Source organism: Leisingera sp. McT4-56 (assembly GCF_020514995.1).
Lineage (GTDB): Bacteria > Pseudomonadota > Alphaproteobacteria > Rhodobacterales > Rhodobacteraceae > Leisingera > Leisingera aquaemixtae_A.
On sequence record NZ_JAJALF010000017.1, the window covers coordinates 57672 to 107500 of the forward strand.

38 protein-coding genes and 1 pseudogene (2 of these 39 cut by a window edge) are annotated in these 49829 nt (G+C 63.2%); 30 read left to right on the plus strand and 9 right to left on the minus strand.

From position 1 onward, the window contains the following. The 4 genes in view from LHL23_RS16950 to LHL23_RS16965 are tightly spaced (at most 49 nt apart) and all read left to right on the plus strand, a layout consistent with a single transcriptional unit that may run on beyond the window. Positions 1-252, plus strand: partial view of a TRAP transporter small permease gene (locus tag LHL23_RS16950; protein ID WP_226430797.1) — the end only. Its footprint begins 354 nt before the window's first position; 252 of the gene's 606 nt are visible here — the last part of the coding sequence; the start codon falls outside the window, past its left edge; the stop codon is at positions 250-252. 4 nt (positions 253-256) lie between these two features. Next, entirely contained in the window at positions 257-1552 is a 1296-nt protein-coding gene (locus tag LHL23_RS16955; protein WP_226430798.1) for a TRAP transporter large permease, read from the plus strand. Positions 1553-1601: 49 nt separating this feature from the next. Then, positions 1602-2759, plus strand: coding sequence for a M24 family metallopeptidase (locus LHL23_RS16960; protein ID WP_226430799.1), 1158 nt, complete (start codon positions 1602-1604; stop codon positions 2757-2759). A 3-nt stretch (positions 2760-2762) separates the two neighbouring features. After that, entirely contained in the window at positions 2763-3548 is a 786-nt protein-coding gene (locus LHL23_RS16965; RefSeq protein WP_226430800.1) for a carbon-nitrogen hydrolase family protein, read from the plus strand. 90 nt (positions 3549-3638) lie between these two features. Here LHL23_RS16965 and LHL23_RS16970 read toward each other — a convergent pair whose 3' ends face one another. Then, positions 3639-4589: a LysR family transcriptional regulator gene (locus LHL23_RS16970; RefSeq protein WP_226430801.1), complete on the minus strand. Its 951-nt coding sequence runs from the start codon at positions 4587-4589 to the stop codon at positions 3639-3641. A gap of 152 nt (positions 4590-4741) precedes the next feature. On the opposite strand from LHL23_RS16970, the gene LHL23_RS16975 reads away from it, so the two are divergent. From LHL23_RS16975 to aguB, 3 genes are all read left to right on the plus strand, one after another. Continuing rightward, a complete protein-coding gene (locus LHL23_RS16975) occupies positions 4742-5869 on the plus strand; it encodes an extracellular solute-binding protein (RefSeq protein ID WP_226430802.1) in 1128 nt (375 codons plus the stop codon). A gap of 98 nt (positions 5870-5967) precedes the next feature. Then, positions 5968-7011: an agmatine deiminase family protein gene (locus LHL23_RS16980; protein WP_226430803.1), complete on the plus strand. Its 1044-nt coding sequence runs from the start codon at positions 5968-5970 to the stop codon at positions 7009-7011. Between the two features lie 3 nt (positions 7012-7014). Further along, the gene (gene aguB / locus LHL23_RS16985) at positions 7015-7905 is read left to right on the plus strand and encodes an N-carbamoylputrescine amidase (protein WP_226430804.1); all 891 of its coding nucleotides are present in this window, start codon (positions 7015-7017) and stop codon (positions 7903-7905) included. Positions 7906-8111: 206 nt separating this feature from the next. Here the strand turns inward: aguB and LHL23_RS16990 are convergent. Together LHL23_RS16990 and LHL23_RS16995 are read right to left on the minus strand one after the other, a co-directional pair. After that, positions 8112-8657, minus strand: a pseudogene (locus LHL23_RS16990) (tyrosine-type recombinase/integrase). Between the two features lie 403 nt (positions 8658-9060). After that, the gene (locus tag LHL23_RS16995; protein WP_226430805.1) at positions 9061-9951 is read right to left on the minus strand and encodes a LysR substrate-binding domain-containing protein; all 891 of its coding nucleotides are present in this window, start codon (positions 9949-9951) and stop codon (positions 9061-9063) included. Between the two features lie 105 nt (positions 9952-10056). Between LHL23_RS16995 and LHL23_RS17000 the strand changes: the two genes are divergently transcribed. The 8 genes from LHL23_RS17000 (at position 10057) to LHL23_RS17035 (ending at position 26372) form a co-directional block, all read left to right on the plus strand. Beyond that, positions 10057-11604 (plus strand): trimethylamine methyltransferase family protein, encoded by a 1548-nt coding sequence (locus LHL23_RS17000; protein WP_226430806.1) that lies wholly within the window; start codon positions 10057-10059, stop codon positions 11602-11604. Continuing rightward, the gene (locus LHL23_RS17005; RefSeq protein ID WP_226430807.1) at positions 11601-12890 is read left to right on the plus strand and encodes an aspartate aminotransferase family protein; all 1290 of its coding nucleotides are present in this window, start codon (positions 11601-11603) and stop codon (positions 12888-12890) included. The genes LHL23_RS17000 and LHL23_RS17005 overlap by 4 nt, the downstream gene beginning before the upstream one ends. Further along, on the plus strand, positions 12887-15367 hold the full coding sequence (locus LHL23_RS17010) for a GcvT family protein (RefSeq protein WP_226430808.1): 2481 nt from the start codon (positions 12887-12889) through the stop codon (positions 15365-15367). Before LHL23_RS17005 ends, LHL23_RS17010 begins: the two co-directional genes overlap by 4 nt. Further along, the gene (locus LHL23_RS17015) at positions 15360-17771 is read left to right on the plus strand and encodes an FAD-dependent oxidoreductase (RefSeq protein ID WP_226430809.1); all 2412 of its coding nucleotides are present in this window, start codon (positions 15360-15362) and stop codon (positions 17769-17771) included. The genes LHL23_RS17010 and LHL23_RS17015 overlap by 8 nt, the downstream gene beginning before the upstream one ends. A 4-nt stretch (positions 17772-17775) precedes the next feature. Beyond that, entirely contained in the window at positions 17776-19458 is a 1683-nt protein-coding gene (locus LHL23_RS17020) for a thiamine pyrophosphate-binding protein (RefSeq protein ID WP_226430810.1), read from the plus strand. Between the two features lie 5 nt (positions 19459-19463). Further along, positions 19464-20939: an FAD-dependent tricarballylate dehydrogenase TcuA gene (tcuA, locus tag LHL23_RS17025; RefSeq protein ID WP_226430811.1), complete on the plus strand. Its 1476-nt coding sequence runs from the start codon at positions 19464-19466 to the stop codon at positions 20937-20939. An 802-nt stretch (positions 20940-21741) separates the two neighbouring features. Beyond that, positions 21742-25161, plus strand: a complete 3420-nt coding sequence (locus LHL23_RS17030; RefSeq protein WP_226430812.1) for a Calx-beta domain-containing protein — start codon at positions 21742-21744, stop codon at positions 25159-25161. Between the two features lie 431 nt (positions 25162-25592). Next, positions 25593-26372, plus strand: a complete 780-nt coding sequence (locus tag LHL23_RS17035) for a DUF2189 domain-containing protein (protein ID WP_226430813.1) — start codon at positions 25593-25595, stop codon at positions 26370-26372. A gap of 273 nt (positions 26373-26645) precedes the next feature. Here LHL23_RS17035 and LHL23_RS17040 read toward each other — a convergent pair whose 3' ends face one another. The 4 genes from LHL23_RS17040 to LHL23_RS17055 all read right to left on the minus strand — a co-directional run bounded on the left by LHL23_RS17040 (position 26646) and on the right by LHL23_RS17055 (position 29376). Continuing rightward, positions 26646-27035 (minus strand): nuclear transport factor 2 family protein, encoded by a 390-nt coding sequence (locus LHL23_RS17040; protein WP_226430814.1) that lies wholly within the window; start codon positions 27033-27035, stop codon positions 26646-26648. Positions 27036-27120: 85 nt separating this feature from the next. Next, complete coding sequence (locus LHL23_RS17045; protein ID WP_226430815.1) at positions 27121-27714, minus strand: hypothetical protein; 594 nt, start codon at positions 27712-27714, stop codon at positions 27121-27123. Positions 27715-27734: 20 nt separating this feature from the next. After that, complete coding sequence (locus tag LHL23_RS17050; RefSeq protein WP_226430816.1) at positions 27735-28343, minus strand: glutathione S-transferase family protein; 609 nt, start codon at positions 28341-28343, stop codon at positions 27735-27737. Continuing rightward, complete coding sequence (locus LHL23_RS17055) at positions 28336-29376, minus strand: PhzF family phenazine biosynthesis protein (RefSeq protein WP_226430817.1); 1041 nt, start codon at positions 29374-29376, stop codon at positions 28336-28338. Before LHL23_RS17055 ends, LHL23_RS17050 begins: the two co-directional genes overlap by 8 nt. Positions 29377-29459: 83 nt before the next feature. On the opposite strand from LHL23_RS17055, the gene LHL23_RS17060 reads away from it, so the two are divergent. The 5 genes from LHL23_RS17060 (at position 29460) to LHL23_RS17080 (ending at position 33614) form a co-directional block, all read left to right on the plus strand. After that, complete coding sequence (locus LHL23_RS17060; protein ID WP_226430818.1) at positions 29460-30398, plus strand: LysR family transcriptional regulator; 939 nt, start codon at positions 29460-29462, stop codon at positions 30396-30398. 100 nt (positions 30399-30498) lie between these two features. Continuing rightward, positions 30499-31365 carry a PhzF family phenazine biosynthesis protein gene (locus LHL23_RS17065; RefSeq protein WP_226430819.1) on the plus strand — a complete coding sequence of 289 codons (867 nt, stop codon included), beginning with the start codon at positions 30499-30501 and terminating at the stop codon, positions 31363-31365. Next, positions 31362-32357, plus strand: a complete 996-nt coding sequence (locus LHL23_RS17070) for an ornithine cyclodeaminase family protein (protein ID WP_226430820.1) — start codon at positions 31362-31364, stop codon at positions 32355-32357. Before LHL23_RS17065 ends, LHL23_RS17070 begins: the two co-directional genes overlap by 4 nt. 91 nt (positions 32358-32448) lie before the next feature. Then, positions 32449-32871: a hypothetical protein gene (locus LHL23_RS17075; protein WP_226430821.1), complete on the plus strand. Its 423-nt coding sequence runs from the start codon at positions 32449-32451 to the stop codon at positions 32869-32871. A gap of 2 nt (positions 32872-32873) precedes the next feature. Then, complete coding sequence (locus LHL23_RS17080; protein WP_226430822.1) at positions 32874-33614, plus strand: SDR family NAD(P)-dependent oxidoreductase; 741 nt, start codon at positions 32874-32876, stop codon at positions 33612-33614. Between the two features lie 89 nt (positions 33615-33703). Here the strand turns inward: LHL23_RS17080 and LHL23_RS17085 are convergent, their stop codons facing one another. Next, positions 33704-34522 carry a DeoR/GlpR family DNA-binding transcription regulator gene (locus LHL23_RS17085; protein ID WP_222482348.1) on the minus strand — a complete coding sequence of 273 codons (819 nt, stop codon included), beginning with the start codon at positions 34520-34522 and terminating at the stop codon, positions 33704-33706. 218 nt (positions 34523-34740) lie between these two features. Between LHL23_RS17085 and LHL23_RS17090 the strand changes: the two genes are divergently transcribed. From LHL23_RS17090 to LHL23_RS17120, 7 genes are all read left to right on the plus strand, one after another. Continuing rightward, complete coding sequence (locus tag LHL23_RS17090; protein ID WP_226430823.1) at positions 34741-35688, plus strand: ABC transporter substrate-binding protein; 948 nt, start codon at positions 34741-34743, stop codon at positions 35686-35688. 106 nt (positions 35689-35794) lie between these two features. Then, on the plus strand, positions 35795-36817 hold the full coding sequence (locus LHL23_RS17095; protein ID WP_226430824.1) for a quaternary amine ABC transporter ATP-binding protein: 1023 nt from the start codon (positions 35795-35797) through the stop codon (positions 36815-36817). Continuing rightward, positions 36814-38814 carry an ABC transporter permease gene (locus tag LHL23_RS17100; RefSeq protein ID WP_226430825.1) on the plus strand — a complete coding sequence of 667 codons (2001 nt, stop codon included), beginning with the start codon at positions 36814-36816 and terminating at the stop codon, positions 38812-38814. The genes LHL23_RS17095 and LHL23_RS17100 overlap by 4 nt, the downstream gene beginning before the upstream one ends. Continuing rightward, complete coding sequence (locus LHL23_RS17105; RefSeq protein WP_226430826.1) at positions 38811-39692, plus strand: phosphotransferase; 882 nt, start codon at positions 38811-38813, stop codon at positions 39690-39692. The genes LHL23_RS17100 and LHL23_RS17105 overlap by 4 nt, the downstream gene beginning before the upstream one ends. Positions 39693-39700: 8 nt before the next feature. After that, complete coding sequence (locus LHL23_RS17110; protein ID WP_226430827.1) at positions 39701-42148, plus strand: GcvT family protein; 2448 nt, start codon at positions 39701-39703, stop codon at positions 42146-42148. 475 nt (positions 42149-42623) lie between these two features. After that, on the plus strand, positions 42624-44678 hold the full coding sequence (locus LHL23_RS17115; RefSeq protein ID WP_226430828.1) for a putative bifunctional diguanylate cyclase/phosphodiesterase: 2055 nt from the start codon (positions 42624-42626) through the stop codon (positions 44676-44678). Between the two features lie 140 nt (positions 44679-44818). Beyond that, positions 44819-45460 (plus strand): alpha/beta family hydrolase, encoded by a 642-nt coding sequence (locus LHL23_RS17120; RefSeq protein WP_226430829.1) that lies wholly within the window; start codon positions 44819-44821, stop codon positions 45458-45460. A 45-nt stretch (positions 45461-45505) separates the two neighbouring features. Here the strand turns inward: LHL23_RS17120 and LHL23_RS17125 are convergent, their stop codons facing one another. Then, the gene (locus LHL23_RS17125; protein ID WP_226430830.1) at positions 45506-46984 is read right to left on the minus strand and encodes a sensor histidine kinase; all 1479 of its coding nucleotides are present in this window, start codon (positions 46982-46984) and stop codon (positions 45506-45508) included. Positions 46985-47287: 303 nt separating this feature from the next. Between LHL23_RS17125 and LHL23_RS17130 the strand changes: the two genes are divergently transcribed. The 3 genes from LHL23_RS17130 to LHL23_RS17140 all read left to right on the plus strand — a co-directional run. Beyond that, positions 47288-48697 carry a methyl-accepting chemotaxis protein gene (locus tag LHL23_RS17130; RefSeq protein WP_226430831.1) on the plus strand — a complete coding sequence of 470 codons (1410 nt, stop codon included), beginning with the start codon at positions 47288-47290 and terminating at the stop codon, positions 48695-48697. Positions 48698-48798: 101 nt separating this feature from the next. Further along, positions 48799-49551: a 5-oxoprolinase subunit B family protein gene (locus tag LHL23_RS17135; protein WP_226430832.1), complete on the plus strand. Its 753-nt coding sequence runs from the start codon at positions 48799-48801 to the stop codon at positions 49549-49551. Beyond that, positions 49548-49829 carry the start of a biotin-dependent carboxyltransferase family protein gene (locus LHL23_RS17140; protein WP_226430833.1) on the plus strand. The gene runs 750 nt beyond the window's last position, so the window shows 282 of its 1032 coding nt (coding positions 1-282); it begins with the start codon at positions 49548-49550; its stop codon lies beyond the right edge, outside the window. Before LHL23_RS17135 ends, LHL23_RS17140 begins: the two co-directional genes overlap by 4 nt.

Genomic DNA, 49829 nt, shown 5'->3' on the forward strand with positions numbered 1-49829 from the left:
CGCAAGACCCTGCTGGCGGTGCGCCTGTTCGGCACCCTGGCCTGCCTGGTGACGGTTGCGGTCTTTGCCTGGTTCGCCTGGGATTTCGCTGCCTACAACCTCTCGCTGAACCGCAAGAGCACCTACATGCGGCTGCCCAAGTACATCTGGGATTTCAGCATGGTTTCCGGCTTTGCGCTGATGATCCTCTACCTGGTGCTGCAATTCTTCCTGGAAGCGCGCGCACTGCTGACCGGACAGGGCGGAGACTGACCTCATGACCTTCTTTCTCATTGCCATTCTGGCCATCATCTTCCTGCTTCTGATCGAGGTTCCGGTTGGCTTTGCCTTCGGCGCCGGGGCGCTTGGCTACGGGCTGATGTCCGGCACCAATATCTCCTTCCATGCCGGCTACGGCTATTCCCAGGTCAGCGCGTTCTCATTGCTGGCAATCCCGTTGTTCATCCTGTCGGGCACCCTGATGGGCGCCTCCGGAATCTCCGAGCGTCTCTTGAACTTCGTCAATTCTTTTGTCGGCCGCACCAAGGGGGGCTTGGGCGCGGTGACCGTGCTGACCTGCGCGCTGTTCGGCGCCATCTCCGGCAGTGCTTCGGCCGCCATCGCCGCCATTGGCAAGATCATGGTGCCGCGGATGATCAAGGAGGGCTATCCGCCCGGCCATGCTACCGCGCTTGTCGCGGTCTCCTCAGTGCTGGCGCTGATGATCCCGCCTTCGATTCCGATGATCGTTTTCGCCATTGCGATCCGCGAGTCCGTCGCCAAGTGCTTCCTCGCCACCATGGGCCCAGGCGTGCTGCTGGCGCTGGTCTATTGCGGGCTGAACTTCTTCTTCCTGCGCAACAATCAGACCATCACCACCGCGCCCAAGCTGCCCCTGCGCGAAACCCTGGCCGAGGCCGCAGGCACCGGCAAGAAGGCCAGCTTGGCAATCATCATGCCGGTGATTGTGCTCGGCGGGATCTACAGCGGCATCGCCACCCCGACCGAGGCGGGTGCTGTTGCGCTGGTCTACACGCTGATTGTGGGTATTGCGATCTACCGTTCGCTGCCGATGCAGTCGCTGTTCAATTCCACGGTCGAAGCCGCCCGGCTGACCGGGGCGATCCTGATGGTGCTGTTCTTCCTGTTCGTGATGAGCCGCGGCATGGTGCTGGCCAAGGTGCCGACCCAGTTTGCCGACCTGCTGCTGACGATTTCCGAGAACAAGATCGTCATCCTGCTGCTAATCAACCTGCTGCTGCTGATCATGGGAATGATCATCGACGATGTGTCTGGCGGCGTGCTGGCAGCCATCATCCTGCTGCCGGTTACTCAGAAAATCGGCCTGGACCCGATCCATTTCGCAGCCATCGTCGGCACCAACCTGGGGCTGGGCAATATCTCCCCGCCCTGCGCCCCGCTGCTCTACATGGCCGGCGGCGTCACCCGCCAACCGCTGTCGGTTTATGTCGGCCCGACGATGAAGTTCCTGCTGCTGGGGCATTTGCCGATGGTCCTGATCGTGACCTTCGTGCCGCCGGTAGCCCTTTTCCTGCCCGGGCTGTTGGGCTGACTTGCCCGCTGTCCGCCACTCAATCCACCTAACAGAAGGAAGTCAGCACATGCTGGAAGAAGCCAAAAAACGCACCCTCGGCCTGCAGGACCGCATGCGTCAGGCGGGTATCGGCAAAGCCGTGTTCACCGATGAAAGCTCGATCGCCTACCTGGCGGGCTTCTGGGGCTATCTCGGGATCGAATTCGGCCGTCCCTCGATGCTGGTGGTCGATGCGCAGGACGCGCCGGTTGTCATCACCCCGCTGATGGAATCCGAGATGGTGGCGGAAATGACCTGGGTCGAGGACGTGCGCACCTGGGAAGACATCGGCCAACGCAGCTGGGGCCGCGCCCTGGCCAATGCCTTGGGCGAGAGCCCCAAGGAGATCTGGATCGAACGCAGCACCATTCCGGCAATCGTGCGCAACCACCTGGATGACACCTATCCCGGCGTGCCGCTCAAGGATATCTCGCCGGTGCTGGGCGCCATGCGCACCATCAAGACACCGTTTGAAATCGGCGTCATGAAAGAAGCCGGCCAGATCGCCGGCGCAATGATGGCGGCGGCGCATGACAGCCTGCGGGAAGGGGCGCGCGAGTATGAATCTGCGCTCGCCGTGATCGAAGCAGGCTCGCGCAAGGCGGCCTCCTTCTTGACGGACAAGGGCTGGGACCGCTTCGTCTCGCCGATGATCCACAACCTGCAGATCCTGCAGAGCGGCACCGATGCCTCGATGGTGCACCGCCGCGCCAGCGTCAAACCCTACGAAAAATTCGACCCGGTTTATTTCTGTTTCTGCAACATGGCGCAGTTCAAGCAGTACAAGCTGGGCTTCGACCGCATGTTCCACATCGGCGATGTGACCGACCAGGCACGTGATGTGCAGGAAGCGGCGATTGAAGCGCAGCAAGCCGCGATTGCTGCCATGCGCCCGGGCGTTTGGGCCGAGGATGTGGCCGCTGCCGCCAACGAAGTCTACCGCACTCGCGGTTACGAGACCGGCTACCGCACCGGCCGTTCCATCGGTGTCGCCTATCTGGAGGCACCGGAGCTGAAGGAAGGCGACAAGACTGTTCTGCAGCCAGGCATGACCTTTGCGGTTGATGGTGGCATTTCGGTGGACGGCGTGACCGCGGGCCGGATCGGAGACTCGGTTGTGGTGACTGAAACCGGCATCGAATATATCACCAGCTACCCCCGCGAAATCCTTCTGAGCAAGGGCTGAGCCATGACAGGCAACCTGAATATCGCAGTTGCCCAAAGCCCTGCGGACCTCCACGGTCCGCAGGCGCGGCTGGCTTGGTTAGGCAACTGTCTGTCCCGGCTGCAAGGGCAGAACACCGATCTGCTGGTGCTGCCTGAGCTGTTTCTGACCGGATATAACATTGGCAGCCGGGTTTCGGACTGGGCGGAACCGGTGGACGGGCCGTCGGCGCAGGTGATTGCGGAACTCGCCCGGGCGCATCAGGTGGCGATCCACTACGGATTTGCGGAGCAATCCGGCGGTGACCTGTTTAACTCGGCCTCTTGCATCGGCAAGGACGGAAACCTGCTGGCAACCCACCGCAAACTGCTGCTGCCTCCTGGCTTTGAAGGTGACCATTTCAGCCCTGGCGAAGCCTACACGCTGTTCGAGCTGGAAGGGTTCAAAGCTGCCACACTGATCTGCTACGACGCCGAGTTCCCGGAAACCTTCCGGGCGGTCGCACAGGCCGGGGCAGAGCTGGTTCTGGTTCCCACAGCCTTGGGTGCTCAGTGGGGCGTTGTGGCAAACACCGTCATTCCCGCGCGGGCGTTCGAAAACGGGGTTTTCACTTGCTACGCGAATTCCTCCGGGCATGAAAACGGCATGGATTATTATGGCGGCAGCTGTGTCATCGCGCCGAACGGGCAGGAGCTGGCAAGAGCCGGGGCGGGCGAGGAATTGCTGAAGGCAAGCATTGGAAATGGCGCGGTTCTGGCCGCGCAATCCCGTCTTCCCTATCTTGCAGACCTTAAACGTCTACCTGGTTAGCGCGGCATTTGTTTGATGCTGCCTGTCAATGGAAACGCAAGCGTTTGCCTTGCCGAATAGGATTTCAGGGCATTCGGCGAAGAAGGCCGCTTATTCCTTCGCCGGATACGGTTCATTCCGACGCAGCAAGGCAGTTTCTTCTTCGTGGGACTGCAATTCTCTGGTCAGCCAATCGCGGACCGAGGCGAGACCCGGCAGGCTTTCTTCGGTGCGGAATTGGAGGAAGTACAACGAACTGTTGGACTTCCGCACCAGGCCGACGGGCTTGATCAGGCCGCCGGAGAGCAAAAGGTCCGCGGCGACGATGTCATCTCCCAAGGCGATCCCCTCGCAGGCGATCACCTTGCTGAAAATGGTCTGTGTGGAATGGAAAATGGGGCCATTGCGGATGCCCGGGTGCTGTACGCCGGCAGAGGCAAGCCACTTGGCCCAGCCAGAGGCATCATCTTCATGAAGCAGCTGGAAGCCGGCCAGGCTGGACGGATCGGCCATTTGTTGTCCCGGCGGCAGAAGATCCGGGCTGCAGACGGGAAACTCGTAGCCGGTCCGCAGGTAGGCCGACTGATACTCGGGCCAGTCACCGCGGCCAAAGTGGATGGCTACATCGGCATTGCCCCTGAGATAATCCTCGACGCTGCTGCCGAAGGCGACCTCCAGCTGAACCCCCGGAACCGCGGCCTGCAGCGCGCTCAGCCGGGGCCCAAGCCAGCATTCGACAAAACCGGCATTGGCGAACACCTTCAGCTTCTGGTGCTCAGTTTCACCGCGCATAGGCTTGCGGATCAGCCCGGTCACTGCAGCCATTTCATCAAAGGCGGAGGCAATGGTGCCGAAATATGTCCGGCCTGCGTCGGTCAGGGCGACTTTCCGGTTGAGCCGCTGAAAAAGCTGAACCCCGAGCCAATCCTCAAGCTTCTGGATCTGATGGCTCACCGACGACGGCGTGACGCAAAGCTCCTCCGCCGCACGCTTGAAGCTGGCGTGGCGGGCGGCGGCCTCGAAAGCGCGCAAGGAGGTTAGCGGAGGCAGATGTCTTTTCATGATCCTTCAGGCACCATTTCAGATGAATCTATTCGATCTGAACGGTTCGATAAACATCGTTTGTTCTATAGCAGCCATTCCGCCACGCTGAAGCCAGCCCCGAAACACAAACAGTCAAAGACGGGCGCTACATGACAGCAGGGAGAACCACCATGTCAGCAAAAACCGGAATCCGGGCTCTATACCGGCGGGCGTTGAACACCACTGCGGTGGCGTGTCTTCTGATAGGCGCAGCGGCGTCTCAGGCCAGTGCAGACAGCCAGCAGGTGAATATCACCGCCTGGGCCGAGTATTTCCCCCGCGAGGTGCTCGACAGCTTTGAAGCGGAGACCGGTATTTCCGTTGTCTATGACTATTTTGACTCGCTGGAGCAGCTTGAAACCAAGATGCTGGCCGGCGCCACCAACTATGATGTGGTGTTGCCGTCGGCTCTGGTCGCTAACCGGCTTATGCAAGTCGGTGCGCTGGCCGAGCTCGACCAGGAAAAACTGCCGAACCGGGGCAATCTCGACCCGAAGATCATGGAATTCCTGTCCCGGCATGATGAGGACAACCGTCACGGTGTGCCGTATCTGTGGGGAACCACCGGCGTCATCTACAATCCTGCCCTGATTGCCGAGCGCATGGAAAATGCCCCGGTCGAAAGCCTCCGTATGATCTTCGATCCGGACGTGGTGTCAAAATTCGCCGATTGCGGCGTCGCAATCATCGATTCCCCGGAAGAGATTATGGCGATCGCCTTGAATTATCTGGGCCTGAACCCTTTCACTTCGGACAAAGCGGATTTCGACAAGGCATACGAAATGCTGGCTGAGGTCTGGCCGCATGTGCGCCACTTCAAAACCGCCTCCATCATCAACGACTTGGCCCGGGGCGACCTGTGCCTGGCGCTGGGCTGGAGCGGCGATGCAGGCCTTGCCTATGCCCGTGCGCTTGAAGCCGGCAATGGCGTCGAGATTGCCTACTCCATCCCCCAAGAAGGCACCGAGGTCTTTTTCGACTTCATGTCGGTTCCGGATGATGCCCCGCACCCGGAGAACGCTCATGCCTTCATCAACTACATGATGAAGCCGGATGTCATCGCCAGCGTCACCAATCTTTACTACTACCCGAACGGCAACCAGGCATCGCTCGAATTCGTGGCCCCGGAAATCCGCAACGATCCCAATGTCTATCCCGGGCCGGAACTGATGAGCAAACTGTTCCCGAACCTTCCGCGCGATCAGAAAAGCCTGCGCCTGCTGAACCGCGCCTGGACCCGGTTCAAGACCGGCCGCTAAGCCGCCTCCCACTCAAATTCAGCTCACAGCAAGGAAACAAGCTGCGCCCTCGCGGCCCGGGTGCCCTGTGCCGCGTGCCATCCAAAGGAGAAAACCAGATGACACAGAAGACTGATACCCCCTTCGCCCAAGGCTTCCGTATGCCTGCCCGCTTTGACCGGCACGCCCGAACGCTGCTGACCTGGCCGCCCGCCGAAGAGGCAGTGGGCACCGATGTTGAGGGCTTCCGCAAAGAGACGGAACGCCTTGTTCATGCCATCAGCCGCTACGAACCCGTCACGCTAATCGCCGATCCCAAAGACGCAGCAGATGCACGTGAGCGCTGCGGGGAAGTTGCAGAAATCTTCGAAGCCCCGGTCGATGCTTCATGGATCCGTGATAACGGCCCTATCTTCGTACGCAACGATGCAGGCGAAGTGGCCGGCGTGCATTTCGGCTTCAACGGCTGGGGCGGCCGGGCTGTCAGCGAAAAGACCCAAGAGATGCCGTCGAAAGTGCTGGAACATCTCGGTGTGCCCTGTTTTCGCACTTCTTTCATCGGCGAAGGCGGCGGCATGTCGGTGGACGGCAAAGGCACTCTGATCACCACCGAGCAGAATATGCGCAACGTGAACCGTTACGCCGGAATGAGCCGCAAAACCATTGAACAGAACCTGCATGACTATCTCGGCATTGAAAAAGTGATCTGGCTGCCGCTGGGTCTTTACGAGGACGCCGGCACGGACGGACATGTCGACAATGTGGTTGAATATGTGGCCCCGGGCCGGGTTCTTGCACAGGTGGTTACTGACAAAGCTAACCCGAATTACGATCTGCTGCAGGAGAACCTTGAAATCCTCAAGAGCGCCCGGGATGCCCAAGGCCGCCAGCTCGAGATCATCGAAATGGATGTGCTGCCCTACAGCACCAAACTGCCGGGCCGCCGGCTCGCCACCCCATATACCAATGCCTATGTCATCAACGGTGCGGTTGTGACACCGGAGGTCGATCCCAAGCTCGACGACCGCGGCTTTATGATCTTGCAGCAAGCCTATCCAGACCGCGAGATCGTTCCCTGCCGCAGCGAATGGCAGGCGGTGGGCGGCGGCGGCATCGGCTGCGTTACCCAGCAGGTGCCGGCCGGCACGAATGTGGAGGGCTAAGCGATGCGCATGGTTACCGTCGCAGCCACCCAGATGGCCTGCAGCGCGGATGTGAAGAGCAACGTGGAAAACGGCGAGCGCCTGATCCGTGAAGCTGCCGCCAAGGGCGCCAATATCATCCTGCTTCAAGAGCTGTTCGAAGGACACTACTTCTGCCAGGACGAGGACCCGGAGCATTGGAAGCGCGCCCTGCCGGCCAAGGGGCATCCGACACTGGAGCACTTTCAGGGCGTCGCGCGCGAACTCGGCGTGGTGCTGCCTGTCTCCTTCTACGAGAAAGCCGGAAACGCGCGGTTCAACTCGATTGCGATCATTGACGCCGACGGGCGGAACCTCGGCATCTACCGCAAAAGCCATATCCCGCATGGGTTCGGCTACCAGGAGAAGTTCTACTTCTCCCCCGGCGACACTGGCTTCAAGGTCTGGGACACCGCCTACGGCCGCATCGGTGCAGGTATCTGCTGGGACCAGTGGTTTCCGGAATGCGCCCGGTCGATGGCGTTGATGGGGGCGGAAATCCTGTTCTACCCGACCGCCATCGGCTCCGAGCTTGGCAGCACGCAATGGAACTCCGCCGCCCACTGGCAGCGGGTACAGCAGGGCCATGCAGGCGCCAGCCTGGTGCCGCTGGTGGCTTCCAACCGGATTGGAACCGAAGCCGGGCTGAACGGAACTGAAATGACCTTCTACGGGTCTTCTTTCATCGCCAACCAGTTCGGCGAGAAGGTGCAGGAAGCGGACCGGGTCAGCGAAACCGTCCTGGTGCATAGCTTCGACATGGATGAAGTGGCCAGTCACCGCGATTACTGGTGCGTTTTCCGCGACCGGCGGCCGGAGCATTACGGTATCCTGTCAAGCCTGGACGGAATAAACGCCAGCACAGCATCAGGCTGACGCACTTCCTAGTGGCACAGCCAGCAGGCCGCTCCAGCCGACTGGAGCGGCCTGTATGCTTTTCGAGGCCGGGAACCTGGTTGCTACTTTCGATAACCGGGAAAGTTGCACTGAAAACTGAAGGTCCGGTGTTCTATAATGCAATGCAGAAGGCAACGCGGCCTTGGAAGGCAGCTTCGGGCCGCCATTGAAAGCGGCCCTGATCCTTAGGCTCCCATACTTTCAGTGATCGCCAGAGCATCTTCGAGCTCGAAGCCGAGATAGCGGACAGTGCCATCGATCTTGGTTCGACCAAGCAGGAGCTGAACAGCCCGCAAGTTGCCGGTCTTCCTGCAGATATGCGCAACCTTGGTCTGCCGCATGGAATGTGTGCCGTAGGACGCGGTGTTCAACCCGATGGAACTAACCCACTCCCGTACGAGGCGGGCGCATTGCCGCGCTGATATGTGCAGACGTTCGTGAAACCGGCCGGGCCAGCGATATTCTGAGCCGACCATCAGCGGTTCGTCCGTTCATCTAGAGAGTAACATGCGCGAGCTTTCCGTGATCTCGAAACGCACGGGCTTCTGTTTCTTGCTTTGGATGATCGAGGCGCGCTCCTTGGCGAGGCCGGAGGCATAGACATCAGACGCCTTGACCTTCACCAAGTCACAACCGCGCAGTTTGCTGTCAACGGCGAAGTTGAATAATGCCAAGGCTCTGCGGTTCTCGGCGATCTCGAGGCGAACGCGGATTGCCCAAGAAGCGACAATGAAACCCGCTGCCTAACAATCAGCGAGATCAGGTTGCTCTGCGACGGCATCGTGACATGGTGACCGAGGGAATGCCGCCGTTGTCCGGCATGGCACAATCGATGCAGTCATCACAGATTGGTGCCGTTCCTTTGGAGCTCTCCGGTCCTGTAATCGGGACAGTGGTCGGGACCAAGATCCCGCCAGATGTGAGGTTTGCAGACAGGGGGCTGCAGAACGAGAGCTCGCTTCGGGCGCCGATCTTGAGGTCTGCAAATTCTCATATCGCGGGACAAAGCTGCCATAGCCTAAAAGTTACTGAACGTCTGCAAGACCACAGTTTTGGCTTTTGCCTTGGAGGAACAGCTTGCTCCTGGCGTTCGTCAGCCCGTTTCAGGCAAGCCTATCTGGCCTGGATAGAGGTTCAATAGCGGCCAAAATAACCTTGGGCGCTTTGGGCTGTCAGCCAGTCGATGGCGACCCGTGTTTGCCGGCGCAATTGGTTGCCTTTGCGCACGTCCAGGAAATACCCATGGGTTGGCGTGATGTCTTCGTCAAACAAGCGCACAACTCTGCCTTCGGTTAGATCCTGGTCAATCAGCGGCAGCCATCCAACAATCACACCCTGGCCTTCCGCCGCGCCGCGCAGCAGAACATTGGCGTCCTCAAACACCGGGCCGCGCAAGGTGTCCGGAACCCGCACGCCCATCGCTGAGAACCAGTCCAGCCAGCCCCAATGGTTCCGCTGGTGCAGCAGCGGCAATTGCAGCAGGTCTGCCGGTGATTTCACCGGGCCGAACCGGGTGAGGAAGTCCCTTGACGCAATCGCCACCGGACTTAGTTCCAGCAGTTTGACGGCCCCTTCAGGCATCTCCGACATGCGTTCCCAGCGGATCACGATATCCACGTTTTCCCGGTCCTGCGCGCCCGGCTGATACGTCGGTACCACCTCCAGTCCGGTCCCCGGGTGCTGTTCCCAGAAATCACTGATCCGCGGCATCAGCCACCGGGCCGTGAAAATGGGGCCGGCGGCAATACGCACGGTTCTGCGGGAGGTGCGCCTGAGCGCGCGGACCGCATCTTCGAGCATGCCAAAGGCCTGAACCGCCGTTTCGGCCAGCCGCTGCCCGTCTTCCGTCAGTACCACATCGCGCCCGGAGCGTTTGAACAGCTTGGTGCCGAGCTGCTCCTCGAGGCCGCGGATATGGTGGCTGATCGCGGTGGGGGTCACGGAGAGGTTCTCAGCTGCGGCGCGGAAGCTGCCCGTTCTGGCGGCGGCTTCGAAGGCGCGCAGGGCGGAGAGAGACGGCAGCATGCGGAATCCAAAGGTGAGTTCAACTCATTAGTTGCTGAGCAATGACCATTTGTAAATCAGAACTTCCGGCGCCACCGTTTGGAAGAACTTAGCTGGGCTCATGAAATGGCGGCATCCGGAAAACGAAGGCGCGGGCGCAAGGAGCGGCTTAATGCGGCCAGCGAGGCTGGCAGCGTAAGGCCAGTGTGGCCCGGTGTTGAAGGCGGGCGGCTGAAACCGCTTGCGCCTGCGGAGGTTGCGCTGGTTGAGGAGACGGCGCTATCGCTTCTGGAAACGCTAGGGCTGAGTCAGGCCATTCCGTCCATGATCGACAAGGTCTGCACCGCGGGCGGGCAGCTGACCGAAGACCACAGGCTGCTGTTTCCGCGGGCGCTGGTGCGATGGGCCGTTGAAGGCGCGCAGAAGGCCTTCAAGCTGTGCGGCCAGGAGCCGGAGAACGATCTGCAGATCTCCGGCGCGCGAGTCCATATGTCGACCGGCGGCGCAGCACCGGGGGTGTTCGACCTCGACACCGGGGTGTACCGCGACTCGACGCTGGCGGACTTGTACGATGCGGCGCGGATTGTCGACCGGATGGAGAACATCCACCATTTTAGCCGTTCGGTTGTGGCCCGCGATATTGAGGACAGCGCGGTGATGGATCTGAACACCGCTTATGCCTGCCTGATGGGCACGTCCAAGCATGTCTCGATCTCGATCAGCGCACCGGAAAACGTGCGGCCAATCGCGGATCTCTGCTACCAAATCGCCGGCGGTGAAGCTGCGTTCCGGGCGCGGCCCTTCCTGACGGTGATGGTCTGCCATGTAGTGCCGCCGATGCGTTTTGCCGAGGAGGCCAGCGAAGTGCTGGAGGCCGCGATCAGGGCCGGCTTCCCGGTGCAGCTGATCAGCGCAGGACAGGCCGGGGCGACCAGCCCTGCCACAATCGCCGGGTCGCTGGTGCAGGCGGTTGCCGAAACCCTGGCCGGGCTGGTGTTTGCACGGCTGGTGGACCCGGAGGCTAAAGCGATCTTTGCCCCCAAGCCGCTGGTGGCCGATCTGCGCACCGGGTCGATGTGCGGCGGCGGCGGCGAGCAGGCAATCCTGATGGCGGGCGCGGCCCAGATGGGGCGGCATTTCGGCCTGCCGGTTTCTTCCATCGCGGGGATCACTGATTCCAAATGCCTGGACGCGCAATATGGCGCCGAGAAATCCTTGGCCGTGGCGATGGCTGCCCATGCAGGGGCTAACATCGTCACCCAGGCAGCGGGCATGCAGGCGAGCCTGCTGGGCGTCAGCCATGCGGCCTATGTCAGCGACAATGACCTGCTGGGCAACATCCTGCGCACGATCCGCGGGGTTGAGGCGACGCCGGAAAACATTGCCGCCGATGTGATCGCCCAGGTGTGCCGCGGCGAAGGCCATTATCTGGGGCAGCAGCACACATTTGAGAGGATGAAGTCAGACTACTTCTATCCGCATATCGGCGACCGCCGGTCCCCTCGCGATTGGCAGGAGGCTGGCGCCCGGCCGGTGGGCGAGGCGGCGCGGGACACAGCCCGTGAAATTCTGAGCGCGCATTTTCCGCAGCATGTCAGCGATGAGACCGACCGCGCGCTGCGCGCGGCGTTTGATATCCGGCTCACCCGTGAACAGATTGGCAGGCCCGCATGAGCAACAGCGAACTGAACAGCCGTGCCCGTACGGCGCTGCCGGGCGGCGTCAGTCACGAGCTGCGCTACCGCGCGCCGCACCCCATCTATGTTGAACGCGCCGCTGGCGCCGAGAAATGGGATACGGAGGGCCGCCGCTACATCGACTTCAAGATGGGATCCGCCAGCCAGATGCTGGGCCACGGCCACCCTGCAGTCGTCGAGGCGCTGCAGCGGCAGGCCGCCCGCGCGATATTCAGCGCCGATTGCCACGAGGCCGAGATCGAATGGGCGGAATGGGTCAACCGGCTGTTTCCCTCCGCCGAACGCACCCGTTTCACCGCTTCGGGCAGCGAGGCGACCATGCTGGCGATCCGGCTTGGCCGGGCCTGGTCCGGCAGGGACAAGGTGCTGCGGGCCGACGGCCATTATCACGGCTGGCACGACCACGCATTGAAAGGGGCCAAGGCGGGCAGTCTGCAAGCTGCGTCGCTGGGCGTACCCGATGCGGTGACGGGCTTGATCGAGGTCTGCGCCGCCGATCCGCTGGCAATGCAAGCGGCCCTGCAGGACAACAGCATCGGCACCGTGATAATCGAAGCCTCCGGGGCCAACTATGGCTCTGTACCGCTGCCCGTGGAAACTTTGCGCGCCCTGCATGACACGGCCCGGGCCGCCGGGGCGGTGCTGATCTTTGACGAGATCATTACTGGCCTGCGCTGGTCGCCTGGCGGGCGGCAGGCGCGAGACGATATCGTGCCGGATCTGACGACGCTGGCCAAGGTCGCGACCGGCGGCCTGCCGGGCGGTGCCGTCTGCGGCCGGGCGGAGATCATGGAGCTGATGAACAATTCCGCTGCGCGGGACGGGCTGTCGCCGCCGGTCAGCCACAAGGGGACCTTTAACGGCTCCCCCCTGATTGCCGCGGCCGCCTGCGCGGCGATGCCGCTTCTGGCCACCGGAGAGGCGCAGGCACAGGCCGATGCCATGGCAGAGCGCCTGCGCGACGGCCTTAATGCGCTGATGGCGCGGCACGGCATCGCGGGATGCGCCTACGGGGAGAGTTCAACCTGCCACCTGCTGTTCGGCGCAGCTGACCCGGCGGGGCTGAACCCGGTTGAAATCCGCAGCGTGCCGCCTGTCTTGGTGGCTGGCCTGCGCGGCGGCCTGCTGGCGCGCGGTGTGGATCTGATGAGCCATACCTCCTGCGTGACCTCCGCGGCGCATACCCCGGAACTGATAGACGAGGCGCTGGACGCCTTTGATGCAGTGTTTGCCGCGCTTGTTCAGGACGGAGTGCTGCAATGACTCTGCCTTCCCGCGCCCGCACCGTAATCATCGGCGGCGGCGTCATCGGCTGTTCCATCGCCTATCATCTGGCCCGCGAGGGGCGGACGGATATCGTGGTGCTGGAACGTTCCAAGCTGACCAGCGGCACCACCTGGCACGCGGCAGGGCTGGTGCGCCGACTGCGGCCCTCGGCGACGCTGACCAGGCTGATCAACTACTCGATCGACCTTTATGGCGAACTGGAAGTTGAGACCGGCCAGGCCACCGGCTGGACCCAGACAGGTTCGCTGACGCTGGCCACCAACCCGGACCGGCTGACCAATATCAAGCGGCAGGTGTCGCTGGGCCGTGCCTTTGGCCTCGAGGCCGAGGTGGTGGATGCCGCCCGCGCCAAGGAGCTGTGGCCGCTGATCGAGACCGGTGACGTGATTGGCGCTGTCTGGTCGCCAGCGGACGGGCGGGTGAACCCCTCGGACGTGGCGCTGGCGCTGTCCAAGGGCGCGCGGGCGCGGGGTGTGCAGATCTTTGAGGATACTGCCGTCACCGGGCTGCAGAAGACGGGCGGCCGGATTTCCGGTGTTGAGGCGGGCGGTCATCTGATTGAGGCCGAGGAGGTGGTGATCGCCTGCGGCCTGTGGTCCCGCGAGGTGGCCGCGATGGCGGGGGCCCATATGCCGCTCTATGCCTGCGAGCATTTCTACATTCTGACCAAGCCGTTGCAGGAGGTGCAGGCGCTCGGCAAGGGCGCGCATCTGCCGACGCTGAACGATCAGGATGCCTTCCTATACGCCCGCGACGATGTCGAGGGCCTTCTGGTCGGCTGTTTCGAGCCGCACGCAAAAGGCTTGCCCCTGGACCGGCTGCCCAAGGACTTTTCCTTTGACCTGCTGGACGAGGACTGGGACCACTTCATGCCGATGATGGAAAACGCCCTGCGCCGCATCCCCGCCTTGGAGAAAGCTGAGGTGCGGATGCTTCTCAATGGCCCCGAAAGCTTCACCCTCGACAGCCAGTTCATGCTGGGGGAAAGCCCCGAGGTGCCGGGGTTGTTCCTGATGGGCGGCATGAATTCCACCGGCATCGCGCTGGCAGGCGGGGCAGGGCGCGCGATGGCGGAATGGATCATCGCGGGCGAGCCGGCGATGGATCTGAATGAGGCTGATATCCGCCGCTTCAGCCCGGAGATGAACGTGCTGGGTGCGCTAGAGGCCCGCATCCCCGAAGTGCTAGGCCGCCACTATGACAATCCCTATCCGGGGCGGTCGATGGAGACCGCCCGCGGCCAGCGCCGCTCGCCCATCCACGCGGGTTTGGTTGCGGCCGGTGCAAGGTTTGAAAGCCGAGGCGGCTGGGAGCGGGCGGTGCATTTCGGCGGGGCGACGGCGCATCTGCCGCTGACCTTTGGCCTGCCTGCCTGGCGCGATCAGGTGGGCCGCGAGGTGGAAGCCTGCCGCAACGGCGCCGCCATCCTGGACCAGAGCGCCTTTGGCAAGATTTGGGTGCAGGGGCCGGACGCCTGTGCCTTCCTTAACCATCTCTGCGCGGTGCAGATGGATATCGCCGAGGGCCGTATCGCCTATGCCCAGATCCTGAACCGCAAGGGCGGCATCGAAAGCGATGTCACGGTGCAGCGGCACGGGACGCAGACCTATCTGCTGATCGCGGGTGCCGGGGAAGTGGTGCGCGACATGAAGCGGATGCGGGAAACCAAGGGGGATTTCCGCGTTGAGTTTACCGATGTGACCAGCGGTCATGCAATCCTTGGCCTGGCGGGCGCCCGGGCCCGCGCGGTGCTGCAGGCGACCACTAACAGCCCGGTGCCCGACCTGAAACGCTTTCACTTTGCCCCCGTTGAGATCGGCCTGGCGCGTGGCTGGGCCGGTCGCCTCAGCTTCACCGGCGAGGAGGGCTATGAACTCTACATCCCCGCCGACATGGCGATGGCGGCCTATGAGGCGCTGGTGGCAGCGGGCGCAAGCCACGCCGGGCTTTATGCCAGCGGCTCCTTGCGGATCGAAAGCGGTTTCCGGGCCTTTGGCCATGAACTGGGCCCCGGCACCACGCCGCAGGAGGCCGGGCTGGAGGCATTCTGCGCCTTTGGTACCGGCTTCGTAGGCGAAGCGGCTTTGCTGGACCACAGGCCGGAGCGCCGGATCGTCTCGATCCTGTTTGACGGCCCGGAGGCGATCCCGATCCATGATGAGCCAGTTTACTACGGCGGCCAAGTTGTGGGCCAGATCACCTCGGCCGCCTGGAGCTACAAATATGGCCGCTCGGTTGCGTTGGCGATGATTGACGTCCCGCCCGGTGGCACCGCGGGGCCGCGCCCGACCCTCCCCACGGGAGGGCGCGATGCGCCCACCCAGGGTCAGGCGCTGCCCTCTGCGCTTCTGGAAGGGGCGGTTGTCAGGGGCTTCGAGGTTGAAATCGCCTGCACTCGCTTCGCTGCCCGCGCGTCGCTGAAATCTGCCAAAGAGGCGTTTGCGCATGACTGACATCACCCGCACCACACAAGTCGCCATTATCGGCGGCGGTATCATGGGTGTGGCGGCCCAGTTCCAGCTGGCCGAGAACGGCTGGACCGACACGATCCTGTTTGAGAAGGCTGAGCTGACCTCCGGCTCCACCTGGCACGCGGCGGGGCAGATTGCCCACGCAGTCGGCAGCCGGCTGATGGGTTGGATCAACAAGACCTCGATCGAGACCTACAAGCGGGTTGAGAAGGAGACCGGCCAGAGCATCGGATGGCATGAGGTCGGCGGCTTCCGCATTGCGACAACCGATGATGAGGTCGACTGGATGAAGTCGATCATGGGGGTCGGCAAATTGCTGGACCTGCCGATGGAGCTGGTTGGCCCGCAGGAAGTCGCCCGGGTGAACCCTTTTTACAAGGTGGACGGCGTCAAGGCGGCCGTGCGCACCTTTGAGGACGGCCATATCGACCCTTCATCCGTCACCATGGCGCTGGCCGCGGCCACCCGGGCGCGCGGCGCGAAGATCAAGCGCCGCAACCAGGTGCTGGGCGCCTCGCGCAAGGGGGGTATGTGGCTGTTGCGTACGGAAAAAGGCGATGTGCTGGCCGAGCATGTAGTGATCGCCGCGGGCTCCTATGCCAATCAGGTCGGGGCGTGGTTCGGGCTGAGAATTCCATCTGTCAGCTGCCTGCATCATTACCTGGTGACAGATACCGTTCCTGAGTTCGTGGACCGCCCGGAGCTGCCGGTGATGCGCGACAACGCCTATGGCGGGTATATCCGGCAGGAGCAGAAATCGGGCCTCATCGGCATCTACGAGGGCCATGTCTGCCCCACCGTCTGGGAAATGCCGCAGGGCGCGCCCTGGGCGGCGGAGAATGAGCTGTTCGAGGCGGATTACGACTCCATCGGCGGTTTTCTGATGCTGGCGTTCGGCAAGATGCCGGTGCTGGCGGAGCTGGGCATCAAACGCGTGGTGCGCGGCGCCATCACCCATACGCCGGATGGCGGCATGCTGGTGGGGCCGTCGGGCGCGCCGAATGTCTGGCTGTGCTGCGGCTCCTCCATCGGCCTTGCTTGGGGCGGCGGTGCGGGCAAAGTGCTGGCGGACTGGATGGTGCATGGCGAGACCCAGATCAACACGCGCGGTCTCGATCCGCGCCGTTATGGCAATTTCTCGACTGACCATTTCATCGTAGAGCGCACCAAGGACGAGTTCATGCGCCGCCATGACACCCCATGCCCCGGCAAGCAGTTCGAGAGCCTTCGGCCCCTGAACCGCCACCCGCTCTACGACCGGCTGGCCGCCAAGGGGGCGGTGTTCGGTGAGGTCGCCGGCTGGGAACGGCCGCGCTACTTTGGTGAGGTCGGCGAGACAGAGCAGATCGGCTGGGGCCGCCAGCCCTGGCATGCCAACGCAATGGCGGAGGCCAAGGCAACAAGAGAGGCGGCCGGCGTCATCGACCTTTGTGCCTTTGCCCAGTTTGAAATCACCGGCAGGGACGCGGGTGCACTGCTGGACCGGTTGTCGGCTAACAAGCTTCCGCTCCGCGACGGGCGGATGAGCCTCAACCACCTGCTGACGGAGAAAGGCCGGTTCGAGACCGAAATCACCATCTGGCGCATCGCGAAGGACCGCTATTTCACCGGCTCGCCGATTGCCCGCGCCAACCCGGATTTTGACTGGCTCAAATCACATATCCGCGACGGCGAGGACGTGCGGATGATCAATCGCAGCCAGGATTGGGGCATGCTGGCGCTCTCCGGCCCGGCCTCGCGCCGGATCCTGGCGGAGCTGACGGATGCGGACCTCTCGAACCGGGCGTTCCCCTGGCTGTCGGCGCAGGAGATCACCGTGGCGGGTGTACCCTGTTACGCCCTGCGCGTTTCCTTCGTGGGGGAGCTTGGCTGGGAACTGCACGCGCCGCTGGAGCAGATCGGCGAACTCTACGACGCGCTGTTTGCAGCCGGAGAGAAACACGGGCTGGCCGATCTGGGGTCTTATGCCTTCAACGGCATGCGGATGGAGAAGGCCTACCGTGCCTCCGGCGAACTGACCACCGACGCGGGGCCGCTGGATGTGGGGCTGGAGCGGTTTGTGGCGGCGGAGGGCCGGGAGTTTCTGGGCAAGGAAGCCTTGCTGTCCCGCGATCCGGGCTGGGAGCTGTTCTACGCGGAACTTCACGCGGACGGCATCAATATCCACGGCGGCGAGCCGGTGCTGCGGGAGGGCAAGCCCGTCGGCCAGACCACCTCAGGCGGTTATGGCTACACGGTTGGCAAGTCGCTGGGCTGGCTGTTTGTCCGCAAGGGCACGCCGCGCGAAGGGCTGACCGTGCAGATCCTGAACCGGGAATTCGCCGTCACCATCCATGATGAAGCAGTTTTTGACCCGCAGAACCTGCGGCCCCGTTCCGAGGATTGAGACCATGACCACAATCACCACCATGATCACCGGAGGCGAGGCCGTCTACCGCGTTTTGAAGGCCAATGGCATCGATACCGTATTCGGCCTGCTGGGTGGGTCGATGCTGGAGCTGTACGACGCGATGTATCAGGGCGGCGAAATCGCCTATGTCGGCGCCCGGGATGAGCGCGCGGCGGGCCATATGGCCGACGCCTGGGCGCGGATGACTGGCAAGCCCGGCGTGGTGCTGGGGGCGCAGGCCGGGCCGGGGGTTGTCAACATCGTGACCGCTGTGGCTGAGGCGCAGCTGGCCTATTCGCCGCTGGTGGTGATTGCCGGAGCCATCACCCGGGCCGACCAGGCCAAGGACACCTTTCAGGAGGTGGATCAGGTGGCGCTGTTTGCGCCGATCTCCAAACGCTCGGTCATGGTCACCGATCCAGCGCGCCTGGCGCCGATGCTTGAGGATGCGATCCGGCTGGCCAATTCGGGCCGCCGCGGGCCGGTGGTGCTGCATGTGCCGCGCGACCTGTTTGCTGCCGAAGTTGCGGCCATTGATCCCAAGCCGGTTAACATCGCCCGCCCGGGGCCTGCGGCGCCCGAAGACATCAGCATCATCGCTGCCATGCTCTCCACAGCAAAACGCCCGGTGATCTTTGCGGGTGGAGGCTTCAAATGGGGCAAGGGGCGCGAGGCGCTGACAGCCCTGGCAGAAATCTTTGAAGTGCCAGTGGTAGCTTCAACCGGCCATGCCGACGTGATGCGTCACGGCCACCCGTGGTTTGCGGGCCAGGCCGGACCGCGGGGCAACCGGGTGGCCAGCCGCCTGACCAGGGAAGCCGATGTGATGGTGGTGCTGGGTGCGCGGCTGGGTTTCAACTCCACGTTTCACAGCAATGATTACGTGGGCGCGGAGACCCGCATCGCCCATGTGGACATCGACGGCGCTGCTGTGGGCCGCTACTTTCCGGCCGAGGTCGCGGTGCAGGCCGATGCCCGGCTGACGGCTGAGGTGTTGGCCGCAGCCGCGACGAAACCAGCTGCGGATGAATGGCGCGCGAGTTTCAAATCCGATATGGAAAGCCTCGCTGCTGAACGAGCGGAGGAAGCGCGGATCGCCACCCTGCCGATGCACCCGCGGCGGGCGTTGGCAGAGATCCGCGCTGCACTGCCGGAGAGCGCCATCGTTACGCTCGACACTGGCAACACCTGCCTGCAGGCCGCCGACCGGCTGGCGCATTACGAGCCCCTCAGCCTGATCACGCCGCTGGACTTCGGCCTGGTCGGCTTTGGTTTGGCGGCGGCCATCGGCGCCAAGGCTGCCGCGCCGGAGCGCCCGGTTGTGGCAGTGATGGGCGACGGCGCCGCGGGCTACACGATGATAGAGATACAGACCGCCATTCAGCACAGGCTGCCGGTCATTGTGGTGGTCCTGGATAATGAGGCCTGGGGGGCCGAGAAAGCCTATCAGCAGGAATTCTATGGCGGCCGCCTTCTGGGGGCCGAGATCACCTCGCCGCGCTATGATAAATTTGCGGAACTGTGCGGCGGCAGGGGCATCTGGGTGGATGGTCCCGGCGAAATGGGCCCGGCGCTGGAGGCGGCGATCGCCAGCAATGAGACCACCATCATTCAAGGCAAGATTGATCCGGGTGCGCTGATGACCCTGCGCAAGGATCTGTTCACAGCGCCGGTAAAGGAGTGAGTGCCATGACCACCTGGGACACGATCATTATCGGGGCCGGCAATGCGGCCTTTTGCGCTGCCCACGCCGCACGGGAAAAAGGGGCAAGCGTGCTGATGCTGGAATGCGCGCCCGAGGCGGAAAACGGCGGCAACTCCCGCTATACCGCAGGCGCCATCCGCTTTGCCTATGACGGGGTGGAGGACATCCGCGCGCTGTGCCCGGACCTGAGTGAAGAGCAGATCGCCATCACCGATTTCGGCACCTACACGCAGGAGCAGTTCTTTGACGACATGTTCCGCGTTACCCGGTTCCGCACCGACCCCAACTTATGCGAACGGCTGGTGACCACCTCGCGCGAGACGATGCATTGGATGCGCGGCAAGGGCATCCGCTTCATGCCGATTTACGGGCGGCAGGCGTTCAAGGTTGATGGGCGGTTCAAGTTCTGGGGCGGGCTGACGCTTGAGGCCTGGGGCGGCGGCCCCGGCCTGGTGGATGCACACACCGGAATTGCCAAAGAGGCTGGTGTCGAGATCCGCTATGAAACCCGTGCAGTGGAGATCTTGACCGACGGTTATGCGGTGACCGGTGTCAAGGTTCGCCACAGGGGAGAACTCCGGGACCTGCGGGCAAGATCTGTGGTGATCGCCTCGGGCGGCTTTCAGGCCAGCCCGGAAATGCGTACCCGCTACCTTGGCCCCGGCTGGGAGATGGCCCGTGTGCGCGGCTCCCGCTTCAACACCGGCGAAGGCATCAAGATGGCGATGGCGGCGGGTGCCTCCACCTATGGCAACTGGTCAGGCTGCCACGCGGTCGGCTGGGACTACAACGCGCCGGAGTTCGGCGACCTGGATGTGGGCGACGGGTTCCAGAAGCATTCCTACCCCTGGGGGGTGATGGTGAACGCTATGGGGCGCCGGTTTGTGGATGAAGGCGCGGATTTCCGCAACTACACCTATGCCAAATACGGCCGGGTGATCCTGAACCAGCCGGACCAGTTTGCCTGGCAGGTTTTCGATGCCAAAGTCACCCATCTGCTGCGCGATGAATACCGCATCAAACGGGTGACCAAGGTGACAGCCCCAACGCTGGAGGAGCTTGCGCACAAGCTGGAGGGGGTCGACCCGCAAGGCTTTCTCGATGAAATCCGCACCTACAATGCGGCGGTGGACACGGACACGCCGTTTGACCCGAATATCAAGGACGGCCGAGGCACCCGGGGGCTGAGCGTGCCGAAATCCAACTGGGCGAACACCATCGACGAAGGCCCGTTCGAAGCCTACCAGGTGGGTTGCGGCATCACCTTCACCTTCGGCGGCCTGAGGATCGACCCGGACAGCGCGCAGGTGCTGGACAATGACCTTGCGCCGATCCCGGGCCTGTTCGCGGCAGGGGAACTGGTCGGGGGGGTCTTCTATTTCAACTATCCTGGCGGGACCGGCTTGATCAGCGGATCTGTCTTCGGCCGGCTGGCGGGGGCGCACGTCTTAGGCGGATAGGGAAGGCTGGCTTTCTCAAACCGCCGGCCATGTTTGCCTTCACTCTTGCATCGAGCTCGTCGATCAGCGGTTCCTGCTTCTCGAAGTTAAAATGGCCAGCCGCCACACCTTCCCTTTTTTGAAGATCAAGGCCGTCCGTCCAAATGTAGCCGTTTGCTTCAAGAAGCGGCGTCCACTTGGGGAGCCGCTGGGCGCCTTTTCAACATCTGGATCTGGAAGGGCAGGCTGGCCCAGCGGTTTTGTGAAGGCCTTGAAACTTGACCGGGCCGTCGCCGCAACCGCGCCCTGAATGCCTTGCGTTTCCGCTTTGCCCAAGCACCCTTTGCAAAGATTCCGGCAGTTTCGTAGCTCCGATCTTGGACCGCGGCGGCACTTTCCGCCGCGACAAGAAGAACCTACTCGGCTCATGCAAGGAGGTACGCGACCACCCGGCGGCAATCGTTGACACAATCAACCGCAGGGCCTTATCATTTTCGGACTATCTCCCTTGTTTGGTGTTGCTGTTTTGTGGGGTATTTGGGGATGGTAATGGTTCCGGCCTCTGGCTGCCTCTGCGCGATGCAGGCATGCCTGGGGGTTCCAGTCGGCAAATAGTTGCGTTTCCCGTGCTGCTCCGGCAGCTGGCTCCGGCGTGTCCGCCCGCCAGGGAAAACACCTGTTCCTCCCGCAGACCTGCGCCCCGGCGAAGGGAGTGTTGTGACTGCCCGCGCATTCCGCGAGGCGGCCATTGTGCTGCCGCGGCCCGCCTGCGGCGGTCTTACACGCGCGCCGTACAGGCGCTGCAGTTCGACAGGGGGACATTATGGCGACGATCAGCATTACTTCCGCAGACGCAATCGAAAGCGTGGGAGCCGGGTTTGGCGGGTTCGTGACTTTCACGGTAACCCTGTCCGAGGTGCCGGCTGACGCCGTAACGGTCCAGTACCGCACCATGGGCGGCAGCGCGGATGAAGACATCGACTATCCGGAGGAGTCCGGGACCATCACGTTTGCACCGGGCGAGGACACCCAGACGGTCGAATTCCGCGTCCGTCACGACACGCTTGATGAGACCGACGAGGGGTTTGTCCTAGAGCTGTTCAACCCAAGCGGGGCGTCCTTCCCGGGACGCGCAGCGGTGCTGCGGCAGACAGCCTTTGTGCTGGATGACGACGGCGCGGGCCTGGACCGTGCTGTCTTTGTGTCTTCTCCGGTGATCGTAGAAGCCAACGGAGGAACCCAGAAAGCCGAATTCACAATCCGCCTGTCCGAGGCATCGGCTTCCAGCATCACGCTTGACTACCGGACCGAGGACGGCAGCGCCACGGCAGGTGAAGATTACACTGCAAAGTCGGGCAGCGTGACATTCCAGCCGGGCCAGACCGAAAAAACGGTCAGAGTCGATCTGAATGGCGACAAAGCGGTAGAGCCTTCTGAGTTCTTCCACCTGATTGTCAGCCCTGACGCCAGTCTCGGCGGAACGGCTGAAGGGCTCGCAGGGACTGCCACCATCCTGGACAATGACGGCGGCGGCGGTCAGCCGCTCCTGTCCCTGGTTTCGGCCGATGCGGTTGAGAGCATCGGCGCGGGGTTTGGCGGCATTGTCGTCTTTACGCTGATGCTTTCGCGCCCCGCCGCAGATGCAGTCACCGTGAACTACCGGTCGCTGGCGGGTTCTGCGGATGAGGACATAGATTTTCCCGCCTTTGGCGGCACGGTGACCTTCGCCCCAGGTGAAACCGTGCAGAAAGTCGAGGTCCGGGTCCGCCACGACACCGCGGATGAGACGGATGAGGATTTCGGCATTGAGCTGTTCGACCCCAGCGGCGCCAGCTTTGCCGGAAAGGCCAAGGTGCTGCGTGCCTCTGCCTTCATCCTCGATGATGACGGTGCCGGGGTTGACCGCGCGCTGACGGTTTCATCCTCCGTGATTGTCGAAGGCAGCGGCGGTGCCCGCAGCGCGCTGTTCGAGGTGCAGATTTCCGAAGCCTCGCCAACGCAGCTGGAATACGAGTATGCGACCCGGGACGGCAGCGCCAAAGCGGGTGAGGATTATGCGGCGCAAAGCGGAACCCTGCGGTTTGCCCCCGGTCAGACCAAGGCCGTGGTCGAAGTCGAACTGACCGGCGACACGGCGGTGGAGCTCAGCGAGTTCTTCCACCTGTCAATCACCCCAGGCACCGGGTTAGGCGCTTCGGCCAGGGGGCTGACGGGAACGGCAACGATTCTTGACGACGACGGCAGCGCCAAGCCGGTGATCTCGCTGGCGGCCGCAAATGCGGTGGAAAGCATCGGAGCTGGCTTCGGCGGCATTGCGGTGTTCACCATCACTCTGTCAAAACCTTCGGCGGACACTGTTGAAGTGAATTACCGCTCGCGGGCCGGATCCGCGGATGAGGATATCGATTATCCCGGGTTTGACGGAACGGTGGTCTTTGCCCCCGGCGAAACCTCGAAAACGGTCGAGGTGCGGGTCAGGCATGACACCGTTACTGAAACCGACGAGAGCTTTGGCATCGAGCTGTTCGACCCGGCCGGAGGTATCTTCGCAGGCAAGTCCAAAGTTCTGCGCGCGGATGCCTTTATTTTGGACGATGATGGCGCCAACCTGGACCGCGCCCTTATGGTGTCTTCACCGGTGATTGTCGAAGGCAACGGCGGCGCCCGCAGTGCGCTTTTCGAAGTGAAGCTCTCTGATCCGGCCGCCAGCATGCTGGAGTTCGACTACACGACGCAGGACGGCAGCGCCGTTGCTGGTGATGACTATACCGCGCAAAGCGGCAAGCTGCGCTTTGCTCCCGGTCAGACCAAAGCAGTGGTCGAGGTGGAGCTGACCGGTGACAGAACGGTCGAACCGTCCGAATTTTTCCATCTTGCGGTGACCCCAACCAGCGATCTCGGCAGCACCACCGAAGGGCTGGTGGGCACCGCAACCATCCTTGACGACGATGGCGCCGGCAAGCGGCCGGTGCTGTCCGTCTCCGCGGCTGATGCGGTTGAAAGCATCGGAGCCGGCTTTGGCGGCACGGTGGTGTTCACCCTTACCCTTTCGAAGCCCTCCGCAGACGCGGTTGAAGTGGACTACAGCTCGGTAGCAGGATCGGCCACCGAAGGGATCGATTACCCGGCCTTCTCCGACACTCTTGTCTTTGCCCCCGGCGAAACCTCGAAAACCGTTGAGGTGCGGGTCCGGCATGACAATGACATCGAAAGCGACGAGAGCTTCGGTATCAAATTGTCCGGCCTTTCCGGTGCGGAATTTGCGGGCGGAGGCAAGGTGCTGCGCAGTTCGGCATTCATCCTTGACGACGACGGCGTTAACCTTGACCGCACCATTCAGGTGACTGCAACCCAGGCCGAAGAACCCCCGGGCGGCGGCCGGTTCGCGGTATTTGAAATCGCCTTGTCAGACCCATTCAGCGAGACACAGACAATCCGCTACGCCACCAGGGACAACTCCGCTACGGCGGGTCAGGACTATGTGGAAACCAAGGGGGTTCTGACTTTTGCACCGGGCCAAACCAAAGCTGCGGTCAATGTCGGGCTGCTGCCGGACTACCGTGCCGAAGGGACCGAGGCGTTCTCCCTGCTGCTGAGGCCAGGCAGTTTCCCGGCCGAGCTGAATGCAGCCAGCAGCGTGCTCAGAGCCAAGGCGCAGATCCTGGACGATGACATCAGGGGCACGGGGCAGAACGACAACCTCAGGGGCACCGGCGGGCCGGAAGGCATCTTTGGGCTGGGCGGTGCTGACACACTCAGCGGCCTTGGCGGGGCTGACCGGCTGGACGGCGGCAGCGGCGGCGACCGGCTGGCCGGCGGCAAGGGCGGCGACACTTTGCTGGGGCGCGGCGGAAAGGATGTTCTGCTTGGCGGCAAGGGCGGAGACAGCCTGATCGGCGGCCCGGCAGCGGACATGCTGACAGGCGGGGGCGGCGCGGATGAGTTTGTTTTCAACACCGGGGATTCCGACCCGGGAGCAAACAGGCGGGACACCATCACCGATTTCAGCCGCCAGCAAGGCGACAAGGTCAATCTCAGCGGGATAGACGGCGATCAGGAAACGGCAGGTGTCCAAGCCCTTTCATGGATAGGCCGGGACCAGGAATTCACAGGCGCTGCAGAAGTAAGGTACGACACGGCCCGCTCGCTTCTGGAAATCAATTTGGACAGTGACTTGGATGCCGAGATGGCAATTGACCTTGATGGTTTGGCTGTTTTCGGAGTGAATGATCTTTTGCTGTGAGTGCGCTGCAAGTAACGGCTGGAGCAGCTTTGGTTGCAGCACCCGGTGCCGGAAGTGAGCCAGATGCCTCCAGGGTGGGGTATCCGCCCGTTAGCTCGTTAGAAGTTTCCTTTCGCTATGCAGATCGAGGAGCAGATGTCCGTTTCAGGACGGCGAGCGGCGGATTGTTTCGGCAGTATTGCTGCTGCCCGGTAGCCGCGGCTGTGATCTCGCTGCGGCCAAGCGGCAGGCGGTATTGCCGGCCCGCCAAGCGCCTTTTGCACGGCGGCTCAAACCGGACACTTGCCTTGGCCATCGCTGCCGCCCGGTGGAATACGGCCCCATCGGCTGACGTCCTCTCTCAGCGACCGCGTGCATCGTGCTATATTCTTTTCGGGCGTCTCAAGACCCAGTCCTCAGGGAGTGAATGCTGATGTGAAAGGAGGTTTGTCATGACCGATTCCGAAACCACAGGACCCGCAGGGGTTAACGTTGCCGCGGACCTCAAGTGGCAGGATCTGCGCGCGGCAATTGCGGCAGGTTGGGCCGATTTCAAGACTATGCCATTTTACGGGCTGTTCTTTGCCCTTTTCTACATGCTGGGCGGGATAGCGCTCTACTTCGGAATGATCTCCAGCGGGCAGCTTGTCTGGTTCATTGCCGCAGCTGCCGGCTTTCCGTTGTTCGCGCCATTTGCAGCCATCGGGATTTACGAGGTCAGCCGGCGCCGTGAAGCAGGTCTAGACGTAAGCTGGCCGGCAGTGCTCGGGGCGCTGCGGGGGCGGGGCAATGGCCAGCTCTCGGCGATGGCCGTGACGGTGCTGATTGTCTTTGGTTTCTGGATGGTTCTTGCGCGCGGCATCTTCGCTGTTTTCTTTGCACAGTCCGGGATCGGGCAGGAATCGGCCGGTATGCTGCTTTCAGCGCAGGGGACGGCGATGCTGGCGGTCGGGACTTTGGTTGGCGCGATGATTGCACTAGCGCTGTTTTCAGTCACTGTCGTCAGCCTGCCGATGTTGCTTGACCGGGACGTGGATTTCGTGACGGCAATGATTGCCAGCCTTGAGGTGGTGCGCCGAAACCGGAATACGATGATGACGTGGGCGGCGCTGATCGCGGCGGCGCTGTTCGTGTCGATGCTTCCGGTCTTTGCCGGGCTTTTGATTGCGTTGCCGGTGCTGGGGCATTCTACGTGGCATTTATACCGCCGCGCTGTGCCAGCGGCTGGGTGAGCGGAACGGGCGCCGGTGCCTGGCCAGCGCAATCAGAAAGGCGAACCTGGCCTTTTTTGTGCTGGCGGCATCGAACCGGCAAGGGTTTAGGTGACCGTCCGCAAAGGGCTGTTGCCAGGTGCCTAAACCTGCAACATCCTTGGCACTGCGATCCTCCGGCATTGGCTTAAACAGCTTTTGGCGGATTTTGGGCTGGTCGGGCGGCTCAGCGGCGCAGCACGCCGTTGTGGATACTGGCAGGCACTGCTGCTTGAATGTCCAGCGCACGGCCTATCAATTCTCGTCTTGTCTCCGGTGCCACCACTCGGCCAGGCGGCTGCAGATCACGCCGTTCCGAGATCTGAAAAAGACCAGCCGGAAAACCCCGTCCAGTTCCACAAAACTCCCAGAGGCTTTGCGCTTGAATGCGGCTTGCCAACCTGCAATTGCAGTGTTCCCTGCAACAGACCAGACCTGGGCTGAAAACCGGACGTCTTCCTGTGCGTCTGCCGCACCTTCTTGCCAGTACTGCCTGATCTGATCGCGGCCTGTCAGCGGATTGCTGAAAGGGGTCTCGTGGTATTCTGCTGCGACCGTGAACAGGGCGGCCGCCTTGTCCGGATCGCCTTCGGCCCAGGCGGTTCCGTAGGCCTTAAGCCAGTCTTCAACATCCTGTTCTCTCATGCCGGCCTCCAATTTTGGCGAGTGGCTGAAGGTAGATCCTAAACGCACCACAGCAGGCCGGCGGCATTGCCGCCGGCCCGACTGGTCACGCGGCCAGTGACTGCGTTACCTTCAACAGCTTTTCTTTGTCGATGTCGTACATATAGCCGTAGATATTGGCGTGCTTGGGGGTTCCGGCGGAGCCGCGCATCAGCTGGACGTCATGTTCGAGTGAGTCTGTGTAGTCGCTGATGCAAATGCTCTCCGCGGGATACAGCGGTGCGATATCGGCATTGTGCTCCTGCCTGTAGGCGTCAATGATCCCCTGTTTTGTGAATGAGGTGGCGCCGCAATGGGTGTGGTGAACGATGACGATGTTCTCGACCCCGAACAGATGCTGCGCCACCGTGACAGAGCGCAGGGCGTCATAGGCCCGGCCGCCGGCCACGCAAACTTCGAACACATTTGTCGTTGAGGCGATCTTGTTGCCGCTATCGTCGGTGACGATGTCCCCGGGGTGGGTCTGGCCGAATTCTTCGGCCACCAGCCGCGGCACCTGGGCGATGCGCGGGTCATAGCAATAGACGACCACGGTTTTCAGGGGCACCGCCTTGGCAAATTCCTTGCGCACCTCCGCTTCGTCAAAGCCGGGCTGCTTGGAAAAGGCATAGGCGTCGAAGTTCTGATGATTGCCACACATGTTGATCTCCTTTCATCAGGTCAGAAAACGGCTGCAAGCGCGCGCTGCACCGCTGCGCGCTCCTGCGCCTCGCGGTGCCAGCGCCGGGTGGCCGGCAAGTCCTTCAGACGGCCGGTGCCAAGCAGATGGATCATGGGAAAGGCGGCACAGTCTGCCGCCCCGAAGCTGCCGCCGCCAAGGAAGCTGCTGGTGCCAAGCCGCTGCTCGATGGCAGCAAGCGCGCGCATTGCCCGCGCCTCGCCAAAGGCCAGGGCAGAGCTGCTGCCCTCTTCGCGCTCCAGGCTGAGTGCGAAATTGACGGGTGCCACCAGGTCGGTCATCACCAGGCTCAGGGTTTCCAGCGCATGGGCGCGGTCCGCCCGGGCGGCTGGCAGCAACTGGCCGGACTTTTCGGCCAGATACAGTAGGATCGCCATGGACTGGCTCAGGGTGATCTGGGCGCCGCAAGGGCCTTCGCTGTCGATGATCAGCGGCACCTGGCCCATCGGGTTGAGGGCAAGGAACCCCGGCCTGTCCTGATCCCGCTCGCGCAGGTTCACAGGCACGGTCCGGTAAGGCAGCCCGGTCTCCTCCAGAGCGATCAGCACCCTGTAGGTGTTGCCGGTGGTCCAGCCGTAGAGATCAATCATTGCTCTTTCCCGCAGCCGGTGCCGGGCTGTGATCCAGCCTGATCTGCAGCTCCTTCATAACCGCGCCGTAGCCGCCGGCCATCAGCCCGGTGATCCGGCCTGCGTCGAGATTCAGCTCAACCGTGATCTCGCTGGGCGAAGCGGGCTCCATGAAGTGGCCCTGCTCGATCAGCAGCTTTGGCCTGCGCACGCCGAGGTGGTCATACAACGCGCAGGCCAGCGGTCCGGCCGCCATGCCGGTGGCCGATTCCTCGCTGATGCCGTAGCGCGGCGCGAACATGCGGGCGGTTGCATCGGCCGATGTAGCTTCGGGATCCGTCGTGAAGACATAGAAGCCGATCAGATCCAGCGCCTCGCTGATTGCGTCGATCCGGGACAGTTCCGGTTTGACGGCTCTCAGCGCAGCAGCATCCTTGACCGCAACCAGAACAAAGCTGTTGCCGGTGTTTGCAAGCATCGGCGCAAAGCGCGGATCCAGATATTCCGGCGCCAGCCCGAGGGCAGCCAGCACGTCCTGCTCCTGCACGCCCCGGTCTGCCCAGTCCGACGGGTCTTCGTAGCGCGGCGCCAGCTGTTCCATATAGGCGGCACCGTCGCGGATGATGATCTTGCGCGGGCCGTCCACGGTCTCTTTCGAGGTCCCGCCTTCGCCGACCCGCCCAAGCTCGGCAAGATAGCTGAAGGTGGCGATGGTTGCATGGCCGCAATGGGCAATGCGGCGTGTCGGAGTGAAGAAATCCAGTTTGAAGCCTTCGGTTTCAGAACGGGACACAAAGGCGGTTTCGGACAGGCCGACCATCTGCGCAATTTCAAGCATTTGCGCGTCGCTCAGACCGTCCGCATCCAGCACAACGCCAGCAGGATTGCCACCAATGGCCTGCGGACGGCCGGCCGCGCCGGTACCAAGCCGCGCCAGATCCTCGTCACTCAACCCATCGCGCCCAGCTTTCAAAAGCTCAGGGTCGCCATTGTCTTGAAGGGTGACAAATCCATTGACGATACGGGCGGTGACGGTGGTGGCGTTGCGGGTCATGCTTTCGGCTCCATTTCATGAATTGCCGTCAGCATGATCCATCCCTTGCCAGGAATACATTGATATAACTATGATTCAAATTCATGAAACAGACCGACAGCCCGCTGCCAAAGCTGATCCAGAGCTCACCCCTGTTGGAGGCAATTGCCGAAGAGCAGAACTTTACCCGCGCCGCGGAACGCCTCGGTATTGAACAGTCGGCAGTCAGCCACAGAATCAAGGCGCTGGAAGAAGCGCTCGGGCTGCCGCTGTTTGACCGCACCACCCGCCGGATCATGCCGACCGAAGCCGGCCGAATTCTGTGTGACGCCGCGCAGCACAGCGGCAGTGCCTGGCGCGCCGCCCTCACCCGGCTGCATGACCTGAAGACCAGCCGCAGCCTGCGCCTGTCGGTGTCTTCCTCGGTGGCGATGAAATGGGTTGTGCCCGCCCTGCAGCGCGCGCAGGACAGCGGGCTGGATCTTCTGGTCGACGTGGATGACCGGCTGGTCGATCTGCACGCAGGCGAGGCCAAAGCCGCAATCCGCTATGGGCTGGGCCCTTATCCCGGGCTGCATTCCGAACCCCTGCTGCAGGCGGTTCTGCTGCCCGTCAGCCGCCCGGGATACCTGGGGCCGGTGCCGCTGCAGGACTATTGCCGCCAGCCCGGCGCCCGGCTTCTGGTGGACCGTTTCGGCGAAAGTGACGGCACCGGTTTCAGCTGGCAGGAGTATTTCGCCGGCCGCAGCTGGGATATTGAGTTCGAGCGCTCGGTCAATGCCTTTGCCCGCGCCGATCTTGCCATTCAGGCCGCCATCGGCGGCATGGGTATTGCGCTGGGGCGCAGCCTGCTGGTGGAAAACGATCTTGAGGCCGGGTTCCTGGAAGCCGTTGGCAAGCCGGTGAAATCCCGCGCCCGCTACTGGCTGGTCACCACGCCGGCCAACGCGGCCACCGATGGCTATCAGGCGCTGCGGCAGTGGGTTCATGAGGAGATATCAGCAGTGAGAGTGCAGCAAACGGAGCTCTTCAGCACGGCCTGATCCCCATATTCATGAGGTGGGCTCATGTACATATGGTTCGCCCCGCTCCCTGTTTCTGAGCTAGCCAGCAGGCAGATGCTCAGTTCAGCGGGGGTGCGGCATGCACTATGTCCTTTGCGATGTCTTCTCGGATGGCCCGTTCACCGGCAACAGCCTGGCGGTTTTCCCTGATGCGAGGGCGCTGAACGGCCGCCAGATGCTGCAGCTGACCCGGGAGCTCAAGCACTTCGAGTCCGCCTTTCTGACCGGTCCTGCTCTGCCGGACGGCAGCCGGCCGCTGCGGGTTTTTGACCTGGAGGAAGAGCTGCCCTTTGCCGGCCATCCGCTGCTGGGCGCCGTGGCCGTGCTGCATCATCTGGAGCGCCCCGCAGAGACCGCTGAGGCTGTCTTTGCCTTGGGAGAAAGGCGGGTCAGTCTGCGATCCGGCCGGCGCGAAGCCGGGTTTGACGTGCAGATGGATCAGGGACTGCCGTTGTATCTGGCAGATTTAGACGGCCCCGCCGCCCGGGAGCTTGCCAGCTGTTTCTCGCTGGCGCCTGAAGATCTTGCCCCGGGCCTGCCGCTGGAAGTCATTTCCACAGGGCTACGCTATCTGGTGGTGCCGGTTCACCAGGGCCTGGACAGGGCGGCCATCCGGGTCACGGACCTGGAGCGGCGGCTGGCGGATGTGGGCGCCCAGTTTGCCTACCTGTTCGATGTTCATCGGAACGAGGGGCGTCACTGGACAAACGACGGACGGATCGAAGACATCGCAACAGGCAGTGCCGCGGGTGTCATCGGCGCTTACGCCCACAAGCACGGGCTGCTGAACGCGGCAAGCGGGCTAGAACTGAAGCAGGGGCAGTATGCGGGCCGCCCTAGCCGGATTTCGGTGCGGGTGGACAGCGGACCGGAAGGGATCACAGCCATCCATGTCGGCGGCCAGGTCTCGATCCTGGGCTTCGGCCGGTTCGAGGTGCTGCCATGACCCTTACCCTGCGCCATATCACCCGCGAAGAAATCTCTGCCCGGTTGTCCCACGCGGTGCTGCTGTCACCGGTGCGCCAGGCGATGATCGCCTACAGCGCTGGAAAGGCCGCTCTGGCGGCTCAGGTGCTGTTCCCGGCGCCGGGCGCCGATGTGCATATCAAAAGCGCGGTTCTGCCTGGCGCCCCCATTTTCACCGTCAAGCTCGCGGGCTGGTCGGAACGCCTGAAGGCAGATACAGGCAGCGGCCATAGCGGGCTGATCCTGGTCTGCGATTCCAGGACCTGCCAGCCGCTTGCGCTGCTTCGCGACGGCCATTTGATTTCCGACTACAGGACCGGCGCCGCCGGCGCTTTGGCCGGACACAGCTGCCTGTCCGCCGGGGCAGTGGATGCGGCGCTGCTGGGCGCCGGAACGCAGGCACGCCATCAGGTCCAGGCACTGGCACAGTTGCGGGAGATCCGCAGCCTCCGCATCTGGGCCCGCAGGCCTGAGGCAGCCAAATCGCTGGCAGCCGCCCTGCAGGCTGAGCTTCCGGCAAGCCGGGTCTCCGTTGAAGGCACCCCTTCAGAGGCAATGCGGGGCGCCGGCCTTGTAGTGGCCGCCACGGCCGCCAGAGCGCCATTGTTCCATGCCGAAGATGTAAAGCCCGGACAGACAGTGATCAGCGTCGGGGCCGATGACGAAATCAAGTGCGAGCTGCCCCCGGGGCTCTTCTCCCGGGCCGACAAGGTCTTTACCGACAGCCTCGGACAGGCCCGCGCCTATGGCAACGCAGCCCGCGCCCTGTCTTCTGGCCTGGCGGAGGCAGAACTTGGGATGCAGGAATTGGGCGCTGCCTGGGCCAGCAATGACCGGCTGCGCAACAACGAGCACCAAGTCATCGTTTGCAGCCTGACCGGGCTGGGCGTGCAGGACCTTGCTGCGGTTTCAACCTTATTCAACTGGGAAACACCCCGGACGAACTCCGCACCCGCGCAAAAGACCGGATAAAGACGGCGGCCTTCCTGCAGCCGCTGCGGCAAGCAGGACCTGCCGCCGCCATTTCATAACGATCGATGTGAAAACCTAAGGAGACACGAAAATGACCGACACTCTGGGCTGGAAAATCGAAGGCCATTCGTTCCGGGACGGCAGCCTGCTGGCAGATTGGGAAATGATCTACCAGGACAGTACCTGGCACTGGCAGTACGACACCCACGAGATGACCTTCGCCATCTACAAACACGATGGCCAGTACTGGAAACTGTATCATGCCCGCTTTGTGCAGCCCGGCGCCGATGAATATTCTTATGGCTTTGGCGGCCAGTCATGCCGGATGGTGGAGGTAGAATACACCCGCCGTGCGCGTTCGACCCATTCTCACATGCTGATGGAAAAGGGCGACCGCCAGTGGATCCGGACCTACGAGTACGACCCCGCGATCATGACCGTCATCACCGCCGGGGAAGAGAACGGTAAATACGGTGCGCCTTATACCGAAATCCGCAAGAAGCAGTGGGCCTGACCATGGCCGGGCCTCTCTGCATCATCACCGGTGTCGGCGATGCCACCGGCAGCGCCACGGTGCGCAAGTTCATCTCACAGGGCTACCGTGTGGCCATGATCGCCCGCAACGCGGACCGTCTGCAGGCGCTGGCGGACCAGTACCCCGGTGCGCAGGCCTATGCCTGCGACCTTTCTGACCTGAAAGCCTTCGAAAGCTGCCTGGCCGGCATCGAGGCGGAAATGGGCGTGCCGCGGGTGCTGGTACATAATGCAGTGTCGCATAGTTTTGGCCGGTTCCGCGAGCTGGATCCGCTGGAGATCGAACGGAACTTCCGGGTCAATACCACCGCCCTGCTGGTCTTTGCCCGCTTTTTTGCAGACAAGATGGCAGCCAGCGGCGGCGGCGCGATCCTCGCCACCGGCAATACGGCGTCGCACCGCGGGGTGCCGAATTACGCGCTGTTTGCCCCGACCAAGGCCGCGCAGCGCAACCTGTGCGAGGCACTGGCGCGGGACCTGGGTCCGGAGGGCATTCATGTCTGCTACTTATCAGTGGATGCCGCCATCGACGTGACCTGGCTGGGCGCCAGCGACGCTGAACGCCCCAGCTGGCTGGTGCCGCCCGCAGACTGGCCGCATGCGCGGGAGGACTTTTTTGCACATCCGGACGGTATCGCCGAGGAGATCTATCACCTCACTCACCAGCACCGGACCACCTGGTCATTCGAAACCACAATCCGCCCCTTTGCGGAAAAGTGGTGATCCGCTCTGCGCGGGACTAGAGGTGCGCTCAACCTGGTCAACTGCATACTGCCAGAAGTACTCCCGGCTGCCGCCGGAAAGGGGCGCCGTTAGCTGCTTGTCGGCGTCTCTGCCTTGCCAGCCAGGCGGTCTTCGCCTGTGACGACCACGGTTTCGATCTCATGCTTCTCCAGCATGGCCCTGATGCCGTCCGGCGGGGGGCTGTCGGTGAAAAACACGTCGATCGCGGACATCTTGTCGAGCGAGACCGGTGCGCGCTTGTTGAACTTTCCGCTGTCGGCCACGACGATGCAGACCTGCGCATTTTCGGCGGCGATGCGCGCGATGTTGGCTTCTTCGAGATCGTGCAGCATGAAGCCCAGCTCGCTGTTCACCGCGCCGACCGAGAACACCGCCAGTTGAACATTGAGGCGCCGCACCAGGTCCAGCGCCTCTGCGCCGAAAGCGCCACCGTCATGGGCGCGCAATTCGCCGCCCGCCAGGAAAACCCGGTTGTTGTTGCGCATGGCCAGCGTCTGGGCCACGAAAACCGAGTTGGTGACGACAAACAGGTTGCTGTGGTTTCTGAGCGCCAGCGCGACATAGGCGGTTGTCGAGCCGATATCCAGGAACACGGAATCCCCGTCGCTGATCGTCTGCGCCACGGCCTGGGCCAATTCAGTTTTCACATCGGCCTGCGCGCCGAGACGGTTCTCAAACGGCGGTTCGATGACATCTTCGTTCAGATGCACCCCGCCATGCACCTTGCGCACGATATTGCGCTCTTCCAGCGTCTTGACGTTGCGCCGGATGGTTTCGTTGGACACGTTCAGCCGTTCAGCAAGCACGCTGACGCGGCAGGAGCCGCCAGCGCGGTGAAGCTCGCGCAGGATCTCTTCTTCACGCTGATTGGTTGATTTCTGGTTCATCTTGGGCATTCGGGGCGCTGTTGGGGTTTCACCACAGGTGTATTCAGAAAAGCCACATATTGCAACATTAGCCCACGCATCTTGGTGTCATGATTGATGATTCTGAATATTTTATGTTGCTTTTTGTGGTTTTTCTTGACGAAAGGCCCTGCTGTCTGCACGATATTCCCACGCGACGCCAAGAATCGCACATAACGCCACATAACAGGGAAATCCACATGCGACAGAACCTCAGTGTTTTGGGGGCCGCGGCTCTGACAGCCGCCGTTTCCGCATCATCCGCCTGGTCGGCGGACTCCGCTGATCCGATCAAACTGACGCTGCATGACTGGTCCGGCCAGCTGATCAACACCAAGATCATGGGCAGCATCCTGCAGGAGGCCGGATACAACGTCGAATACGTCCAGGCGGATTACATCGCGCAATTTGCCGGGCTGAAGACCGGCGACCTGCATCTGGCCATGGAGATCTGGGAGACAACGGGCCGCGAAGCGCTGGACGAGGCCACTGCGTCCGGCAAGGTGATAAATGCGGGCGAGACCGGTCTGATGGCGATCGAGGAATGGTGGTACCCGGCTTATATGAAGGACCGCTGCCCGGGTCTGCCCGACTGGCAGGCCCTGAAGGATTGCGCCGAGGAATTTGCCACCGCGGAAACCTCTCCCTACGGCCGGTATGTCGGCGGTCCGGTGACCTGGGGCGGTTTTGACGAAGAGCGGGTCGAGGCGCTGGAGCTTGAGTTTGAAGTGGTTCACGCCGGCACCGACGCGGCGCTGTTTGCCGAGCTTGAATCGGCCTACCAGCGGCAGGATCCGATCATGCTGTGGGTCTATGTGCCCCACTGGGCGCCGGCCAAATACGACGGCGAGTTCGTCGAGTTCCCGGCCTATTCGGCGGAATGCTATTCCGATCCGTCGGTGGGGGTGAACCCGGACAAGGCCTATGACTGCGGCAAGCCGCGCGGCCCGATCTGGAAAGCCGCCTGGGCCGGGCTGCCGGAGAAATGGCCGGGTGCCTATGAGATCATCCAGGGCTACAGCCTCAGCAACGAGGAAATGAGCGCGATGGTCGGCAAGGCGGATCTGGAAGGCGTGGATATCGACACCGTCGTCTCTGACTGGATGGCCGCAAACAAGGACCGCTGGTCCGGCTGGATCGGCAACTGATCCAAGACCGCCAGGGCGGCGTTCCGCTCTCACCCGCCCTGGCAGCATTTCTGCCCTGCCACCATGCCCGGCCGCCCTGTGCGGACCGCCGCCGGAGCCGAATTTCATGACACTCAACACCAAACTTTCCTGCCGCAATGTCTGGAAGCTTTACGGCGCCAACGCGGAAGGGTTCCTGAGCCGCAACCCGTCGCCGAGCGGAGGGGACATCCGCCGGGCAGGCATCATCGGAGCGGTACGCAATGCCCGCATCGACATTGCCGAAGGCGAGATCTTCATCATCATGGGGCTGTCCGGCTCCGGCAAGTCCACCCTGGTGCGCTGCCTGTCGCGGCTGATTGAGCCGACCGGCGGCCAGGTTCTGTTCGACGGCGTTGATCTGCTGACAGCCAGCGAGCAGGAGCTGATCGAGATCCGCCGCCACAAGATGGGCATGGTGTTCCAGCATTTTGCCCTGCTGCCGCATCTGACCGTTCTGCAGAACGTGATGTTCCCGCTGACCGTTCAGGCCGCCCCCAGGGCCGAAGCCGAAGCCAAGGCCCGGGAAGTCGTGGAACTGGTGGGGCTGAAAGGCCGCGAGGATTATTACCCGCGCGAGCTGTCGGGCGGCCAGCAGCAGCGCGTCGGTATCGCCCGCTCGCTGGTGACGGAACCCGACCTGTGGTTCCTGGACGAGCCTTTCTCGGCACTTGATCCGCTGATCCGCCGCGAGATGCAGGACGAATTCCTGCGCCTGCAGGCGCGGTTGCAAAAAACCATCGTCTTCATCACCCATGACTTCGAGGAGGCCGTGCGCCTGGCCGACCGCATCGCCATCATGAAGGACGGCGAAATCATTCAGGTCGCCACGCCGGAGGAGCTGGTGCTGAACCCGGCCACCGGCTATGTCGCCGAGTTCACCCGCCACATCCCGCGGTCCAAGGTGCTGACTGTTGGCGGCATCATGACCGCCGGCAGCGGCGGCGAGGGGGAGCCGGTTCCCGCGGCAGCCCGCGTGTCGGAGGTCGCGGAGCAGATCATCGCCGCGGATGCGCCGCGTCCGGTGTGCGACGCGGCCGGCCGGATCGTCGGCAGCATTGGCCGTATGGCGGTTGCCCGGGTGCTGTTCGGCAAGGAGACGGCGGCATGAGACCGCGGCTGACCAACAGCGGGCTGGCAGCCTGGGGGCTGGTGCTGGCCACCATCCTGCTGGGCTGGTTCGGCCGCGACCTGGCCAAGGCGCTGGATGCGCGCTGGCTGGTCAAGGTTCCGTCCTCCTGGGATTTTGCGTTCAACACCTACATCTCTGCTGCCATGACCTGGCTGGTGGAGGAGGCGGCCATCGGCCCGGTCTCTTTCACCGATGCCACCCGCACCGTCGCCTGGCTGATCGAGCAGCCCTATGAATTGGCATTGAACTTGCTGGCACGTGGTTTCCTGTTCGATCCCGGCCCGGAGCCGCAGGTTCTTCTGCCTGCCGCCAGCTGGATTGCCGTCACCGCCGCAGTGATCGCGCTGGGGCATTACTGCCGCAGCTGGGGGCTGGCCGCGCTTGTCGGCGCCTGTTTTGCCTATCTTGCGGTTTTCGGCCAATGGGACAGCGCCATGGTCACGCTGGCCTCGGTGCTCATCGCGGTGCCGATCGGCGCAGGCGGCGGGCTGTTGGCCGGCATCTGGGCCTACCGCCACCCGCTGGGCGAGCGCATCCTCTCCCCCGTTCTGGACCTGATGCAGACGATCCCGATCTTTGCCTATCTGGTGCCGATCCTGTTCATGTTCGGCTTTGGCCCGGTTTCGGCGCTGGTTGCCACCATCATCTATGCCACCCCGCCGATGATCCGCATCACCATCCTGGCGCTCAAGGCGGTGGACCCGGAAATCCTCGACTTCGGGCGGATGGCAGGCACCACGCAGCGGCAGCTGATGTGGCGGGTGCTGGTGCCCTCGGCCAGCCAAAGCCTGATGGTCGGCGTCAACCAAGTGATCATGCTGACACTCAACATGGTGATCATCGCCTCGATGATCGGCGCAGGCGGGCTTGGGTTCGATGTGCTGGCGGCGCTGCGCCGCCTCGATATCGGCGCAGGTTTCGAGGCGGGCATCGCCATCGTGGTGCTGGCCATTGCGGTGGACCGGCTGAGCCAGGCCTTTGCCGAGCGCATCGGGCAGGTCCACCACACCACGCCCGGTTCGTGGGCGGCGCGGAACAAGCGCACGGTTCTGGTGCTTTCGCTGCTGGCGGTGACCTGGGTTCTGGGCCGCTTTTCGTCCTTGCTGCTGGACTATCCGCAAAGCCAGGCCATCACCACCGGCGCGTTCTGGAACGACACCGTCAAATACCTGAACGTGAACTATTTCGATGCGTTCGAGGCGGTGAAGGTGTTCTTCCTCCACTGGTTCCTGCTGCCGATCAAGAAAACCCTGCTGGGCATTCCCTGGCCCTGGGCCATTACCATGCTGACGCTGCTGGGCTGGCGTGCGGGCGGCTGGAAGCTGGCAGCCATGTGCGGTGCGATGTCTGCCCTGATTGCGGTCAGCGGCCTGTGGGCCAAGGCGATGGTCACCGTCTATCTCTGCGGCGCTTCGGTGATCCTCGCCACGCTGATCGGGGTGCCCCTGGGTGTTCTGGCGGCGCTGAACCGCCGCGCGGGCATTGCCATCAACCTGCTGATCGACACCCTGCAGACCCTGCCCAGTTTCGTCTACCTGATCCCGGTGGTGATGCTGTTCCGGGTTGGCGACTTCACCGCGATGATCGCCATTGTCCTTTATGCGCTGGCGCCGGCCGTCCGTTACGCGGCGCACGGGATGCGCAGCGTCAGCGGTGAGCTGATCGAGGCCGGCCTGGTGTCCGGCTGCACCAAATGGCAGCTCTTGCGCCTGGTGCGGCTGCCGATGGCGTTGCCGGAGATCCTGCTGGGCATCAACCAGACCATCATGCTGGCGCTGTCGATGCTGGTGATCACCGCGCTGGTCGGCACCCGCGACCTGGGCCAGGAGGTCTATATTGCGCTGACCAAGGCCGACACCGGGCGCGGGCTGGTCGCCGGGCTTGCCATCGCCTTTATCGCCATCATCGCCGACCGGCTGGTCAATGCCGGAGCCCGCGGCGCCCGCATCCGCTTTGGACTGGAGAGCAGAGCATGAGCCAATCCGACCTGCTTCACAAAATCCGCGCACTGCCCATCTGGCAGGGGGATATCACCGTTGACCCGTTGAAGGGCGGCATCACCAACGAGAACTACCTGGTTGAGGACAGCGCCGGGAAATACGTGGTGCGGGCGGGCGACGATATCCCGCTGCATCAGGTGCTGCGCTTCAACGAACTGGCCGCCAGCCGCGCCGCCCATGCTGCGGGCCTGTCGCCTGCGGTGCTGCATGCCGAAGGCGGCCTAACGGTGCTGGAGTTCATCGAAAGCCGTACCCTGACCGAAGAGGACGTGCGCGATCCGGTACTGCTGCCGCGGGTGCTGGAGCTAGTGAAATCCTGCCACCGCGATGTGCCCGGGCATCTGCGCGGCCCGGCGCTGGTGTTCTGGGTGTTCCATGTGATCCGGGATTATGCGGCCACCCTGCGGGACAAGGACGGCCCGCATGCGGCGCTGGCCTTGGAACTGGCGGGCATCGGCAACAGCCTGGAGAAGGCGGCAGGCCCGTTCGACATCGTTTTCGGGCACAACGACCTCTTGTGCGGCAATTTCCTGGACGATGGCCACAGGTTGTGGCTGATCGACTTCGACTATGCCGGCTTCAACTCGCCGCTGTTCGACCTCGGCGGGCTCGCCTCCAACAACGGGCTGTCGCAGCAGCAGGAGAACTGGCTGCTGGAAACCTACTTCGAGGCACCGGTGAGTGATGGCTTGCTGCACCGCTACAGCGCCATGAAATGCGCGTCGCTCCTGCGCGAGACCATGTGGAGCATGGTCTCCGAGATCACTTCCGAAATCGACTTCGACTACGCGGCCTACACCGCCGGCAACCTCGCGCGCTTCCGCGCGGCGCTTGACGACTTTCAAAACACCTGAGGACTGACATGACTGAACTTCCTTCAACTGCCAAGGCAGTCATCATCGGCGGCGGCATCATCGGCTGCTCAACCGCTTACCACCTGGCCAAGCTGGGCTGGACCGACACCGTTCTGCTGGAGCGGAAAAAGCTGACCTCGGGCACCACCTTCCACGCTGCCGGGCTGGTCGGGCAGCTGCGGTCGAACGCCAATATAACCCAGCTGCTGGGCTATTCGGTCGATCTTTATAACAAGATCGAGGCGGAAACCGGCCTTGGCACCGGCTGGAAGATGAACGGCGGCCTGCGGCTGGCCTGCAACGAGGAACGCTGGACAGAGGTCAAGCGCCAGGCCACCACCGCGCATTCCTTCGGTCTGGAGATGGAGCTGCTGACCCCGAAAGAGGCGCAGGAGCTGTGGCCGCTGATGGATATCTCCGACGTCATCGGCGCTGCCTTCATGCCGACCGACGGCCAGGCCAACCCCTCCGACATCACCCAGGCGCTGGCCAAGGGCGCGCGGATGGCCGGAGCCAGGATCTTTGAGGACACAAAGGTCACCGATATCGAGATCGAGAACGGCAAGATCCGCGCCGTGATCACCGAACATGGCCGTATCGAATGCGAGAGGGTGATCTGCTGCGCCGGCCAGTGGACCCGCACCTTTGCCAAGCGGTTCGGGGTCAATGTGCCGCTGGTGCCGATGGAGCATCAGTATATGGTCACCGAGCCGTTCGAGGGCGTCCCCTCGGGCCTGCCCACCCTGCGCGACCCGGACCGGCTGACCTACTACAAGGAGGAAGTCGGCGGGCTGGTGATGGGCGGCTATGAGCCTAACCCGATCCCCTGGGCCACGGACGGCATCCCGCAGGGCTTCCACTACACGCTGCTCGACAGCAACTTCGATCACTTCGAGCAGTTGATGGAACAGGCGCTTGGCCGGGTCCCAGCGCTGGAACACGCCGGCATCAAGACCCTGACCAACGGGCCGGAAAGTTTCACGCCCGATGGCAACTTCATCATCGGCGAGGCGCCGGAACTGCGGAACTTCTACGTCGGCGCGGGCTTCAACGCCTTCGGCATTGCCGCAGGCGGCGGGGCCGGCATGGCGCTGGCCGAATGGGTGAAGAACGGCGAGCCGCCTTTTGATCTCTGGTCTGCCGACATCCGCCGTTTCGGCCGGCCGCATTTCGACACCGACTGGGTCCGCACCCGCACGGTGGAGGCTTACGGCAAGCATTACACGATGGCCTGGCCGCATGAGGAGCACGACAGCGGCCGCCCCTGCCGCAAGTCGCCGCTCTATGACACGCTGAAAAGCCAGGGTGCGTGCTTTGGCGAGAAACTCGGCTGGGAGCGCCCGAACTGGTTTGCCGATGCGGCCAGGGGGGAGACGCCCAAGGACATCTACAGCTTCGGCCGCCAGAACTGGTTCGAGGCAGTGGGCCGCGAGCACAAGGCCGCGCGCGAGGCGGCGGTGCTGTTCGATCAGACCTCATTCGCCAAATTCGCGCTGAAAGGCCCCGATGCGCTGGCCGCGATGAACTGGATCTGCGCCAACGACGTGAACAAGCCGGTCGGATCGCTGGTCTATACCCAGATGCTGAACGACAAGGGCGGCATTGAGTGTGACCTGACCGTAGGCCGCGTGGCGCATGACGAGTTCTACATCGTCACCGGCACCGGCTACGCCACCCATGACCTCGACTGGATCCGCCGCAACATTCCCGACGGCATGAACTGCCAGCTGTTCGACATCACCTCCTCCAACGCGGTGCTGTCGCTGATGGGGCCGAAGGCGCGCGACATCCTCTCCGCTGTCACCCGTGACGATGTCTCCAACGAGGGTTTCAAGTTCGGCACCATCCGCACCATTGGCATCGCCGGCTGCCCGGTGCAGGCGCTGCGCGTCACTTACGTGGGCGAACTGGGCTGGGAGCTCCACTTGCCGGTGGAATACGCCCAGACAGTCTATGCCGCGCTGATGGGCGCGGGGAAGCCGCACGGTCTGGTCGATGCGGGCTATCGCGCGATTGAAACCCTGCGTCTGGAAAAAGGCTACCGCGCCTGGGGCTCGGACATCGGCCCCGACCACACCCCGTTCGAGGCCGGGCTCGGCTGGGCGGTCAAGCTCAGGAAGGATATGCCCTTCAAGGGCCGCGCCGCCGCCGAAGAACAGAAGGCGCAAGGCGTCAGGAAAATGCTCGCCTGTTTCACCACCGATCCCGGCGTGGTGCTCTTGGGCCGGGAAACCATCTACCGCAACGGCGAGCGCGTCGGCTGGCTGACTTCCGGCGGCTACGGCTACACTGTCGGGCAGTCCATCGGATACGGCTACATCCGCAATCCCGATGGCGTCGATGCCGATTACGTGCTGAGCGGGGATTACGAGCTGGAAGTCGCCACCAAGCGGGTCCCCTGCAAGGTGCAGCTCAGCCCTCTTTATGATCCTTCGATGAGTCGGGTGAAGGCCTGAAAAGGCGCTCCACCATCATCAGGGGAAATAATTATGCAGTAATTGAACCAGACCAGGTTCCGTGGTCATGCACCCGTACAAGGCTCTGTGCGGCAGGTATCGGATTGGGGGCTCCTGCAAATGCAGCGTCCCTTCATGCGCCGGGCCAGCGCAATCCGCACGCGGCGGGTGCTGCCCGGATTGCCGATGGCACTTGGTTTCGATCGGAAGGCCTCAAAAAATACATTGAAATTGCATGTTTTTGAGGCCTGCTGCGCCCGTTTTGACGCCGGTTTGCTTTGGCACTGACCGGCTGGGAGGGGGTAAAAGGCTTGCCAGTATGCCTCGTCTCCGAGCCGTCAAGGTCCGGCGGGCCCTCCTAAATATTGCAAAAATTGAAACTGTTGCCGGAGGCGCAGTGCTTGCGCATTTCGCCGTTCGTTAAGGATTCGGCCGGACTCTGGGTGCCGGAGTGTTTCACAGCCCGGAGAGTCCGATGAGCCGCATCGTGGATTGCTTAACCCAACAGCACAGTTACGGGCTCGTGGCGGTGGCCGCTTTCGTTTGTGTCACAGGTATCATTCTGACGGTGCGGCTGATCAACAGGCTGCCGGGGGTCAAGGGGCGGCGGCGGCTGGTTCAGCTCGGGCTGTCCAGCATGATTGCGGGCTCGACAATCTGGTCGACGCATTTCATCGCGATGCTGGCTTATGAGCCGGGCTTTGAGCATGGGTTCGAGCCGCTGGTAACAGCCCTGTCGCTGCTGGTTGCGGTAACCGGTGCGCTGGCGTCCAATGCCGTGCTTGCTTATGGCACGGGCCGGCATCCGGCGGTGCTGGCGGGGGCAATGTTCGGGGTGGCGGTTTCCGTAATGCATTATACCGGCATGCAGGCCTACCTGATCCCGGGGCTGCTGGAGTGGGAACCGGGCTATCGCGCCCTGTCCATCGGGATTGCAGCCGGCTTCGGCGCCTGGGGGTACGCCTTTGCAGCCAGGCGTGGGCTGGGCCTGCGCAACTGGTTGGTGGCCTCGGCGCTGCTGACGGCTGCCATCTGCGGCATGCATTTCACCGGCATGGGGGCCATCAATGCCCGTCTCAGCCCGCTGGTTGAGGTGCCCGAACAGGCAATTTCGGACACGGCGATGGGGCTGCTGAACCTGGGGATGATGGGGCTGATCCTGCTGACCGGGTTCGCCTCAGCCATCATTGAAACCAATGTCGAAAGCGAAGCGCGTGATCAGCTGGCGCACGCGGCGCTGCATGACCCGCTTACCGGGATGCCGAACCGGATGTGGCTGACCCAGTACCTGACGGCGCTGGAACGGCGGCTGCAGCAGGATGAAACCGGACATGCGGCAATTCTGACCATCGACCTGAACCTTTTCAAGGAAGTGAACGATCTGCATGGCCATGCGGCAGGCGACAAGGTGCTGCAAGCCGTTGCCCGGCGGCTGATGCGCCAGCAGGGGCCGGATGAACACATTGCGCGGGCTGGCGGCGATGAATTCGTGGCCGTCAAGCAGGAGTTCCGGCGGATTGAGCAGGTGCTGGCCTTTGCGGAGCGGCTGCACGCTGCGATCGTTGAGCCGATCGACATGGAGGATTTATCGGTCCGGGTGGGGGCCGCCATCGGGGTGGCCACCAGCCTGAAGGAAAGCCGGGACCCGCTGGAGCTGCTGCACAAGTCCGACCTGGCGATGTACCGGGCCAAATCCGACCCCGGCGGCGCGATCTGCCAGTTCAGCGAGGAAATGGACCGCCAGAGCCGGGAAAGGCTGCAGCTGGTACACGACCTGCGCCAGGCCTGCGCCGCCGGCCAGTTCGAGCTGGCCTATCAGCTGCAGAATGACCTCAGCACGCTGGAGCCGGTCGGCTTTGAGGTGCTGCTGCGCTGGAACCACCCGAAGCGCGGGCGGGTGCGGCCGGACGACTTCATTCCGGTTGCCGAGGAAACCGGCCTGATCCGGGAAATCGGGCATTGGGTTCTGCGCGCCGCCTGCAAGGAGGCGTCCGGCTGGGACCAGCCGTTTCATGTGGCGGTCAATGTGGCGCCGCAGCAGCTGGTGCAGCCTTCCTTTGTCGAGGATGTGATGGACATTCTTCTGGAAACCGGCCTGGCGCCGGATCGGCTGGAGCTTGAGATCACTGAATCCAGCATTATCGACGATCAGGCCCATACCCTGAAGGTGATGCACCAGCTGAAGGCCTACGGGGTGCGGATTGCAATGGATGACTTTGGCACCGGCTATTCGTCGCTGGCCACATTGCAGACCTTCCCCTTTGACAAGATCAAGATCGACCAGAGCTTTGTGCGGGGAGTACACAGGAACGCGCAAAGCGCGGCGATTGTCCGCTCGACGCTGCTCTTGGGGTCGGCTCTGAACATTCCGGTCCTGGCGGAAGGGGTGGAAGAGCTGGATGAGCTGAATTTCCTGCAGGCCGAGAAATGCGCTTCTGTGCAAGGATTCTATTTCGGGACGCCGATGACTCAGGAGGAGATGCGGCGGATCGCCTGCGGGCCGGGAGGCAGCATAAAGCGTTCCGCGTGACCCTGGCGGCGTGCAGGCGGTGCGGGACAATGCGGCCCGTGCCCGTTTGCGGTGCGCTGAGAGAGGATGCAGGAGGGGCTGCAGCGTGCAGGGGAAGCTGCTAGAAATGCGGCAGGCAGGCGTATTCCGGGGGCAGGGCAGTGGCAGGCAATCCTTTTCTTGTGGACCGCAGCGGCGCAGGCCGCGCAACAGTGCTGCTGGCGCATGGCGCCGGTGCGGCCATGGACACCCCGTTCATGACGGCAATCGCCGCAGGGCTTGCGGAGCGGGGCCTGCGGGTGGCGCGGTTCGAGTTCGCCTATATGGCCGCGCGCCGCAGCGGCGGGCCGAAGAGGCCGCCGCCAAAGGCAGAGAAGCTGCAGGCGGAGTTTCTGGCGGCGGTTGACCGGCTTGCTTGCGACGGGCCGCTGATCATCGGCGGCAAGTCCATGGGCGGCAGGGTGGCAAGCCTGATTGCCGACGAACTTTTCTCCGCGGGGCGCATTTGCGGGCTGGTGTGCCTGGGCTACCCGTTTCATCCGCCAGGCAAGCCAGAGCGTCTGCGGACCGGGCATCTGGAGGCGCTGAACACGCCGACTCTGATCTGCCAGGGCACCCGCGACCCCTTCGGCACGCAAGAGGAGGTGCAGGGCTATGCGCTGTCTGCCGCGGTGCGTCTGCATTGGCTGGAGGACGGCAACCACGATCTGCAGCCGCGGAAAACAGTGACCGGCTTCGGCCAGGAGCATAACCTGGACACGGCCTGCGCCGCGGTGTCCGGCTGGGTCAAGGGGCTGGAGTGACACCCGCCCGGCGGGCAGGAGGTTCCGCCGCGGCGGCCTGAAACCTCAGCTGGCGCCGGCGGCAAGCTCCGGCTGCGGTTTGGGCCAGGTGAAGCTGAATTCGCAGCCCTCGCCCGGCGCCGAGTGCACCAAGATCTTGCCGCCCGCCTGTTGCACGTGTTTCTGGACGATGGACAGCCCCATGCCGCTGCCCTCCACCTGGTCGCGGGACTTCAGCGTCTGGAACATCTTGAAGATCTTCTCATGATACTTCGGTTCGATGCCGGGGCCGTCATCAGCAACTGAGAACAGCCAGTGCCCGCCTTCGTCCCGCAGCGACACATCAACAGTGCCGGCGCCTGTTTCGCTGTGCTTGATCGCGTTGGAGATCAGGTTGGCGAAAATCTGTTTCAGCGGCATATTCACCAGCTGGATACCCTCAAAGCCGGGATCGATGCGGATCGTGAAACCCTCAGGCTGGTCGATCAGCAGCAGCGCCTCCTTCAGCAATTCGGTGCCCGGCATCAGCTGCTGGTACCTGTGGTCGGTCTTGCGCCCGGCGCGGGAATACTCCAGCAAGTCGTCCAGCAGCCGGTCCATACGCAGCACCCTTGAGCGCAGCAGTTGTAAGTTTTCAAGGCTGTCTTCATCCAGCGTGTCCGCCAGATCCTCCTCGAGCCAGCTGGAGGCATTGTCGATCACCCGCAGCGGAGCCCGCAGGTCGTGCGAGGCGATATAGGCGAACTCATCCAGATCCCGGTTCGACCGTGACAGTTCCTCGACAAACTGCTCCCGCTCGGCATCGGCGCGCTTTTGCTCCGAGATATCGCGGACAATGCCGCTGAACAGGATATGGCCGCCGACCCGGATCTCGCTAACTGAAGCGGTAAGCGGGAAGATGCTGCCATCCTTGCGCTGCCCCTGGACCTCGCGGCTGGCGCCTATGAAGTTCCGCTGCCATGTCTGGAAGTAATCCCGGAGGTAGCCGTCGTGCTGCGATTTCTGCGGCTCTGGCATCAGGATGCTGACGTTTCGGCCAATGGCTTCCTCCTTGGTGTAGCCGAAGATTTTCCGGCATGCGCGGTTGTAGCTCAGGATCAAGCCTTGGCTGTCGATGGTGATGATGCCCTCGAAGCTGTTATCGCGAATGGCTGTCAGCTCATTCTGTTTATGCTCCAGGGAGATCTGGATGGATTTCTGGCGGCAGACGATGAAGGCAAAGGCCCACAAGGCGCATACTGTCAGGCCCCTGTTGGTCAGCACGATCCATTCGTTAACCCCGCTGCGGTGGAACAGGATGTAGCCGAGAATGGTCAGCCCGGTGCCTGCCGCAGCATAGGAATAAGCGGCGCTGGGCGTGCCTGCCCATACGGCGCACAGGACAACCGAGGTGTAGATCAGGCCGGCCGCGACCCCCAGCGGTGTCAGGTAGTCGAACAGGAAGCCTGCGCAGATCAGCAGGGCGGCGGCCGCTTGCGCCCGCTGGCTGGAACTGACCGGCAGCAGGGGCCGCCGGTGCGTGTCAGCTTGCCTGGCAAATGTCATGTCTGTCAGTTCCCCTGTCTGTGAGCCGGGCGGCACATAAGCCCGGCGCTGAAGGTGCGGCGCGTTCCGCAAACGGCCGCAGACGGTTCTGGCAGGGTACACCCTTTGCTTTCTTCATCAAGGAAAATGCAACCTAAAGTTGCCGATTGCTGGGAGGTGCTGCACGGTTACGGCACCTGCCGGGATGGCCGGAGCCGACGGCGGCCGGCGCAGTCTTTGCGCGCCGGAGTTAAGAGTTTTCTGTTGTTTTCACGGTATCCGGACGGCGAGCCATTTAGAATCAGGAACGTGCGGAGAAGTTCATTGTTTTTCAGATCCAAGGCGGCCACGGCCGGTGCACAGGATGACAGCGCCAAAATCATTGCTGATGTGGTCGATAGCACCCAGGCGGTGATCCGTTTCAAACCGGATGGCACGGTCCTGGCGGCCAACGGCAATTTCCTGACAGCCTTGGGGTACAGCCAGGAGGAAATCACGGGCCGGCATCACGCGATGTTTGTGGCACCTGACATTGCTGCCAGCCCGGAATACCAAACCTTCTGGGCGGATCTGGCGGCAGGCCGGGTCAACACTGGTCAGTTCCCGCGGGTGACCAAGGATGGGGCGACGATCTGGATCCAGGCGACTTATGCGCCGGTCAAGGGGCCGGACGGCACTGTAGTGCAAGTGGTGAAAGTGGCCACCGATGTGACAGTGCGCCGCCTTGGCCTGCAGGAGATCGCCAGGGGGCTGGAGGCAATGAGCCAGGGAGATCTGGCGGTCCGTGTGAAACTGTCCGAACAGCCGGACATCGCGGCGCTGGGCGCGGCCTTCAACCGCTCCGCCGAACAGCTGCAGACGGCAATTGGCGCCGTCACCCAGGTGTCCGGGGCGGTAGGCCGCACGGCGGATGAGATTTCAAAGGCTGCCGGCGACCTGTCGCAGCGCACCGAAAGCCAGGCCGCCACGCTGGAGGAAACAGCGGCAGCCATCGAAGAGTTGACCTCCACCGTTCATTCCGCGGCAGAGGGTGCCGGGAAGGTGGAAGGCATCGTCAGCGAGGCCAAGACCGCGGCGGAGCGCAGCGGCCGGGTTGTCGAGGACGCGGTGGCGGCGATGTCGCAGATCGAGAGCTCCTCCGAGGAAATCGCCAAGATCATCGGCATGATCGACGACATCGCCTTTCAGACCAACCTCCTGGCGCTGAATGCCGGGGTTGAGGCGGCGCGCGCCGGCGATGCAGGCCGCGGCTTTGCGGTAGTGGCCTCAGAGGTGCGGGCCTTGGCGCAGCGCTCAGCCGGGGCCGCGGGGGAGATCAAGCAGCTGATCAGCGAGAGCAAGCAGCAGGTGGCCAGCGGCGTCGATCTGGTGGGCCGCACCGGTGAAGAGCTGAAGCAGATCATTGAAAGCGTCGGCACCATCTCCACCCATATCAGCGGTATTGCCACCGGCGCCAAGGAACAGGCCACCTCGCTGAGCGAGATCAACCAGGGCGTATCGCAGCTGGACCAGGTGACCCAGCAGAACGCCGCGATGGTGGAAGAGACCTCAGCCGCCAGCCAGCAGCTGTCCTCTGACGCAGGCCAGCTGACGCGCGAGGTGTCCAAGTTCAGCGGCTGCGGCGGCGCGGCGCCCGCGGCAACGCCGAGGGCGGAGGTGATCGCCTTCCGGCGCCCGGCGGCGGACTCTGCACAGGACACACTGCCCGCGGCGCAAGGCTGGGAAGATTTTTGACTCCGGCCGCCGGTGGCATCCCCGCGTGCTTGCCGGAATTGACGTGTTGACACTCCCCGTCTGTGCCGCAACGCTGGCTGCAAAAATGACGGGGTGAACACATGGAAAGCCAGGATGCGGCTGCATATCCGCTGGTGCGCCGGGCCGGGCTGAGCGGCATGCTGGTCAGTTTCGGTGGCAGCCTGAGCGAGGCGTCCAACCGCGCGGCGCTGGCATTCCGCACCGCGGTGGAGGCACTGGCACTGGAGGGCGTGGTGGAGACCATGGCCTCGCTGGCCTCGGTGTTTGTCCGTTTTGAACCCTCGGTGCTGCCGCACGGCCGGCTGGAAGATGCGCTGCGGGAGCTGCTTGCCACGCAGGACTGGCTGCAGGCGCCGTTGCCCGCCGGGCGCCGGTTCTGGCGGGTGCCCACCGTTTACGGCACCGAACTGGCACCCCAGCTGGCAGAGGCCGCCGATGCCGCGGGCATGAGCGAAGCGCAGGCCATCGACAGCCTGGGTGCGGCCCGGGTGCGGGTGCTGACCATCGGTTTCGCCCCTGGCCAGCCCTACCTCGGCTCGCTGGGGCCGGAGTGGAACCTGCCGCGGCAAACCGAGCTGACACCGATGGTGCCGCGCGGCGCGCTGGTGCAGGCCATCAGCCAGTTTGTGCTGTTTTCCAACCCGGCCCCGACCGGCTGGCGCCATGTCGGCCAGACCGGGATGACGCTGTTCAGGGCAGAGGCGGAGCAGCCCTTTGCCTTGCGCCCCGGTGACGAGATGCAGTTTGAACCGGTTTCCAAGCCGGACTTCCTGAAGCTCTGCGAAGACGATCCGCTGCGCGGCGGAGCGGCAGCTCAGGAGATCCAAGCATGAGCGGATTGAAGATCCTCCGCATCGGGCCCGCGGCGTCGGTTCAGGACCTTGGCCGTCCTGGGCTGCTGGGGCAGGGGGTGTCGCAGGGCGGTGCCGCCGATACGCTGGCGCTGGCCGAAGGCGCGGCGCTGTTGCGCCAGGACCCGGGCCTTGCGGCGCTTGAGATGGGCGGCATGGGCGGCGAGTTCGAGGCTGCCGGGCCGGTGCGCATTGCGCTGACCGGCGCGCCGATGGCGGCGGCGCTGGATGGCGAAGCACTGGCCTGGAATGCCTCGCAC

What these genes read in the sequence shown, in the direction of transcription:
- LHL23_RS16955 (WP_226430798.1), top strand. Translation starts at nt 257, where the DNA reads ATGACCTTCTTTCTCATTGCCATTCTGGCCATCATCTTCCTGCTTCTG.
- LHL23_RS16960 (WP_226430799.1), top strand. Translation starts at nt 1,602, where the DNA reads ATGCTGGAAGAAGCCAAAAAACGCACCCTCGGCCTGCAGGACCGCATG.
- LHL23_RS16965 (WP_226430800.1), top strand. Translation starts at nt 2,763, where the DNA reads ATGACAGGCAACCTGAATATCGCAGTTGCCCAAAGCCCTGCGGACCTC.
- LHL23_RS16970 (WP_226430801.1), bottom strand. Translation starts at nt 4,589, where the DNA reads ATGAAAAGACATCTGCCTCCGCTAACCTCCTTGCGCGCTTTCGAGGCC.
- LHL23_RS16975 (WP_226430802.1), top strand. Translation starts at nt 4,742, where the DNA reads ATGTCAGCAAAAACCGGAATCCGGGCTCTATACCGGCGGGCGTTGAAC.
- LHL23_RS16980 (WP_226430803.1), top strand. Translation starts at nt 5,968, where the DNA reads ATGACACAGAAGACTGATACCCCCTTCGCCCAAGGCTTCCGTATGCCT.
- aguB (WP_226430804.1), top strand. Translation starts at nt 7,015, where the DNA reads ATGCGCATGGTTACCGTCGCAGCCACCCAGATGGCCTGCAGCGCGGAT.
- LHL23_RS16995 (WP_226430805.1), bottom strand. Translation starts at nt 9,951, where the DNA reads ATGCTGCCGTCTCTCTCCGCCCTGCGCGCCTTCGAAGCCGCCGCCAGA.
- LHL23_RS17000 (WP_226430806.1), top strand. Translation starts at nt 10,057, where the DNA reads ATGGCGGCATCCGGAAAACGAAGGCGCGGGCGCAAGGAGCGGCTTAAT.
- LHL23_RS17005 (WP_226430807.1), top strand. Translation starts at nt 11,601, where the DNA reads ATGAGCAACAGCGAACTGAACAGCCGTGCCCGTACGGCGCTGCCGGGC.
- LHL23_RS17010 (WP_226430808.1), top strand. Translation starts at nt 12,887, where the DNA reads ATGACTCTGCCTTCCCGCGCCCGCACCGTAATCATCGGCGGCGGCGTC.
- LHL23_RS17015 (WP_226430809.1), top strand. Translation starts at nt 15,360, where the DNA reads ATGACTGACATCACCCGCACCACACAAGTCGCCATTATCGGCGGCGGT.
- LHL23_RS17020 (WP_226430810.1), top strand. Translation starts at nt 17,776, where the DNA reads ATGACCACAATCACCACCATGATCACCGGAGGCGAGGCCGTCTACCGC.
- tcuA (WP_226430811.1), top strand. Translation starts at nt 19,464, where the DNA reads ATGACCACCTGGGACACGATCATTATCGGGGCCGGCAATGCGGCCTTT.
- LHL23_RS17030 (WP_226430812.1), top strand. Translation starts at nt 21,742, where the DNA reads ATGGCGACGATCAGCATTACTTCCGCAGACGCAATCGAAAGCGTGGGA.
- LHL23_RS17035 (WP_226430813.1), top strand. Translation starts at nt 25,593, where the DNA reads ATGACCGATTCCGAAACCACAGGACCCGCAGGGGTTAACGTTGCCGCG.
- LHL23_RS17040 (WP_226430814.1), bottom strand. Translation starts at nt 27,035, where the DNA reads ATGAGAGAACAGGATGTTGAAGACTGGCTTAAGGCCTACGGAACCGCC.
- LHL23_RS17045 (WP_226430815.1), bottom strand. Translation starts at nt 27,714, where the DNA reads ATGTGTGGCAATCATCAGAACTTCGACGCCTATGCCTTTTCCAAGCAG.
- LHL23_RS17050 (WP_226430816.1), bottom strand. Translation starts at nt 28,343, where the DNA reads ATGATTGATCTCTACGGCTGGACCACCGGCAACACCTACAGGGTGCTG.
- LHL23_RS17055 (WP_226430817.1), bottom strand. Translation starts at nt 29,376, where the DNA reads ATGACCCGCAACGCCACCACCGTCACCGCCCGTATCGTCAATGGATTT.
- LHL23_RS17060 (WP_226430818.1), top strand. Translation starts at nt 29,460, where the DNA reads ATGAAACAGACCGACAGCCCGCTGCCAAAGCTGATCCAGAGCTCACCC.
- LHL23_RS17065 (WP_226430819.1), top strand. Translation starts at nt 30,499, where the DNA reads ATGCACTATGTCCTTTGCGATGTCTTCTCGGATGGCCCGTTCACCGGC.
- LHL23_RS17070 (WP_226430820.1), top strand. Translation starts at nt 31,362, where the DNA reads ATGACCCTTACCCTGCGCCATATCACCCGCGAAGAAATCTCTGCCCGG.
- LHL23_RS17075 (WP_226430821.1), top strand. Translation starts at nt 32,449, where the DNA reads ATGACCGACACTCTGGGCTGGAAAATCGAAGGCCATTCGTTCCGGGAC.
- LHL23_RS17080 (WP_226430822.1), top strand. Translation starts at nt 32,874, where the DNA reads ATGGCCGGGCCTCTCTGCATCATCACCGGTGTCGGCGATGCCACCGGC.
- LHL23_RS17085 (WP_222482348.1), bottom strand. Translation starts at nt 34,522, where the DNA reads ATGAACCAGAAATCAACCAATCAGCGTGAAGAAGAGATCCTGCGCGAG.
- LHL23_RS17090 (WP_226430823.1), top strand. Translation starts at nt 34,741, where the DNA reads ATGCGACAGAACCTCAGTGTTTTGGGGGCCGCGGCTCTGACAGCCGCC.
- LHL23_RS17095 (WP_226430824.1), top strand. Translation starts at nt 35,795, where the DNA reads ATGACACTCAACACCAAACTTTCCTGCCGCAATGTCTGGAAGCTTTAC.
- LHL23_RS17100 (WP_226430825.1), top strand. Translation starts at nt 36,814, where the DNA reads ATGAGACCGCGGCTGACCAACAGCGGGCTGGCAGCCTGGGGGCTGGTG.
- LHL23_RS17105 (WP_226430826.1), top strand. Translation starts at nt 38,811, where the DNA reads ATGAGCCAATCCGACCTGCTTCACAAAATCCGCGCACTGCCCATCTGG.
- LHL23_RS17110 (WP_226430827.1), top strand. Translation starts at nt 39,701, where the DNA reads ATGACTGAACTTCCTTCAACTGCCAAGGCAGTCATCATCGGCGGCGGC.
- LHL23_RS17115 (WP_226430828.1), top strand. Translation starts at nt 42,624, where the DNA reads ATGAGCCGCATCGTGGATTGCTTAACCCAACAGCACAGTTACGGGCTC.
- LHL23_RS17125 (WP_226430830.1), bottom strand. Translation starts at nt 46,984, where the DNA reads ATGACATTTGCCAGGCAAGCTGACACGCACCGGCGGCCCCTGCTGCCG.
- LHL23_RS17135 (WP_226430832.1), top strand. Translation starts at nt 48,799, where the DNA reads ATGGAAAGCCAGGATGCGGCTGCATATCCGCTGGTGCGCCGGGCCGGG.